Below are 57,070 nucleotides of genomic sequence, written 5' to 3'. Positions count from 1 at the left end.
CGGCCACCTGGATGATGGCCTTGGCGGTGGCGTCCGCCACGGTGACGACGGCGTTCGCCTCGCCCTGGGCCTGGTTGATCTGGGCCTGCTTCTCGCCCTCGGAACGCGCGATGGCGGCCTCGCGTTCGCCGGTGGCGATGTTGATCTGTTCCTGGCGGCGGCCCTCGGAAGCCGCGATCAGGGCCCGCTTCTCGCGCTCGGCGGTGATCTGGGCCTGCATCGCGCGCAGGATCTCGGCCGGCGGCGTCAGGTCCTTGATCTCGTAGCGCAGCACCTTCACGCCCCAGTTCAGCGCGGCCTCGTCCAGCGCGCTGACGATGCTGCTGTTGATCTGCTCGCGTTCCTCGAAGGTCTTGTCCAGTTCCAGCTTGCCGATGACCGAGCGCAGCGTGGTCTGGGCCAGCTGGGTGATGGCCACGATGTAGTTGGACGAGCCGTACGAGGCGCGCATCGCGTCGGTGACCTGGAAGTACAGAATGCCGTCCACCTGCAATTGCGTGTTGTCGCGCGTGATGCAGACCTGGCTGGGCACGTCCAGCGGGATTTCCTTGAGCGAATGCTTGTAGGCCACGCGCTCGATGAACGGGATCACGAAGCCCGCGCCGGGCGACAGCACGCGGTCGAACTTGCCCAGGCGCTCGACCACCCACGCATGCTGCTGCGGCACGATGGCGATGGCCTTGACGACGATGAGGATGGCCAGGAAAACGATGACCAGCAGGACGATGGTGGATGCGCTCATGGTGCTTCCTTGTGGGTATTGCCAGCGATACGGGAAGGCCGTCCGCAACGGCCTTAGCGAGGGGGCGAAAGAACGAGGCTGTTGCCGCGCATCTCGGTGATCACGAACTGCCCGGCGACCGGCTCGGCCCCGGGCGCGAGCTCGGCCTGCCAGTGCGCCCCACGATACCAGACCCGTGCGGTGCGGTCTTCGTTCCAGGCCTCGACCTTCACGGTCTGTCCGATGTCCATGTTGACGTTGGCGTTGGAAGACGGCGGCGAACCGCGCTTCTTCAGCACGTTCAGGCGCTTGAGCAGCAGCGTGCACAGCACCACCGCCGCCGCGCACAGCACCAGTTGCCAGGCGATGTCCACGCCCAGCCAGGCCGCGATGCCGGCCACGGCGAAGCCGACGGCGACCATGAGCAGATAGAAGGTGCCGGTCATGACTTCGCCGATCAGGGCCAGGGCCATCAGACCGAACCATACCCAGGCGGGATTCATAGTTGCCTCCTTCGAGCGAGAGCGGACGCGGCCCGCCGGCTCGGCCGTGCGGCGCGAAACGTGCCGCAGTGACGTATCTACCGCTATTATGCCTGCGTGGGGGAAACGCCGCCCGGGCAGGCCCCCGGCAACCGGAGGAACCCCTATGCGCGCAACGCCCACCCCCATGCCTGCCGGTCCTTCGTCCGCCGGCCGGCGGCAATTCCTGGGCTACGGCGGCGCCGGCCTGTTGGCCGCGGTCCTGCCCGGCTGCGGCGGGGGCGACGGCCCGACGCCCGCCTCCTACGCGCAGACCATCGAATGGGGCCGCCAGGAAATCGCGCGCGCCCTGGCCGGCGATCCCGACAACGTGGCCGCGGTCTCGATCGCCCTGCTCAAGAACGACACCGTGGTCTGGCAGCAGGCCTTCGGCCGCGCCTCGGTGAAGGACAACGTCGCGGCCGGCATCCAGACGCGCTTCAACATCGGTTCGGTCAGCAAGGTGCTGGCGGCGCTGGCCGCGATGATCCTGCGGGACCGCGGACTGCTGGACCTGGATGCGCCCGTGGCGCGCTACCTGCCCGGCTTCACCATGCTGTCGCCCGAATACGCGCAGATCACGACCCGGCACCTGCTTTCGCATTGCTCGGGCCTGCCGGGCACCAGCATGCGCAACGCCTTCGCCTTCGAGCCCATACCGGGCTACGCGGCCAACGCCGAAGCCGCCCTGGCCGGCGAACACCTGAAGCACCTGCCCGGCGAACTGGCGGTCTATTGCAACGACGGCTTCACGATGATCGAACGGGTGGTGGCGGCCCTGGCCAGGCAGGACTACGCCTCCTTCGTCCAGGCCAACGTGCTCACGCCCCTGGGCATGGCCGACTCCGGCTTCCTGACGAAGAAACCCACGGGCGGCTCATTCGCGCTGCCTTATTCGGGCGGCAGACAGTATCCCCAGGAGTTCGTCAATCCGCTGGCCACCGGCGGCCTGACCGCCACGCCCGGCGACATGCTGAAGCTGGCGCGCCTGTTCCTCGAAGGAGGCACCTACCAGTCGCGGCGCATCGTGTCGGCCGACGGCATCGCGCAGATGGGCACCGACCAGACCACGGGCCTGGCCATCAATCCTTCGCCGGAATGGGTATGGGGGCTGGGCTGGGACAGCGTGCGGCATCCCGGGCTGGCCGCGGCCGGCATCCGGGCCTGGCAGAAGAACGGCGGCACGACGTTTTTCTCGAGCGACTTCTACGTACTGCCGGACCAGCGGCTGGCCCTGATGGTGACCGGCAACACGGGCAATGCCCAGCGCGCCGACACCTACCGCGCCGGCGCGCTGGCCGAAGGCGTGCTGCTGCGCGCCCTGGTCGAGGACGGGACGATACGCGCCCTGCCACCGCTGGTCGCCCATGCCGCGCCGCCCGAGGCGGCGGCGCCCGGACTGGCCGATGCCGAGGGCATCTACGCCAACTACAACCAGCCCATGCGAGTCACGGCCAACCAGGACGGCAGCTTCTCGCTGTCGTCCTGGAACGGCACGGCCTGGCAGCCGATGAACGGCGGCGCCAGATACAGCTTGCGCAGCGACGGCTGGTGGTGGGGTGGCGATGCCCCCATCAGCTACCGTTTCGAGGTCGTGTCCGGCACCGACGCGAACGGCCAGCCCTATCGCTATCGCTACCTGATGCTGCGCGGCCCCCTGTTCGGCGCCGGCTACAGCGAGACGACGCTGCCCGTGGGCCAGCAACTGCTGCCGCTGGCGCCGCTGGGCGCCACCTGGCAGGCGCGCCTGGGCAAGACCTGGACGGTCACCAACGAATCCTCCACGACCATGCCGTCCACCCTGACCGGCACGCCCTACGCCACACTGGGCAGCCTGCCCGAACTGCCGGGCTACATCCTGGTGCGCAACAGCAGCTACGACGACGGCTCGCCCGAATACCAGCTCCTGGCCCCGCTGGCCGCCGACCGCGCCGGCATGACCGTCAAGATCCCCGCCAACGCCGGCCGCGACCTGTACGAGCTGCACTTCGCCACCGCCGGCGGCAAGGAAACGCTGACCATCGGCAGCTGGACCTACGAAGCAGCCGCCGGCTGACCCCGAAAAAAAGCGGCGCCCCAAAAGGAACGCCGCTCTCCATCAGCCGGTTCCCCCCAGGGCACAGTGGATCCGGCTCCGCCGGTCCACCAGTGCCGCCCCCTGGGGGGCGCGCGCAAGCGCGTAGGGGGGGTCCCCTACTCAGCCAATTTCTTCCAGGTGTCGACGACAGTATCCGGATTCAGCGAGATCGACTTGATGCCCTGGTTCTTCAGCCACACCGCGAAATCGGGGTGATCGGAAGGGCCCTGCCCGCAGATGCCGACGTACTTGTCGGCCTTCAGGCAAGCCTCGATGGCACGCTGCAGCAGCGCCTGGACGGCCGGATCGCGTTCGTCGAAGTCGGCGGCCAGCAGTTCCAGGCCCGAGTCGCGGTCCAGGCCCAGGGTGAGCTGGGTCAGGTCGTTCGAACCGATCGAGAAGCCGTCGAAGTGCTCCAGGAACTGCTCGGCCAGCACCGCGTTGGACGGCACTTCGCACATCATGATCAGGCGCAGGCCGTTCTCGCCGCGCTTGAGCTGGTTGTCGGCCAAGAGGCCCACCACGCGCTCGGCCTGCTTGAGCGTACGCACGAAGGGAACCATGATCTCGACGTTGGTCAGGCCCATGTCCTGGCGCACGCGGCGCAGCGCCTCGCACTCCATGCGGAAGCACTCGGCGAACTCGTCGGCGATGTAGCGCGACGCGCCGCGGAAGCCCAGCATGGGATTCTCTTCCTCGGGCTCGTAGCGCGAGCCGCCGATCAGCTTGCGGTATTCGTTCGACTTGAAGTCGGACATGCGCACGATGACGGACTTGGGATAGAAGGCCGCCGCGATCGTGGCGATGCCTTCGGCCAGCTTGTCGACGAAGAACGCGCGCGGGCTGGCATAGCCGCGGGCCACCGATTCCACCGCCTTCTTCAGGTCGCTATCGACATTCGGATAGTCGAGGATGGCCTTGGGGTGGATGCCGATGTTGTTGTTGATGATGAACTCCAGGCGGGCCAGGCCCACGCCGCCGTTCGGGATCTGCGCGAAATCGTAGGCGAGCTGCGGGTTGCCGACGTTCATCATGATCTTGACGTCGATGGCGGGCATTTCGCCGCGACGGACTTCCTCGACCTCGGTTTCCAGCAGGCCGTCGTAGATCCGGCCCTCGTCGCCTTCGGCGCAGGACACGGTGACCATGGCGCCGTCCTTCAGGACGTCGGTGGCGTCGCCGCTGCCGACGACCGCCGGGATGCCCAGTTCGCGCGCGATGATGGCCGCGTGGCAGGTACGGCCGCCGCGGTTGGTGACGATGGCCGAGGCGCGCTTCATGACGGGTTCCCAGTTGGGATCGGTCATGTCGGTGACCAGCACGTCGCCCGGCTGAACCTTGTCCATGTCGGCGATGTCGCCCACCAGGCGCACGGGGCCCGAGCCGATCTTCTGGCCGATGGCGCGGCCCGTGACCAGCACGTTGCCGGTGGCCTTCAGGCGGTAGCGCTGCTGCACGTCGTTGCCGGACTGCTGCGACTTCACGGTTTCCGGACGCGCCTGCAGGATGTAGATCTTGCCGTCGTTGCCGTCGCGGCCCCATTCGATGTCCATGGGACGGCCGTAGTGCTTCTCGATGATGACGGCGTAGCGCGCCAGCTCGATCACGTCCTCGTCGGACAGCGAGAAGCGGTTGCGCAGCTCGGGCGCGACGTCGACCGTGCGCACGGCGCGGCCTTCGGTGCGGGCCGGGTCGAATTCCATCTTGATCAGCTTGGAGCCGATGCGGCGGCTGACGATGGGATAGTGGCCGGCTTCCAGCGTGGGCTTGAAGACGTAGAACTCGTCGGGGTTGACCGCGCCCTGCACCACCGTTTCGCCCAGGCCGTAGGACGAGGTGATGAAGACGACGTCGGGGAAGCCCGATTCGGTGTCGATGGTGAACATGACGCCGGCCGCGCCGGTGTCGGAGCGGACCATGCGCTGGATACCGGCGGACAGGGCCACGTCGGCATGAGCGTAGCCCTTGTGCACGCGATACGAGATGGCGCGGTCGTTGTACAGCGACGCGAACACGTGGCGGATCTTGTCCAGCACGTCGTCGATGCCGACCACGTTCAGGAAGGTTTCCTGCTGGCCGGCGAACGAGGCGTCGGGCAGGTCTTCGGCGGTGGCGGACGAACGGACGGCGAACGAGCCCTTGCCGTCGGCGTCGAGCTTGGCGAACGATTCACGGATGTCTTTCTCGAACCGGGCCGAGAACGGAGCGTCGATGATCCATTGCCGGATTTCCGCGCCGGTTTCGGCCAGCGCGCGCACGTCTTCCGGATTCAGGGAAGACAGGCGCGTGTTGATCCGGGCATCCAGGCCCGAATCCTTCAGGAAATCACGGAAAGCCTCTGCCGTGGTGGCAAAACCGCCCGGAACGCGGACACCGGCGCCGGTCAGCTGGCTGATCATCTCTCCTAGTGAAGCGTTCTTCCCTCCTACCGAGTCAACATCCGTCATGCGGAGCTGCTCGAACGGCACAACATAAGACATGAAAGTCCCCTATTACAATGGCAAGAAAGCTTGTTTGGCGAGCACACGCGCGGTGCGTGGTGTGCTGGCCAAACCCGCCTCCGCCGCGGCCCAGGGCTCCGAAAGCCTTGGGCGTGCGCCATGCGTAACCGGGGGGGTAATCCTCGAATTGTACGCCGGCCGCCGGCCTTTCTGCACATCGCTTGCTTCGTTTGCCTTTCCCATCCCCGGAAACCCCGTTTTTGCGAGAAACCCATGCCTCAACCCGCCCCCGCCGCGAATTCGTACCTGCGCACCGTCTTCGTGGTTTCCGACGGCACCGGCATCACCGCCGAGACCTTCGCCCATTCGGTCCTGGCCCAGTTCGAGAACGCCCGTTTCCGCCATATCAGGCTTCCTTTCATTGATTCGGTCGACAAGGCCGCCGACGTCGCGGCCCGGATCGACGCCGCCTTCACGGCGGACGGGCAGCGCCCCATCGTCTTCAGCACCCTGGTCAATTCCGAGATCAACACCCGCGTGCGCCAGGCCAACGGCCTGTTCCTGGACCTGTTCTCGACCTTCGTCGAGCCCATCGAGCAGGAACTGAACATCAAGTCCAGCCATTCGATCGGCCGCTCGCACAACATGGCCAACACCAAGCAGTACCAAAGCCGGATCGAAGCCATCAACTTCAGCCTGGCACACGACGACGGGCAGTTCATCAAGGGCCTGGAGCAGGCCGACGTGATCCTGGTGGGGGTGTCGCGCTGCGGCAAGACGCCCACCAGCCTGTACCTGGCCATGCAGTACGGGATCAAGGCCGCCAATGTGCCGCTGATCCCCGACGATTTCGAGCGCGACGCCCTGCCCTCGGCCATCCTGCCCCACCGGAACAAGCTGTTCGGGCTGACCATCCAGCCCGAACGCCTGGCCGAGGTCCGCAACGAACGCCGCCCCGACAGCCGCTACGCGTCGCTGGAACAGTGCCGCTACGAGGTGGCCGAGGCCGAGAAGCTGATGCGCCGGGAAAGCATCCGCTGGCTGTCGACCACCACCAAGTCGATAGAGGAAATCTCGACCACGGTGCTGCAGAAGATCGGGCTGGAAGGCCGCTTCTACTAAGCAGCCGGCTGCGGCGGGCGCGCCAGCGCCTCGCTCTCGGCCGCATGGGGCTGGGCCGCGACCTCCAGGCACTCGCGCAGCACGTTCAGCAGTTCGCGCCGCCTGGGCTCGCGGGGCATGACCATGCCCAGTTCGCGGTGGAAGATATCCTTGCCCAGCGAGACCGCCCGCACGCCCGGCGGCAGGCAGTTCCGGCGCGTGATCGGCACCAGGGACACGCCCAGCCCGGCCGCCACCATCGCCACCATGGCATCCACATCCTCGATGTCCAGCATCGCCTCGACCTGCAGGTCGTGCCGGCGCAGGAAATGCTCCACCCCCCGCCCGCCGAACGACGCCCGGTCGTAGCGGATGAAGGGGTGGGCCGCCAGCAGCTGGCGCCAGTCCTCCCCCGGGACGTCCCCCGGCACCGCCAGGACGAAGGGTTCGCGCACCAGCGGCTGCCATAGCAGTTCCCGGGGCAGCATGAAGGGCGGCGCGATCATCAGCGCGGCATCCAGTTCGCCGCTGTCGACCTGGCCGATCAGGAACAGCGAGGAACCGTGCACCAGCCGCACCGACACCAGGGGGTGCCGGTCCCGCAGGATGCCCAGCGCCGCCGGCAGCATGCCCACCTGGGCGGTCTGGATCGCCCCCATCCTGACCGTGCCGCGCAGTTCGCGGCTGGTCACCCGCACCGCCAGCTCGTCGAACAGGCCGACGATCTGGCGGGCCATTTCCACCGTCTCCTCGCCCGCCTCGTTCAGCGTGGCCGAGCGTCCGGTCCGGGTGAACAACGGCGCGCCCAGCGCCTCTTCCAGGCGCTGCATCTGGGCGCTGACGGCCGACTGCGTCAGGCCGATGCGGGCCCCCGCCGCGGCGAACGTGCCCCAGCGCACGACCGCAAGAAACGTCTTCAGCTCGCGCAACACGTCCCGCCCCCAATTGATCGAAAAAATTTGACCTCAGACTAAAAACAAAGCGTTTTCGTCTAAGGATTTTTGTTTATACCATGGGTGCCATGGAAGCCTGCCCTGGCATTCCATCCACTCCCGACATCCCCCGACACTGGTTGCTCTCAGTGGGAATAACTTCACCTAAAAACAATCAATAGAAGACAAATAAATTTAACTTCCATCAATTCCAACCAACTTCATGGCACAGCACTTGCTTGATAACCCAGGAGACGGCACGCAATCCCGCGTACGCCCCCCCTCTCTCTTGAATGGAACAGCAGGTATGAAGATCCCCTCCTTTGTCGCGGCGGCCGCACTGGCCCTGGCAGTTGCCCTGCCGGCGCATGCCTACCCGGACCGGCCGATCACCATCGTGGTGCCGTTCTCGGCCGGCGCCGGCACCGATCTGACCGCCCGCCTCCTGGCGCGCACCATGGAGAAGCACGCGGGCCGCAGCGTCGTGGTGGTGAACCGCGCGGGCGCCGGCGGCGAGATCGGCATGGCCTCGGTGGCCAACGCGGCGCCCGACGGCTACACGCTGTCCATCCTCAATACGCCCAACGTGCTGACCATCCCCATCGAACGCCGGGCGCAGTTCAGCCTGTCCAGCTTCGACGTGGTGGCCAACATCGTGGACGACCCCGGCACCCTGAGCGTACGCGGGGACAGCCCCCTGCGCGGCGTGCAGGACCTGGTGGAAGCGGCCCGCCGGGCTCCCGGAACGCTGACCTATGGCACGGCCGGCGTGGGCTCGGCCGGCCACATTTCCATGCTGCTGCTGGAACAGGCCGCCGGCATACGGCTGCGGCACGTGCCCTTCAAGGGCACGGCGGACGTCGCCACGGCGCTGCTGGGCGGGCACATTGACATCGCCACCGCCAACCTGGGCGAAGCCCTGGGTTTCTCCAAGGGCAAGCAGTGGCGCATCCTGGGCCAGATGGCGCCCGGCCGGTCGCCCATGGCGGCGGACCTGCCCACCTTCGCCGAGGCCGGCTATCCCATCGAAAGCGGTTCGCTGCGCGGGCTGGGCGCGCCGCGCGGCACGCCGCCGGAAACGCTCAAGGCGCTGGCCGCGCTGGTGGACAAGGCCATCAACGACCCCGACTTCCGCCAGGCGGCCAAGGGAGCCGAGCAGAACGTCCGCTACCTGCCGCGCGACGACTACTCGCTCCTGCTGACGGGCATGCAGGGTCGGTTCGAGAAACTGTGGGCGGCCTCGCCCTGGAATCAATGATGCCGACCCCCTCGTTTCCCACGCACCGGACCGCCACCATGAAAACCGCCCTTCGCTTCCTGCTTTCCGCCTTCGCGCTGGCCGGCGCCTGCGCCGCGCACGCCGCCTACCCCGACCGCCCCATCACGATGATCGTGCCGTTCAGCGCGGGCGCCGGCACCGACCTGACCGCGCGCACCGTCGCCCAATGCATGGAGAGCCAGATCAAGGGCGCCAGCATCGTCGTCACCAACCGCCCCGGCGCGAGCGGCGACATCGGCCTGTCGGCCCTGGCCACGGCCGCGCCCGACGGCTACACCCTGGGCATCGTCAACACGCCCGGCGTGGTCAGCATCCCGATCGAGCGCCAGACGCGCTATACGGTCGCCAGCTTCGACTTCCTGGGCGCCGTGGCCGATGCGCCGGGCACGATCAGCGTCCATGCCGACAGCGGCATCCACACCATCCAGGACCTGGTGCGCGCGGCCAAGGCGAAGCCGGGAAGCATTACCGTGGGCACGCAGGGCGTGGGCTCGGCCGGACACATCGCGCTGCTGCTGCTGGAGCAGTCGGCCGGCATCGAGCTGACCCCGGTGCCGTTCCAGGGCGCGGCCCCCGCCCGCACCGCGCTGCTGGGCAAGGTGATCGACACCACCATGGCCAACGTGGACGAGGCCGTGGGTTTCCGCAACGGATCGCCGTGGCGCATCCTGGGCGTGATGAGCGACACCCGCTCGTCCGTGGCCGCCGAGCTGCCCACCTTCAAGGAAGCCGGCTACGACATCGTGGCGGGCTCCATGCGCGGCTTCGCCGGCCCCAAGGGCATGCCCCGCGAGGTGGTCAAGACCCTGTCCGACGCCATCCGCACCTGCGCCGCCGACCCGGTGTTCCTGGACCGCGCGCAGAAATCCTTCCTGCCGGTGCGCTACCTGCCGCCGCAGGAATACCTGAGCAGCCTGCGGCGACTGGACACCTCGCTGCGCGAGCTGTGGAAGGCCAAGCCCTGGAACCAATGACCCCTTTCACCCCAACGGCGGACCTTCCGCCATCCCTGAACGAGACGAACGCTTCATGAGAACCGACCACAGCACCTACGCGGACATCCGCGCCTACCTGAAGAATCACGACACCCTGCTGGTCCCGGTGGGCGCCACCGAGCAGTACGGCTCGCACCTGGCCACGGGCACGGAACTGCGGCTGTGCGAGATGATCGCCACCGAGGTCGGCGCGCTGACGGGCCTGGCCGTGACGCCCATCGTCCCGGTCAATTACTCGGCCATGTTCCTGGACTATCCCGGCACGCTGTCGGTGTCCATGGCCACGCTCGAACGCTACCTGGACGAAATGTGCGACGGCCTGGCCGGCCAGGGCTTTCGCCATTTCATGTTCGTCAACATCCATGCCGGCTCGCTCGGTCCCATCGAAAGCGTCTGCCGCAACCTGCGCCGGCGCCACGGCGCGGTGGGCGGCACCATCGACGTCTTCACGGTGATGCGCGACGTCGGCGGCGTCGAATTCAAGACCAGGAAATCGCCCTCGGGCCATGCCTCGGAAATGGTGACCTCGGTCGCGCTGGCCAAGTGCCCCGAACTGGTCTTCATGGACCGCGCCCAGGCCACCGAATCGCTGCGGCCCTTCGTCGATGGCGTCAAGACGGTATCCAGCGGCAAGGTCAGCCTGGGCCAGTCGAGCTTCTCGGTGTTCAGCGACATCAGCGACTACGCGCCCATCGGCACCCAGGGCGACCCGACCGGCGCCACCGCCGAGCAGGGGCACCAGATATGGAACGCCGCGGTGGACTACCTGGCCGAGGCGGCCAGGAAGTTCAGCCAGATGTCGTTCCAGGCCTAGGGGCGGCCATGCGCACCAATCCGCTGAAAGCGCTCTGGCAGGCCGGCAAGCCGGCCTTCGGCACCTGGGCCACGCTGGTGCACCATCCACGCTTCATGAAGCTGCTGGCCGTGACGGGCCTGGACTTCGTGCTGATCGAGATGGAGCACAGCGACTTCACCATCGCCGAGGTCGGCACGCTGTGCCTGGTCGCGCGCGAAGCCGGCATCGTGCCCATCGTGCGGCCGGCGGGCATGCAGCCGCACGACTACACGCGGCCGCTGGACGCCGGCGCGATGGGCCTCCTGCTGCCCAACGTGGAGACGGCCGAACAGCTCGAATCCATCCTGCGCGCCACCAAGTACCACCCGCGCGGCGAACGCATCCTGAACATGCGCGGCCCGCACACCGACTACGTCCGGCTGACCCGGCCTCTGGAACAGATCCAGGCCATGAACGAACACACGCTGACGGTGGCGATGATGGAGTCGCAGCGCGGCCTGGACAACCTGGACGCCATCTGCGGCGTGCCGGGGCTGGACGCCGTGATGATCGGCCCCGACGATCTGTCGCAGGCGCTGGGCGTGCCCGGCGACATGAAACATGCGCGCATGGTCGAGGCCACCGAGCACGTCATCGCCACCTGCCAGCGCCACGACGTGCCCTGGGGCTTCAGCTGCCAGGACCCGGCCAGCGCCGCCGAATGGATAGCCCGCGGCATCCGGTGGATGCCCTATGCCAACGATGCCGCGGCACTGTTCAACACCTTCAGCTCGGCCGCGCAGGAACTCAAGCGCGCGGCGGGCCGCTGATCCTCTCATTCCTTCATAGACCAGGAGTCTTCGATGAAAGCAGTCGCCATGTACAGCCCCTACGGCTGGAAGGCCAAGATCGGCCTGATCGTGCCGTCCACCAACACCGTCAACGAACCCGAATTCTGGCGCCTCGCGCCCGAGGGCGTGACCATCCACACCGCCCGCGCCATGCTGCTGGGTCCCGCCACCGAGGAGTCCTACTACAAGATGGCCGAAGCGGTGAACGGCGCCGCCGACGAACTGGCCACGGCCGAGGTCGACGTGGTGGCCTACGGCTGCACCTCGGGCTCGATCATCTGCCCGCTGCCGGAACTGATCCGCAACATGAGCCAGCGCACCGGCACCCCAGCCATCGCCACCGCCGGCGCGGTCGTGGCCGCGCTGCGCGCGCTGGGCGCCCGCAAGATCGCGGTGGGCACGCCCTACGTCGATTTCGTCAACGAGAGCGAGGACAAATTCCTGCGCGACTACGGCTTCGACGTGCTGACGCTGCAAGGCCTGCGCCTGGGTGAAACCCAGGAGGAACGGCGCGGCATCGGCCGCGTGCCGCCCGAGATGGTGTTCCGGCTGGCCCGCGCGATCGACCGGCCCGACGCCGACGCGATCTTCATTTCGTGCACCAACCTCGCGACCTTCGATGTCATTGCCGAGATCGAGCGCGAGCTGGGCAAGCCGGTCGTGACCAGCAACCAGGCCTGCTTCTGGGCCTGCCTGCGCCTCCTGGGCCTGCGCACGTCCATCAGCGGCCACGGCACGCTGCTGGAGCACCAGCTCGATCCCATCGACGAATCCAGCTACGCGCTGCCGTCCGCGCGATGAACGTCCCGCCTCCCGACCTCGCGCTGGCCGCGGCGCTGTTCGCGCAGTTGCGCCGCGACGGCCACGACGGCGTGGGCATCACGCGCGATGCCTACGGCCCGGGGGAACAGCGCGCGCATGACGAGGCCGTGCGCCTGGCCCGCGCGCTGGACCTGGAGATCGCGCGCGACGCCGCGCTGAACCTGTACCTGACGCTGCCCGGCCGGGACCGGCGCGCGCCCCGCGTCATGACGGGGTCGCACCTGGACTCGGTGCCGGCCGGCGGCAACTACGATGGCGCCGCCGGCGTGGTGGCCGGGCTGGCGGTGCTGGCGGGCTGGCGGGCGGCCGGATTCGTGCCGCCGGCGGACGTAACGGTGATGGCCGTGCGCGCCGAGGAAAGCACCTGGTTCCCCTATTCCTACCTGGGCAGCAAGGCCGCCTTCGGACTGGTGGGCTGCGACGCGCTGCAACTGCGGCGCGCCGACACCGGCCGCCCGCTGGCCGAGCACCTGGCCGAATGCGGCGGCGACCCCGCCGCGTTCGGCGGCGCCTGGCTGGATCCCGCGCGCATCGCCCGCTTCGTCGAGCTGCACATCGAGCAAGGCCCCGTGCTGGCGGACGAGGCGCTGCCCGTGGGCATCGTCACCGGCATACGGGGCAGCCTGCGCTATCGCGATGCCCGGGTCCTGGGCAGCTACGCCCATTCGGGCGCGGTGCCGCGCGCCGGCCGGCGCGACGCCGTGCACGCCGCCGCCCTGCTTGTGGCGGCCATCGACGAAGACTGGGACCGGCTGGAGGCGCACGGCCGCGACCTGGTCGTGACCTTCGGCAAGTTCTGCACCAACCCCGCCCAGCACGCGTTCAGCAAAGTGGCCGGCGAAGTGGACCTGTGCGTGGACGTGCGCAGCCAGGACCGCGCGGTGCTGGACGAGGTCGATGCCTTGCTGGACACCCATGCGCGCCGTTTGGAACAGGCGACCGGCACGCGCATCGAACTGGGCCCGCGCACCGGCTCGGAACCCGCGCTGATGGACACGGGCATCCAGCAGGCGCTGGAAGCCGCCGCGGCCCGCCACGGCATCGCCGCGCGCCGCATGGCCAGCGGCGCGGGGCACGACGCGGCGGTGTTCGCCCAGCGCGGTGTGCCCACCGGCATGGTGTTCGTACGCAACGACCACGGCTCGCACAATCCCGACGAACACATGGACATGGACGATTTCGCGCTGGGCACTCGCCTGCTGGCCGACGTCCTGGCCGCTCCCTGACTTTCTTTTCCTAGGAACACGATGAACCCACCCGTCTGCCTGGTCGTCCAGCCCATCCATCCCGCCGGCCTCGCCCGCCTGCAGGCCGCCGGCATCGAAGCCCGCATGGCCAGCTCGGCCGACATGGCCACCGTGGCCCGCGAAATCGCGCCTTGCCAGGCCGTGATCACGCGCAACGCCGGGCTGGACACGGCCGCCGTCGAGGCCGGCACGCAACTGGCCGTGATCGCCAACCATGGCATAGGCACCAACAAGATCGACGTGGCACGCGCCACCGCGCTGTCGATTCCCATCGTCTACACCCCCACCGCGAATGCCCGCTCGGTGGCCGAGCACGCCATCATGCAGATGCTGGCGGTGGGCAAGCGGCTGGCCGCCTGCGACCACGCGGTACGCACCGGCGACTGGGACTACCGCTATCGGCCCGGCTTGCAGGAACTGCACGGCAAGACCCTGGGCATCGTCGGCTTCGGCACCATCGGCCGGCTGACCGCCGCCATCGCGCTGCACGGCCTGGGCATGCGGGTCATCGTGTATTCGCCGGCCGTGCCCGCCGGCGAGATCACCGCCCAAGGCGCGCTGGCCTGCTCGGCGCGGGACGACCTGCTGGCGCAGGCCGACGTGGTGTCGCTGCACCGGCCTTCCCGGGCCGATACCCGGCACATGATCGACGCGCGCGCGCTGGCGCGCATGAAGCCGACGGCCATCCTGGTCAACACCGCGCGCGCCGACCTGATCGACACCGACGCGCTGGCCGCGGCGCTGCGCGACCGGCGTATCGCCGGCGCCGCGCTGGACGTTTTCGAGCAGGAGCCCCTGCCCGCCGCACATCCCCTGTGCGGGCTGGACAACGCGCTGCTGACGCCCCACACTGCCGGCAGCACGGACGAGGCCCTGCGCGCCGCCGCCGAGCAGTGCGCCGACCAGATCATCGAGGTCCTGGCGGCACGCCGGCCGGACCATCTGGTCAATCCGCAGGTCTGGGAAACCCGGCGCCTGCCCGTTCCGGCCTGACCCCGTCATCCTTCATTCACCGACCGCCATCATGCAATCGATCTTCCACCTGGCCTATAACGTCACCGACCTGGATCAGGCGCGCCGCTTCTACGGCGACGTCCTGGGCTGCGCCGAAGGGCGCAGCACCGACACCTGGGTCGACTTCGATTTCTTCGGCCACCAGATCTCGCTGCACCTGGGCACGCCGTTCCAGACCGAACGCACGGGCCACGTGGGCGACAAGCTCGTACCCATGCCGCACCTGGGCGTGATCCTGCTGCTGGACGACTGGCAGGCGCTGGCGCGCCGCCTGCGGGAAGCCGGCACGGAATTCGTGCTGGAACCGCAGGTCCGCTTCCAGGGCCAGCCCGGCGAACAATGGACCATGTTCTTCACCGACCCGTTCGGCAACCCCATCGAGGTGAAGGGGTTCAAGTCCTTCGAGTCGGTGTACGCCGCCTGAGGATCTAGTCCGGCGCGAACCGGCGCCGGTGTTCGAACAGGCACACCGCCACGGCCGCCCCCACGTTCAGCGATTCGGCCGCCGGTTCCTGCGGGATGCGCACCCGCAGCGCCGCGGCGGCTTGAAGCCCGGCGCGCACGCCTTGCCCTTCGTTGCCGAATACCCAGGCGCAGTGCCGCGGCAGCGCGGCCTGGTACAGGCCGACGGCATCCTCCAGCGTGGTCGCCACCAGCGGCACGTCCAGGCGCGCGAGCAGGGCCTGCAAATCGACCCGTTCATGGATGGTCAGCGAGAAATGCGCGCCCTGCCCCGAGCGCAGCACCTTGGGCGACCAGGCGAAGGCGGTCTCGTCCGACAGGAAGACATGGCGCACGCCGGCCGCCGCGCAGGTACGCAGGATGGAGCCGACGTTGCCCGGGTCCTGGACCCGATCGAGCAGCACGCAGTTGTCCCTCACGCGCTCGGGCAGCGGCGGCGCCGGGGTCTCGACCACGAACACCACGCCCTGACCGGCCTGCACGTGCTCCAGGTCGTCGATCAGGTTGCCGTCCAGCCAGACCTGGCGGTCGGCCGGTATCTCGTCGCGCAAGGCCATGACTTCGGCGCTGGCCCGCTCGCCTTCCAGCCGCCGGGCATCGAAGACCGCATGGCGGGGCAGGCCCCGCCATTGCAGGTAGGCCTGGCACAGATGCACGCCTTCCAGCACGGACAGGCCGGCCTCGCGCCGCGCCTGAGAGGCCTGCGTCAGCTTGCGCAGCGACTTGAATAGCGGATTGTCGCGCGAGGCGATGCGTTTCATGGTCGGTCTTCCAGGCGGCGGTCCGCGCGGCTAGGCGCGCGGTTTGGCACGGCGGCGGCGCGGAGCCGGCGCCTCGGGTTCGGGCAGGTCGTCCCAGGGCAGCAGGCTGTCCATCACCTGGGCAACCAGCGTTTCGGGCTCGGGAATGCCCAGGGCGCGGCGCACGGGCTCGAAGCTGCGGCGGTGCTCGGGACACGGGCCGTGCTCCAGCAGGCAGCGCAGATGGTCAGGGGTACCGTAGCCCTTGTGCCGATCGAAGCCGTACATGGGATAGTTGGCGTGCAGCCGGACCAGTTCGGCGTCGCGCGCGGTCTTGGCCAGGATGGAGGCAGCCGAGATCGCCTGCACCTGCGCATCGCCGCCGATCACGGTCTGCACCCGGCAGGCCAGCGCCGGCGCGCGGTTGCCGTCCACCTGCACCAGGTCGGGCACGCAGCCCAGCCCGTCGACCGCTCGCCGCATGGCCAGCATGGTGGCGTTCAGGATGTTCAGCGTATCGATCTCGGTCACGCTGACGCTGGCCACGCACCAGGCCAGCGCGCGTTCCTGGATCAGGGGGGCGAGTTCGTCGCGCGCGCGCTCGCTCAGCATCTTGGAATCGTTCAGGCCATCGACCGGACGAGCCGGGTCCAGGATGACGGCCGCCGCGTAGACCGGCCCGGCCAGGGGCCCCCGGCCGGCTTCGTCCACGCCGGCCACGCGCAGGGTCAGCAACGTCTCGGCATCGAAGGCCGACAGCAGGTCCGCGCCCGGCGATTCCACGGCGGTCCAGCCCAGCTCGGTCTGCACCCAGCCCTTCTCAGCCATGGCCGGCCACCTCCAGGATCGCCTGGCTGGCCAGGGCCGGCGTGTCGCGTACCAGGTCGTCGTGCAAGGCGGTGAAGCGTTCCTCGAGCCGGCGGATGGCGGCCTCGTCGGTCAGCGCCTTCCAGGCCGCGTCGGCCAGCGCGCGCGGCGTGGCCTCGTCCTGCAGCAGTTCCGGCACGACCGTGTCGCGGCACAGCACGTTGGGCAGCCCGACCCAGGGCAGATAGGCCTGGCGCCGCATGATCCACCAGGACAGCCTGGGCAGCACGTAGGAAATGACCATGGGGCGCTTGAACAGGGCCGCTTCCAGCGTGGCGGTGCCGCTGGCGACCAGGACCGCGTTGCAGGCGGCCAGGATGTCGTGCGTGCCGCCTATGACGGTGTGCAGGTTGGCCAGCCCGCCCACGGCCGCGGCATGCGCCAGGAACTCGCGCTCGCGCTCGGCATTGGCCATGGGCGCCCACAGTTGCAGGCCCGGATCGCGCGCCTGCAGCAGCTTGGCGGCGGCCAGGAAGCGCGGGGCAAGGTGCCGCATCTCGCCCGCCCGGCTGCCGGGCATCAGCGCCAGCACCCGCGCGTCGGCGGCCATGCCGTGACGGGCCCTGGCCGCGGCACGGTCGGGCACGCGGTCGACGATGCGTGCCAGCGGATGGCCAACATAGGTCACGGGAACGCCGGCGTCGCGGTAAATCTGTTCCTCGAACGGGAACACCACCAGCATGTGCGAAACGGCCTCGCGGATCTTGTTGATGCGCTCGCCCCGCCAGGCCCACAGCGAGGGCCCGATGAAATGCACGGTGGGGATGCCGCCCTCGCGCAGGGCATGCTCCAGGCCGAAATTGAAATCGGGCGCGTCGACCCCGACGAAGGCCGCCGGCCGTTCGGCCAGCCAGCGCTCGCGCAGGGTGCGGCGGATGCCGAGCAGTTCCGGCAGGTGCATCAGCACGTCGGCGTAGCCGTTCACGGCCAGCTTGTGCATGGGATACCAGGCATCGAACCCCTGGGCCTGCATCTTGGGGCCGCCTATGCCCGCCAGCGCCAGTTGCGGCGCCCGTTCGCGCAGGGCCTCGACCACCGTGGCCGCCAGCAGATCGCCCGAAGGCTCTCCCGCCACCATGCCGATGGACGCCTTGCCCTCACCCGGCACGCCGGCCTCCGTCAGCGCACGATACCGCGGGTGGCGGTATCGAGGAAGGCCAGCAAGGTGGACAGCGGGGCGTCGAGCTCGGGATCCTCGGCGCGCTTGGCCTGGAGTGCCGTACGCGCCTCGTCCAGCGTCAGGTTCTGGCGGTACAGCGTCTTGTAGGCCGCCCGCAGGCCGGAAACCTGCGCCGGCGTGAAGCCGCGCCGCTTCAGGCCTTCGACGTTGATGCCCACGGCGCGGGCCGGGCTGCCCGAGGACGTGACGAAAGGCGGCAGGTCCTGCAGCAGCGTCGAATGGACGCTGGTCATGGCATGCGCCCCGATCTTGACGAACTGATGCACGCCGGTCATGCCGCCCAGGAAGACGTGGTCGCCGATGTGCACGTGGCCGGCCAGTTGCGTGCCGTTGGCCAGGATGATGTGGCTGCCCAGCTGGCAGTCGTGCGCCACGTGCACGTAGGCCATGATCCAGTTGTCATTGCCCAGGCGCGTCGCGCCGGCGTCCTGCACCGTGCCGGTATTAAGGGTGCAGCACTCGCGTATGGTGTTGCGGTCGCCGATCTCGAGGCGGGTGGGCTCGCCGGCGTACTTCTTGTCCTGCGGCTCGGCGCCGACCGAGCACGACGGGAAGAAGCGGTTGCCCCGCCCTATCGTCGTATGGCCGTCGATGACGCAATGCGGCCCGATCTCGGTATCGGCGCCTATGCGCACGTTCGGCCCGATCATGCTGAACGGACCAACCGTCACGCTGTCGTCCAGCTGCGCGGCCGGGTCGACGAGTGCGGTGGGATGTATCCTCGCCACGAAAAGCTTCCGTCAGGGTTCTAGGATGCGCATGGTGCACATCAGGTCGGCCTCGGCCGCGACCTGTCCGTCCACCAGCGCCTTGCCGTTGTACTTCCAGATGCCGCGCGACGAACGTTCCACATTGACTTCCAGGCGGAGCTGGTCGCCCGGGACCACCGGCCGCTTGAAGCGGGCGCCGTCGATGCCGACGAAGTAGTACACGGTGTTGTCGTCGGGCTTCTTGCCGGCCGCGGTGAACGACGTGATGGCGGCCGCCTGGGCCATGGCCTCCAGGATCAGCACGCCCGGCATGACGGGGTGATGCGGGAAATGGCCGGTGAAGAACGGTTCGTTGATCGACACGTTCTTGATCGCGAGGATCGATTCCCCGGGCTTGACGTCGATGACCCGATCGATGAGCAGCATCGGATAGCGATGCGGCAAATGGTCGAGTATCCCCTTGATGTCCATTTCCATACAGATTCCAGTATTTGATGCGCGGCGGGCCGCTGCGGCGCCCACCCGCCTTTTACTTCTTTTCCAGCGCCTTGATACGCTTGGCCATCGTGGCCAGGTGCCTGACAGCGACGGCGTTGCGCTCCCACTGGGCGTGCTCGGTCATCGGGAAGAAACCAGTGTACTGCCCCGGCTTGTCGATGTTGCTGTGCACCGGGGTGGCCGCCGAGATGAAGACGTCGTCGCCGATCTTCAGGTGGCCGCCTATCATCGCGGCGCCGCCGATGGAGCAGCGCTGGCCGATGGTGGTCGATCCGGCGATGCCCACGCAGGCGGCCATCGCGGTGTGGTCGCCGATGCGGCAGTTGTGGCCGATCATGATCTGGTTGTCGATCTTGACGCCATTGCCGATGACGGTATCGTCCAGCGCGCCGCGGTCGATGGTGGTGTTGGCGCCGACCTCGACGTCGTCGCCGATGCGCACGCCGCCGAACTGCGGGATCTTGGTCCAGGCGCCCTTGGCCCGCGACGGATCCGGCGCGAAACCGAAGCCGTCGCCGCCGATGACCGCACCGGACAGAACGATGCAGCGCGCTCCCATGCTGACCCCCCGGTACAGCGTGACGCGCGCATGCAATACCGTATCGGCGCCGATGCGACAGCCCTCGCCCACGACGCAACCCGCGCCGATGCGGGCGCGCGGCCCGATCTCCGCGCCGGCCTCGATGACCGCGAGCGGCCCCACGTGGGCGCTGGAATCGATGCTGGCGCCGGGCGCGACGACAGCCGACGGGTGGATGGCGCCGGCGGGCTGGGGATGCAGCTGCCGGTCGAACCATTGCCCGATCCGGGCGAACAGCAGATAGGGCGAATTGCACACCACCAGCGGCAGCGCCTGGTCGGCGCGGCCGGCCTGCGCGAGGCTTTCGCGATAGGCTTGCGCCACCTCGGCCGTAACCAGCACGACCGCTGCCTGGGCATCGATCAGTTGCGACTGGTAACGAGGATTGGCGACGAAACTCAGTTCCCGCGGTCCCGCATGCTCGAGGTTCGCGATGCCCGCGACCACGACTTCGCCGCTGGGAAGCGCTTGCGCGCCCCCCGGCTCGATCGTCCACGTCAACCCGGTGGTATCGGTTTCGTCGAGCAGCCTTTGCAGCGCCGGCGCGGTCGTGTCAAGCAGGATGGGCATGCGAAGCTCGCGCGGACGACAGGAACATGCGAGAGCGGCGCAATTACTTGGCGCCGCTGTTCAGGGCCTTCAGGACCTTGTCGGTGATGTCGACGCGCGGGCTGACCACGACGGCTTCCTGGAAGATCAGGTCGTAGTTTTCCTGCTCGGCGATCTGCTTGATCACGCGGTTGGCGCGCTCGAGGATCTGCGAGAGTTCCTCGTTGCGGCGCTGGTTCAGGTCCTCCTGGAACTCGCGGCGCTTGCGCTGGAAGTCCTTGTCGAGGTCGCTCAGGTCGCGCTGGCGGCGGGTGCGGTCGGATTCGGACAGCACGGCGCTGTCCTTGTCCAGCTGTTCCGACTGGGTGCGCAGGCGATTTGCCATGTCTTGCAGCTCGGCATCGCGCTTCTTGAAGTCGGCCTCGATCTTGGCCTGGGCGGCCTTGGCCGGGGCGGCGTCGCGGAAGATCCGCTCGGTGTTGACGAAGCCGATCTTGACCGGGGCCTGGGATGCCTGGGCATGAGCCGCGCCGACAGCGGCACTAGAAAGCACCAGAGCCGCCAGCACCCGGCCGGCACCCTTGACTGCAGAGGACGCGGTCAGACTGGTAGCAGATGTCGAAAACATGCGGATCATTTATTTCTCGCTAGGAAGGTAGTCGTGTATTTTGCCACTAATGGCGCCGGGCCGGGCAAGCGCCCGGGGCCTGGCCCTGGTAATTGGTTGTAGCAGAAAAATTCCCGGGCGGGCATAGGCCTTGCGGCCACCCGCCTCTTTCGCGTCGTCAGAACCCCGTGCCGATCTGGAACTGGAAGCTCTGGGTCCGGTCCTGGGGCTTGGCGTTGAGCGCCTTGCCGAAGGAAATCTTCAGCGGACCGATGGGCGATTGCCAGCTCAGGCCGATACCGGCCGAGTACCGCAGCTGGCCCAGGTTGATGTTCTCCTCGTCGGCGTAGACGTTACCCGCGTCGGCGAACAGGAACCAGCGCAGCGTGCGGTCCTGCTGGGTGCCGGGGAACGGCAGCAGCAGTTCGGCATTGGCAATGACCCGCTTGGCGCCGCCCAGGCTGTCGCCGTTCTTGCTGTCGCGCGGGCCCAGCGAACCGCCGTCGTAGCCGCGCACCGACCCGATACCGCCAGCGTACACGTTCTTGAGCAGCGGGTACGGCCGGCCACCGAAGCCCTTGCCGTAGTCGACCTGGCCGTTCAGCGCCAGCGTCATGCTGCGCGTGATGGGCCAGTAGTACTGGTGCTGGTAGCTGGCCTTGTAGTAGCGCAGGTCGCCGAACAGCGAGGTTTCGCCGGCGGCGCGCTGGTACGTGCCGCGCGTGGGCGCCAGCGCGCTGTCGCGCCGGTCGTTGCTCCAGCCCACCGAGAAGATGACGGCGTTGCTGCGCGCACCGAAGGTGTTGACGTAGTCGATGAAGCGCTGCGGGCTGCTGTCGTAGGTGTCGATGTCGTTGGCTTCCAGCGCGGTGCCGAAGAACACGCGCTGGGTTTCCGTGAAGGGCACGCCGAACGTCAGGCTCGCCCCCATGGTCTTGATGCGGTAGTCGCCGGTGTTGATCGACAGCGGACGCAGCGTACGGTAGTAGAGGCTGGTCGACCGGCTGATGCCATCCTGCGTGAAGTACGGGTTGGTCTGGCTGATCGCGATCGTGCGGTAGGTCTTGCCGGTGTTCAGTTCCAGGCCGGCGGTGGTGCCGCTGCCGAAGATGTTGTCCTGGCTGATACCCGCCGACAGCACCACCTTGTCGGTACTGCTGAAGCCCGCGCCCAGGTTGATCATGCCGGTGGGCTTTTCCTGGACGTTCACGTTGACGTCGATCTGGTCGGGCGTACCCGGCACCGGCGGCGTCTCGATGTTGATGTTCTGGAAATAGCCCAGGCGGTCGATCCGGTCGCGCGACAGCTGGATCTTGCCGGCGTCGTACCAGGCGCTCTCGAGCTGGCGCATCTCGCGGCGGATCACGACGTCGCGGGTGCGGGTGTTGCCGCCGATGTTCACGCGGCGCACGTACACGCGGCGGTTGGGATCGACGAAGAAGGTGATGGCCGCGGTTTTTTTCTCGCGGTCGACCTGGGGCGTGGCATTGACGTTGCTGAAGGCGTAGCCCAGCTTGCCCAGGTAGTCGGTAATGGCCTTGCTGGAGGCGTTGACCTTCTCGGCCGAGAAGGTCTCGCCGGGCTTGACCGTGATCAGCTTGTTGAGATCTTCGTCCAGGCCCAGCAGGTCGCCCGCCAGCTTGACGTCGCTGACCGAGTACTTGTCGCCCTCGGTGATGGACAGGGTGATGAAGATGTCCTTGCGGTCGGGCGAGATCGTGACCTGCGGCGAATCGACGTTGAACTCGAGGTAGCCGCGGTTCATGTAGTAGGAGCGCAGGGTTTCGATGTCGCCCTGCAGCTTCTGGCGGGAATACTGGTCGGCCTTGGTGTACCAGGTCAGCCAGCCCGGCGTGGTGAGCTGCAGCAGGTCCAGCAGCTCGCTTTCGCGGATGGCCTTGGCGCCGATGATCTTGATGCCCGCGATGCGCGCCACGTCGCCTTCGAAGATGTCGAAGGTGATGCCGACGCGATTGCGTTCGAGCGGCGTGATCGTGGGCACGATCTCGACCGAGTACTTGCCGCGCGCCAGGTACTGTCGCTTGAGTTCCTGCACGGCGCGGTCGAGCAAGGCGCGGTCGAAGATGCGGGCCTCGGCGAAGCCCACTTCGGCCAGCGACTTGAGCACGTTGGCGGACTCGAATTCACGCATGCCGTTGAAGGAGATCGCGGCGATCGCGGGGCGTTCGTCGACGATGACCACCACCACGTCGTTCTCGACCTCGATGCGCACGTCGCGGAAGAAGCCCGTGCCATACAGCGCGCGCACCGCCTGCGTGGCCTGCTCTTCGGTGAAGCGTTCGCCCACCTTGACCGGGAGGTACCCGAATACCGTGCCGGCTTCGGTGCGCTGGATGCCTTCCACCCGGATGTCGCGGACGACGAAGGGATCGAAGGCGTAGGCCAGCGGAGTGACCGCCATGGCCAGCAAAATGGACAGCAGACGCGGCATGCGCCGGGTGCGATTGGTCATGCGTAATCCCGGAGTTTTCTTAATTGAGTGATATGCGAAAGCGCGGCGTGCGGCTCGATCCGGCCCGGGCGGTCGAGGCACGGTCCACGGGGGCGGCGGGCAAGGCGGCGCGCATGGGTTCTAGGTCAGCAGTCGCGTAAAGTCGTTGAACAAGGCAACGGCCATCAGCACCATCAGGATGCCGAACCCGGCGCGCTGCCCCACTTCCATCCAGCGTTCCGGCGGCGGACTGCCCCGGATGATCTCGACGAGATAATACAGCAGGTGCCCCCCGTCCAGCATGGGGATGGGCAGGAGATTCAACACGCCCAGGCTGACGCTGACCAGCGCCAGGAAGGCGATGTACGCTTCCAGCCCCATCCTGGCGGTCTGACCGGCGTAGTCGGCGATGGTGACCGGCCCGCTCAGGTTGCTCAGCGCCACGTCCCCCACCAGCATCTTGCCCAGCATCCGCAGCGAGAACCAGGACACCTCGGCGGTGCGCTGGGCGCCCATGGCCAGGCTCTCGACCGGGCCGTGACGCACGGTGATGAGCTGGATGTCGCCGCCGATCTGGGCGCCGATGCGGCCCACCAGCGTACCGTCCGCCAGGCGTTCCTCGCGCGGCAGGACGTCGATCGCCAGCGCCGCGCCGTCGCGCACCACGGACAAGCGCAGCGGCTGGCCGGCGTGGGCCTGGATCAGCGTGATCAACTCGGTGGCCGAAGGATCCTTCTTGTCGCCCACCGCCACCACCCTGTCGCCGGCCAGGAGGCCCGCCTGGGCGGCGGCGCTCTCGGGCATGATGCCGCGGATCACGGGTTTCGGGCTGGCCAGGCCGAAGCCCTCGCGGCCCAGCACGTCGCCTTCCATCTGGCCCAGCGCGGCCTGGGAAAAATCGACCGGACGCACCCGGCGCTCGCCGCCAGCCGTCTGCACCTCGACCGCGGGACGCCCCTTGTCGGTCAGGCTCTTGAGCAGCATCCAGCGCGCGTCGCCCCAGGTACCCACCTCGGCGCCGTCGATGGCGAGAATGCGGTCGCCCGCCTGGACGCCCGCCGCGAAGGCCGGCGTGCCGGCCGCGGGAGCACCCAGCACGGCGGCGGGCTCCTTGACGCCGGCCATGTTCAGCGCCGCGTACAGCAGCGCCGCCAGCACCAGGTTGAACACCGGTCCGGCCGCGACGATGGCGATGCGCTTGCCTACCGGCTGGGCGTTGAACGCCCGCCCACGTTCGGCGGCGGAGACCTCGCCCTCGCGCTCGTCCAGCATCTTCACGTAGCCGCCCAGCGGGATCGCCGACAGGGCCCATTCCGTGCCGTGGCGGTCGGTGCGCTTGCACAGCACCTTGCCGAACCCCACCGAGAACCTCAGGATGCGCACCCCGCATGCGCGGGCCACGAGGTAGTGCCCCAATTCATGGATCACCACCAGCACGCCCAGCGCGACGGCGAAGGCCGCCAACGTCAACAACATGGAAATCTCCTTGCTCCGGCGCCCTGCCCTGGCAGCCGAACCGACGATTTAACACGGAAATGCACGCCGGCTCCGGAAACACGCGGGGAATCTCGGTAAGCGAACATGACAGGATTATCGGCCAAAGGCCGGTGACCGGGAGCCTGGCGGCGCGGCAAGCGCGCCTCCTAGCGGCCCGTCCCGGCGTTCCGGGCCAGGGCCTCGCGGGCCCGTGCGCGGGCCTCGCCATCCAGGTCGAGCAAGCCATCCAGGCTGCCCAGCCGGCCCGCCACGCTCGTCCATGCGCCATCCAGCACGGTCTCGATGATAGCCGCGATTGCCGGATAGGGGGCGGCGCCCCGCAGGAAAGCCTCGACCGCCACTTCGTTGGCGGCATTCAGGGCCACGCAGGCACCCTGCCCCGCGCGCAGCGCCTCGAAGGCCAGCCGCAGGCAGGGGAAACGGGCCAGGTCAGGGGCCTCGAAGTCCAGCCGGCCCAGGCGGGCCAGGTCGAGCGGCCCCACGCCCGTGGCGATGCGTTCGGGAAACGCCAGGCCGTACGCGATGGGGGTGCGCATGTCGGGATGGCCGAGTTGCGCCAGCACCGAGCCGTCGTCGTACTCGACCATGGAATGGATCACGCTTTGCGGGTGGACCACGACGTCGATGCGCTCCGGCGGCATCGCGAACAGCCAGTGCGCCTCGATGACCTCCAGCCCCTTGTTCAGCATGGTGGCCGAATCGACCGAGATCTTGCGCCCCATGGACCAATTGGGATGGGCACAGGCCTGGTCCGGCGTGACGTCCGCCAGGCTGTCCAGCGGCCGGGTGCGGAACGGGCCGCCGGAGGCGGTAAGCAGCAGCCGGCGCACGCCCGGCGCCGGCGCCTGGGCCGCCGAAGCACGGGCGCCATGCGGCAGGCACTGGAAGATGGCGTTGTGTTCGCTGTCGATAGGCAGGAGTTCGGCGCCGTTGTCGCGCACCGCGTCCATGAACAGGCGCCCCGCCACCACCAGGGCTTCCTTGTTGGCCAGCAGCACCCGCTTGCCCGCGCTGGCGGCCGCCAGCGCCGAAGGCAGCCCTGCGGCGCCCACGATGGCGGCCATGACCGTGTCGCTGGCCTCGTCGGCGGCGGTCTCGGCCAGCGCCTCTGCGCCCACGCGGATCTCGGGCAGCCGTGCCCGGCCCCGCCAGGCGTCGACGAAACGCTGGCGCGCCGCGTCGTCGGGCACCACCACGACGGCGGCCTGGCTGGCTTCCGCCTGGGCGGCAAGCTGCTCCATGCGGCTGTGGGCGCTCAGGGCATGGACGCGGTAGCGCTGAGGATGGCGCGCGATCACGTCCAGCGTGCTGGCGCCGATGGAGCCGGTGGCGCCCAGTAGGGTGACGGTACGGAAGGTCATGACAGCAGGACGGCCAGCGGCAGGACGGGAATCAGGGCATCGATGCGATCCAGCACGCCGCCATGGCCCGGCAGCAGGCTGCTGGAATCCTTGATGCCGGCGCGCCGCTTGATCAGCGATTCGAACAGGTCGCCCGCGATGGACAGCGCCGCCAGCACCACCGCCAGGATCAGCGCCCCGGCCCATCCCCAGCGCGCGACCAGGGCGGCGCCGAAGGTGCCGGGGAAGAAGCCGCAGGCCAGCACGAAGACCGCCACGCAGACGATGCCGCCCAGCGCGCCCTCGCGGGTCTTGCCCGGGCTGATGTGCGGCGCCAGCTTGTTGCGTCCCAGTGCCCGGCCGACGAAATAGGCGGAGATGTCGGCGATCCAGACCACCGCCATCAGGGTCAGCAGGAACGGCACGCCGCGCGCGAACGCCGCGGTCAGCGCCGACCAGGCGGCCAGCAGCGCGAACGGCGCCAGCATGGTCAGCCACGGGTTGCGGGGCTCGGCGTCGGGACTGGCGCGGAACAGCATGGGCACCAGAAGGCCCAGCCAGACCGCCGAGACGGCGATCCACAGGCCGCGCCAGGCATCGCCGGCGGGCCCGGCCGACAGGTCGGCGCCGCCGCTGTTCCAGCGCCAGGCGATCAGCGCCGCGCCCAGTATCACGCCCGCCGCGATGGCGGGCAGGTGCGCGCGGCCGGTGCCGCCGCGAGGCGACAGCGTCAGGCGCCACCACTCCCACAGCGCGCAGCCCACGAACACGGCCATCAATATCTCGAAGGGCCGCGGATCGGCAACCGCCAGCACGGCGACCAGGACGATCAGCAGGACGATGGCGGTGACGACGCGTTGCCCGAGCATGGACTCAGCCGCCGTTGGAGGAGACGTCCGCCGGCGCCTTCAGCTGGGCGCTGGTACGGCCGAAGCGGCGTTCGCGGCTGCGATACGACTTGCACGCCAGGTCCAGTTGCTCGGCATCGAAATCGGGCCAGAAGCAATCGGTGAAATACAGCTCGGTATAGGCCAGTTGCCAGACCAGGAAGTTGGAGATGCGCTTTTCGCCGCCGGTGCGGATGAACAGGTCCGGCTCGGGCGCGTAGGCCATCGACAGGTACGGCGACAGCATGGCCTCGTCCAGTTGCTCGGGATGGGCGGCCAGGTCCGGACGGGCGGCCAGCAGGCGGCGCGTGGCCTCCAGGATGTCCCAGCGTCCGCCGTAGTTGGCGGCGATGGTCAGCGTCAGGCGGTCGTTGCCGCTGGTACGCGCTTCCACGTCGGCGATCAGCTCGCGCAGCCGGGGTTCGAACGCGCTGACGTCGCCCACGACCTTGAGCTTGATGCCGTTGCGGGCCAGCCGGGCGACTTCCCGCTCCAGCGCATGGACGAACAAGCGCATCAGCAGCGAGACCTCGTCGGCCGGCCGGCGCCAGTTCTCGGAACTGAAGGCGAACAGGGTCAGGTATTCGACGCCGCGGGCGGCGCAGGCTTCCACCACCGCCCTGACGGCATCCACGCCCTTCTTGTGGCCCGCCACGCGGGGCAGGAAGCGCTGCGTGGCCCAGCGGCCGTTGCCGTCCATGATGATCGCCACATGCCTGGGCACGGCGTCGGTACGGGGAACACCGAGGGTTGAACTCAGGGCCATGTCAGCTCCGCTGGGACCGAATGTACATGGCGGAATTCAAACCGTCATGATCTCCGCTTCTTTCTGCGTGACCACCTTGTCGATCTCGGCGACGAAACGGTCGGTCAGCTTCTGGACGTCGTCCTGCGCGCGGCGCTCTTCGTCCTCGGAGATTTCCTTGTCCTTGACCAGGCGCTTGAGCTGTTCGTTGGCGTCGCGGCGCAGGTTGCGCACGGCGACCTTGGCATCCTCGCCCTCGCCCTTGACCACCTTGGTCAGTTCGCGGCGGCGCTCTTCGGTCAGCGCCGGCATCGGCACGCGGATCAAGTCGCCCATGGACTGGGGATTGAGCCCCAGGTCGGATTCGCGGATGGCCTTCTCGACCACCTGCGCCATTTTCTTTTCCCAGGCCTGGACGCTCAGGGTGCGCGCATCGAGCACGCTCACGTTGGCGACCTGGCTCAGCGGCACCATGGAGCCGTAGTACTCGACCTGGACGTGGTCCAGTATGCCGGCATGGGCACGACCCGTACGGATCTTCGCGAGACTGCCCTTCAGGGTGTCGATGGACTTGCCCATCTTGGTCTCGGCGTTTTTCTTGACGTCGGAAGCGCTCATTGCGGTCTCCTAAATGCTGAACAATCGATCAAACGTGCACCAGCGTGCCTTCGTCGTCGCCCGCGACGACGCGCTTCAGGGCGCCAGGCTTGTTGATCGAAAAAACCTTGATCGGCAGCTTCTGGTCGCGGCACAGCGCGAACGCCGTCGCATCCATCACTTCCAGGCGACGCACGATGGCCTCGTCGAAGCTGATGCGGCTGTAGCGCGTGGCCGTGGGATCCTTCTTGGGATCGGCGGAATAGATGCCGTCGACCTTGGTTGCCTTCAATACGATTTCGGCACCGACCTCGGCGCCGCGCAGGGCGGCGGCCGTATCGGTGGTGAAGAACGGGTTGCCCGTGCCGGCCGCGAAGATCACGACCTTGCCCTCTTCCAGGTAGCGCAGGGCCTTGGGGCGGATGTAGGGCTCGACCACCTGTTCGATGGTCAGCGCGGACTGCACGCGGGCATCGACGCCGCGGCGCTTGAGCGCATCCTGCAGCGCCAGCGAGTTCATGATGGTGGCCATCATGCCCATGTAGTCGGCGGTGGCGCGGTCCATGCCCTGGGCACCCGGCGCCACGCCGCGGAAGATGTTGCCGCCGCCGATGACCAGCGCCAGCTCGACGCCCGACTCGGCCACTTCGGCGATTTCCTCGACCATGCGGCCGATGGTCGCGCGGTTGATACCGAACGCATCGTCACCCATCAGGGCCTCGCCCGACAGCTTGAGCAGGACGCGCTTGTACGCCCCCGTTTTCGTTCCAGATGCGTTCATTTCCACCGTCATACATGCTCCCGCGCAATCGCCGACATCCGGCCCTTCTCCGCCCGCAGAGGCCCACCCTTCTGCGCTGCGTCACATCTACATCTTTACAACAGCCCCACTTCCCCCAGACGAGGCACGAGGGATCCGGCTCCGCCGGTCCCTCGAGGCCGCCCCCCCGGGGGGCGCGCGCAAGCGCGTAGGGGGGGTCAAACTACAGGGGTCAGCTTTTAGCAGCAGCAGCCTGGGCAGCGACTTCGGCGGCGAAGTCGGTGACCTTCTTCTCGATGCCTTCGCCCACGACGTACAGCACGAACTGCTGGACGGCGGAGTTCTTGGCCTTGAGCACCTGCTGCACGGTCTGCTTGTCGTCCTTGACGAACGGTTGCGACAACAGCGTAACCTCTTTCAGGAACTTCTGGACCGAACCTTCGACCATCTTGGCGACGATGTCGGCGGGCTTGCCCGATTCGGCGGCCTTCTGCTCGGCCACCGAACGCTCGCGCTGGATGTCGTCCTGCGACACGCCCGAGGCGTCCAGCGCCTTCGGCTTGGTGGCTGCGACGTGCATGGCGATGTCCTTGCCCAACGTTTCGTCGCCGGAGTACTCGACCAGCACGCCGATGCGGCCGCCGTGCACGTACTGGGCCAGCTTGTTCTCGGTCGCGATGCGGGTGAAGCGGCGGATGGAGATGTTCTCGCCGATCTTGCCGACCAGGGCGGTACGCACGCTTTCCACGGTGCCGTCACGGAACGCCAGCTCGGACAGGGCCGCGACGTCGGCCGGGTTGGCCTTGGCGATCAGCTCGGCGATATCGTTGGCGAACTGGACGAAATCGTCGTTCTTGGCCACGAAATCGGTTTCGCTGTTGACTTCGACGGCGACGCCGGTCTTGGCATCGGCCGAGACATACAGGGCCACCAGGCCTTCGGCGGTGACGCGGGCGGCGGCCTTGCTGGCCTTGCTGCCCAGCTTTACGCGCAGGATTTCCTCGGCCTTGGCCAGGTCGCCACCGGCCTCGGTCAGCGCCTTCTTGCACTCCATCATGGGCGCGTCGGTCTTCTCGCGCAGTTCCTTGACCATTGCTGCGGTAATTTCGGCCATGATTACTCCTGACATCTTCCGCCCTTCACAAAGGCGGAAATATAGTTTGACTAAAAAGAAGGGGCACAAGGCCCCTTCAAGCATTCACCTGCGAAAGCCCAGCCCCGGCCCAGACCCAGGATGCGGTGGATCCGGCTCCGCCGGTCCACCCGCATCGCCCCCTTGAGGGGGCGCCCGAAGGGCGTAGGGGGTGGGTTTCCCTTCCGGTCCACCCGCATCGCCCCCTGGGGGGCGCGCGCAAGCGCGTAGGGGGGGACCTTATTCCTCGCCTTCGACTTCCACGAACTCGTCGCCGCCTTCGGTCACGGCATCGACCACGCCTTGCAGGGCCTGCTCGCGGCCTTCGGCCACGGCGTCGGCCACGCCACGGGCGTACAGGGCGATCGCCTTGGACGAGTCGTCATTGCCCGGGATGACATGGGCCACGCCGTCCGGCGAGTGGTTAGTATCGACCACGGCGACGACCGGAATGTTAAGCGCCTTGGCTTCGGTGACGGTAATTTTGTGATACCCGACGTCGATGATGAAGATCGCGTCCGGCAGGCCGTTCATGTCCTTGATGCCGCCGATGGACTTGTTCAGCTTCTCGAGCTCGCGCTGGAACATCAGCGCTTCTTTCTTGCTCATGCGCTCGGTCGCGCCCTCGGCCTGCATGGCTTCCATGTCCTTCAGGCGCTTGATCGAGGTCTTGACCGTCTTGAAGTTGGTCAGCATGCCGCCCAGCCAGCGGCTGTCGACGTAGGGCATGCCGCAGCGCTGCGCTTCCTCGGCGATGATCTCGCGAGCCGCGCGCTTGGTGCTGACGAACAGGATCGTGCCGCCACGGGCCGACAGTTGACGCACGAACTTCAGAGCGTCCTGGTACAAGGCCAGGGTCTTCTCGAGGTTGATGATGTGGATCTTGTTGCGATGGCCGAAGATATAGGGGGCCATCTTGGGGTTCCAGAAGCGGGTTTGGTGGCCGAAGTGGACACCGGCTTCCAGCATTTCGCGCATGCTAACGGACATATTAACTCCGAGGGTTGGGTCTTGCACCGTATCAGCACCCGCCCGGCCACATGAGGCCCGGCCGGCACCCTGGACGACACGGCGCGCGGTTGAAAATAGCGTTGAAAAACTTCCTGAAATCACAGGAAGCCTATAATTCTACTATTTTCCGGACCACCTGCTCAAGCGACCTGCCCGGCCCGGCCCTGGCCTTCGTCGCTTCCTGTTACAAGAAAGCCTCGCCACGCCCCCTTCGGAGGGCGTTCCAGGCTGGCTGCGGGGTCGCGACGGGCGGTCCGGGGCCATAATGGAGCGCACACAGCGCGGGAAGCAGATCATGAGCATCACCATCAAGTCGGCCGAGGAAATCGGGAAAATGCGCGAGGCCTGCCGGACGGCGGCCAGCGTGCTGGATTTCATCGCGCCCCACGTCAAGCCGGGCGTGACCACCGGCGAACTGGACCGGCTCTGCCTGGAATACATGACCGACGAACTGAAGGTGAAGTCGGCCACGATCGGCTATGCGCCGCCGGGCTACCCGCCCTTCACCGGGGCGATCTGTACCTCGGTCAACCACCAGGTCTGCCACGGCATACCCGGAGACAAGGTCCTGAAGAACGGCGACTCGCTCAATATCGACGTCACCATCATCAAGGACGGCTGGCACGGCGACACGAGCCGGATGTTCTTCGCCGGCGAACCGTCCATCCTGGCGCGCCGCCTCGCGCAGGTCACCTACGAATGCATGTGGCTGGGCATCGAGCAGGTCCGGCCCGGCGCCCATCTGGGCGACATCGGCCACGCCATCCAGAAACATGCCGAAGCCCATGGCTACAGCGTGGTCCGGGAGTTCTGCGGCCACGGCATCGGCCAGGTCTTCCACGAAGATCCGCAGGTGCTGCACTACGGCAAGCCCGGCACCGGCATCGAGCTGCTGCCCGGCATGATCTTCACGGTGGAACCCATGATCAACGCCGGACGCCGGGAAATCCGCGAACTGGCCGACGGCTGGACCATCGTGACCCGGGACCACAGCCTGTCGGCCCAGTGGGAACACACGGTGGTGGTGACGGACACGGGCTACGAGACCCTGACCGTCTCGCCCGGCATGCCCGCCCCGCCCAGCTTCGTCGCCGCCAAGGCCGCCTGACCCGCCTTCCCCATGTCCACCGCCACGCTGACCTCGCCCGCCCTGAACGAACTGCAGGACTTGCGCAACACCATGCGGGCGGCGCGCGAACGCGCGATCGCCACCTACCGCGAGAACCTGCGCGCCGACGGGCTGCTGACGGAGCTGCGGCGCATCGTCGACCGCACGCTGCTGGCGCTGCTGGAACGCCATCCGCTGCCCGAGGGTGCGACGCTGGCGGCCGTGGGCGGCTACGGCCGGGGCGAGCTGTACCCCTATTCCGACGTGGACGTGCTGGTGCTGCTGCGCCAGCCGCCCGGCGCCGAGGACGAGGCCAGGATAGGCGGGCTGATCACGGCGCTGTGGGACATCGGGCTGGAACCCGGCCACAGCGTCCGCACGGTGGAAGAATGCATGGCCGAGGCGGCCCGGGACATCACCGTGGAGACGGCGCTGCTTGAGGCCCGCTACCTGGCCGGCAGCCGGACGCTGATGCGCCAGTTCGAGACCGCGATGCGCGGCCGGCTGGACAAGCGCGCCTTCTTCCACGACAAACAGCTGGAGATGCAGCAGCGGCACACCAAGTACAACTACACGCCGTACGCGCTGGAACCCAATTGCAAGGAATCGCCCGGCGGCCTGCGCGACCTGCAGGTCATCCTGTGGATGGCGCGGGCGGCGGGCTTCGGCAAGACCTGGGCCCAGGTGGCCCGCGCGGGGCTGCTGACGGCCGACGAGGCGCGCCACCTGCGGCGCGCCGAGCAGGCCTTCAAGCGCCTGCGCATCGAACTGCACCTGCTGACCGGGCGCCGCGAGGACAGGCTGGTGTTCGACATCCAGCCGGCCATGGCCAAGGTGTACGGCATCGAGGCCGGCGGCGCGCGCCGCCCCAGCGAAATGCTGATGCAGCGGTACTACTGGGCGGCCAAGCTGGTCACCCAGCTCAATACCATCCTGGTCCAGAACCTGGAAGAGCGCCTGTTCGCGCGGCCCGGCGAAGAGGCCCAGCCCATCGACGAGGATTTCCGCAGCCTACACGAACGGCTGGACATGTACCGGGACGACGCCTTCGAGCGCAACCCGACGCTGCTGCTGCGCGCCTTCCTGGTCATGCAGCAGCAGCCCGCGCTCAAGGGCATGTCGGCCCGCATGCTGCGCGCCATCTGGCACGCGCGCCGGCGCATCGATGCCCAGTTCCGGCGCAATCCGGTCAACCGCCATCTGTTCCTGTCCATCCTGCAACAGCAGCGCGGCATCGTGCATGAACTGCGCAGGATGAACGAACTCAGCATCCTGCCGCGCTATCTGCTGCCCTTCCGCCGCATCGTCGGCCAGATGCAGCACGACCTGTTCCATGCCTACACCGTGGACCAGCACATCCTGATGGTGGTGCGCAACCTGCGCCGCTTCACGATGCCCGAGCACGCGCACGAATACCCGCTGTGCAGCCAGTTGATCGCGAATTTCGACGGCCACTGGATCCTGTACGCGGCGGCCCTGTTCCACGACATCGCCAAGGGCCGCGGCGGCGACCACTCCGAGCTGGGCGCGGCCGAAGCGCGCAAGTTCGCGCGCGAGCACGGCCTGGCCAAGGACGACGCGGCGCTGCTGGAATTCCTGGTGCGCCAGCACCTGACGCTGTCGTCGGTGGCGCAGAAGAAGGACTTGTCGGATCCGCAGGTCATCCAGGAATTCGCGGCGCTGGTGGGCGACACGCGGCACCTGACCGCGCTCTACCTGCTGACCGTGGCCGACATACGCGGCACCAGCCCCAAGGTCTGGAACGCCTGGAAAGGCAAGCTGCTCGAGGACCTGTTCGTCAAGACACGACGAGCGCTGGGCGGCGAGATCCCCGACTCCCGCGCCATCCTGGAAAACCGCAAGGAAGAGGCGCTGGGCGCGCTGCGGCTGGCGGGACTGACGGAGGACGCCCACGAGGCCCTGTGGAAGCAGTTGGACGTGGCCTATTTCCTGCGCCACGAGGCCCCCGAGATCGCCTGGCAGACCCGGCACCTGTACAACAAGGTCAACAGCGAGGCACCCATCGTGCGCGCCCGTCTGGCGCCCATCGGCGAAGGCCTGCAGATCGTGGCCTACGTCAAGGACCAGCCCGACCTGTTCGCCCGCATCTGCGGCTATTTCGACGAACGGCATCTCAGCATCCAGGACGCCCGCATTCACACCACCCGCCACGGCTGGGCGCTGGACAGCTTCATCGTGCTGGCCCAGGGCACGCCCAGCGAGCAGCGCTCGCTGCTGAGCCTGGTCGAACACGAACTGACCCAGCGGCTGGCCACGCCCAATGCCGCCGGCCCCGCCGCGGCCGGCCAGACCGTGCCGCTCGGCCCCCGCCAGTCGCGGCAGTCGCGCATGTTCCCGATCACGCCCGCGATCGAACTGCGGCCGGACGAGCGCGGACAGTCGTGGATACTAAGCGTGACCGCCTCCGACCGGACCGGGCTGCTGCACGCGCTGGCGCGCACCTTCGTCAAGCACGGCATCAACCTCAAGACCGCCAAGGTCATGACGCTGGGCGAACGGGTCGAGGACACCTTCCTGATCGACGGCGACGCGCTGAACAACGCGCGCAGCCAGATCCAGTTCGAGCAGGACCTGCTGGAAGCGCTGCAATGACTAGGGCCCAGCCCCGTTCACGGGGCTGTCGCATGCTTAACCAATTGAAAGCGCGGCTTGCGCCGTCCGGATCCCAAAAGCAACAATAGCCGGGTTGCCCTGCTCCTGGGGCGGCGTACCGATGGGAGCTCCGCACGTGTCCGCACCCGTTCCCCTGCCGGCCAATGACGATGACGACCGCACGTCGTTCTCCAAGGAAAGCCTGAAGCGCGCCTTCTTCGACCACCTGCTCTACACGATAGGCAAGTTTCCGAAGATCTCGGGCAAGAACGACTTCTACCTGGCCCTGGCCCATGCGATACGCGATCGCAGCCTGCAGCGCTGGATCAGCAGCACGGCCCAGTACAACCAGAGCGCGCCGCGCACCGTCGCCTACCTGTCGGCCGAATTCCTGATGGGCCCGCACCTGGGCAACCACCTGATCAACCTGGGCATCGCCGACAGCGTGCGCGAGGCCCTGGCCGAACTGAAGCTGGATTTCGGCGAGATCCTGCGCCAGGAAGAAGAGCCCGGCCTGGGCAACGGCGGCCTGGGCCGCCTGGCCGCCTGCTTCCTGGATTCGCTGGCTACCGGGCAGATCCCGGCCTTCGGCTATGGCATCCGCTACGAATACGGCATCTTCTTCCAGACCATCATCGACGGCTGGCAGGTCGAGAACACCGACAAGTGGCTGCGCTACGGCAACCCCTGGGAAATCCAGCGCGCCGAATGGGCGGTGGAGATCAAGCTGGGCGGCCACACCGAGCAGTACACCGACGACGCCGGCTACCTGCGCGTGCGCTGGGCCCCCGAGAAGACCGTGGTGGGCGTGCCGTTCGATTCGCCCATCCCCGGCTACCGCGTCAACACCACCAACACGCTGCGCCTGTGGCGGGCGGAGGCCACCGAATCCTTCGACTTTTCCGTCTTCAACCAGGGCGACTACCTGGGCGCGGTCAACAAGAAGGTGACGTCCGAGAACCTGACCAAGGTGCTCTACCCCAACGACGAAACCACCCAGGGCAAGGAACTGCGGCTGGAGCAGCAGTATTTCTTCGTGTCGTGCTCGCTGCAGGACATGCTGCGCATCCACCTCGCCCGGGGCGGCGCCATCGGCGACTTCGACAGGAAGTTCGCCATCCAGCTCAACGACACGCACCCGGCCATCGCCATCGCAGAACTGATGCGGCTGCTGGTGGACGAGCACCTGCTGCCGTGGGACCAGGCCTGGAGCATCACCACGCGCTGCTTCTCGTACACCAACCACACGCTGCTGCCCGAGGCGCTGGAACGCTGGCCGCTGGACCTGTTCCAGCGCATCCTGCCGCGCCACCTGGAACTGATCTACGAGATCAACGCGCGCTTCCTGAATGACGTGCGCATCCATTTCCTGGGGGACGAGTCCCGCATCTCCCGCCTGTCGCTGATCGACGAAAGCGGCGAGCGCTACGTGCGCATGGCGCATCTGGCCTGCGTCGGCAGCCATGCCATCAACGGCGTGGCCGAACTGCACTCGGACCTGCTCAAGCACGGACTGCTGAAGGACTTCTACGAGATGTGGCCCGAGAAGTTCACCAACGTCACCAACGGCGTCACGCCGCGCCGCTGGCTGGTCCTGAGCAATCCGCGGCTGACCTCGCTGGTGACCGGCGCCATCGGCGACGGCTGGGTGACCGACCTGCCCCGCATCCGCCTGATCGAGGACTACATCGACGATGCCGCCTTCCGGCAGGAATGGCGCGCGGTCAAGCGCGCCAACAAGGTGGATCTGGCCGCGCTGATCCTGCGCCGCACGGGCGTGAAGGTCGATCCCGACTCGATGTTCGACGTGCTGGTCAAGCGCATCCACGAATACAAGCGCCAGCACCTGGCGGTCCTGCACATCGTCACCCTGTACCACCGCCTGAAGTCCGGCCGGGCGCGCGACCCCCTGCCCCGTACCTTCATTTTCGGCGGCAAGGCCGCGCCCGGCTATCACACGGCCAAGCTGATGATCAAGCTCATCACCTCGGTGGGCGAAGTGGTCAACAACGATCCCGACGTGCGCGACCTGCTCAAGGTGGTGTTCATCCCCAACTTCAACGTCACTCAGGGCCAATGCATCTATCCGGCCGCCGAGCTGTCCGAGCAGATCTCGCTGGCGGGCAAGGAAGCCTCGGGCACCGGCAACATGAAATTCGCGATGAACGGAGCGCTGACCATAGGCACCATGGATGGCGCCAACATCGAGCTGCGCGACCAGGTCGGGGCCGAGAACTTCTTCCTGTTCGGCCATACCGCCGCGGAAGTGCGCCACATCAAGACCGCGGGCTACCACCCCGGCGACTACTACCACAGCCACAGCGAACTGCGGACCTGCCTCGACCTGATCCAGAGCGGCTTCTTCTCGCGCGGCGACACCGAACTGTTCCGGCCGCTGGTCGACGACCTGCTGCGGCACGACCCCTACCTGCTGCTGGCGGACTACCAGTCCTACATCGAATGCCAGGATCTCGTCAGCCAGGCCTATCGCGACACCGAAAGCTGGACGCGCATGTCCATCCTGAATACCGCGCGCTCGGGCAAGTTCTCGTCGGACCGCAGCATCCGCGAATACGCCGAGCAGATCTGGAACGTGAAGCCGGTGCCGGTCGAACTGTACGACGAGGCCGAAATGGAGCACACGCTGCGGTGAAAGCTGGCAAGCGGTGAGAGAATAGCCGCTCTACCCCCCTTTCATCGAGGCCACATGAAACTCTACTACTCCCCCGGCGCCTGCTCCCAGGCCCCCCACATCGCCCTGCGCGAGGCAGGCATCGACTTCACCTGGGAAAAGGTCGACCTCAAGGCCAAGACCACCGAGACCGGCCAGGACTTCCGCAAGGTCAACCCCAAGGGCTACGTGCCGGCGCTGGAAGTGTCCCCCGGCGTGGTGATGACCGAGCTGGCCGTGCTGCTGCAATACGTCGCGGACCTCGTGCCGGCGCGCAAGCTGGCGCCCCCGCCCGACAGCGCCGAGCGCTACGCGCTGCAAACCTGGCTGGTGTTCATCGCCACCGAGATCCACAAGGGTTTCTCGCCCATGTTCAAGCCCGCGCTGAGCGAGGAAGGCAAGGACGTGTTCCGCCAGATCCTGGCCACGCGCCTGGACTACGTGCAAAGCGAACTGTCGCAGCGCGAATACCTGATGCCCGGCGGTTTTTCCGTGGCCGACATCTACCTGTTCGTGACCACCGGCTGGGCCTCGCGCCTGAACTACGACCTGTCGCGCTGGCCCGCCATCGTGGCCTTCCGCGAGCGCATCGCGCAGCGCCCCGCCGTGCAGGCGGCGCTCAAGGCCGAAGGCCTATAGTAAATCCCCCCCTACGCGCTGACGCGCGCCCTGAGTCGTGGGCCCCCAGCCGCTACGCGGCAGCCCCCCGATGGCGGCTGGGCCCGCCTTGGGGCGGCCCGGCGCCGGGCCCAGGGGCGGCACTGGCGGACCGGCGAAGCCGGATCCGCGGTGCCCGGAATCACTGACGAATCACGCGGCTCCGTCGGCGCAGTTGGCACCTACCAGCTGGCCGAGGATGCGGTGGACGTTCTGCATGCTGTCGTCCACCACCACGCGCATGCCCTGCATGGAAATCTCGCCCACGCTGGCGCGCTGGCCCGCGGCATCGTTGGTGACGAGGCACAGGGCTGCATAATCCAGGTCGAGTTCCCGCGCCAGGGCCGCCTCGGGCATGCCGGTCATGCCCACCATGTCGCAGCCGTCCCGCCCCATGCGGCGGATTTCCGCGGCGGTCTCCAGCCGCGGGCCCTGCGTGCAGCCATAGACGCCGCCATCGACCACGTCTATCCCGCAGGTCCGCGCCGATTCCAGCAGGTCGTGCCGCATGGCGGTCCCGTAGGGCTGGGTCATGTCCACGTGCGCCACCGGCTGGTCGCCGCCTTCGAAGAAGGTGCGGGGCCGTTCGGTGGTGTAGTCGATGATCTGGTCGGGCACGACGATGACGCCGGGCACGAGAGGACCCGTGATGCCGCCCACCGTCGCCACCGACACGATGCGCCGCACCCCGACCTCGTGCAGGGCCCAGAGGTTGGCGCGATAGTTGATGCGGTGCGGGGCCAGCGTATGGCCGTATCCATGGCGGGCCAGGAAGACGATTTCCGCGCCGTCGCCGATGCGGCCGTAGGTCAGCGCCCCTGAAGGTTCGCCATAGGGCGTGCGCACGACCTGGCGGCGCGTCACGACGAGCCCGGTCAAATGGTAGAGGCCGGTGCCTCCGATGATTGCCTGCATGGTTTTCCTTCCCGCGAAGCGGCGCTTCGCCCTGTCAAGACTGCAGCAAGGCCTTCAGGCCGTCTTCGTCGAGCACGGCGATGCCGAGCTCCTGGGCCTTGGCGAGCTTGCCGCCGGCGTCGGCGCCGGCGACGACATAGTGGGTCTTCTTGGATACCGAGCCGGTGACCTTGCCGCCGGCGGCGCGTATCAGTTCGGCCGCGTCCTCGCGGGCCAGCGTGGGCAGCGTGCCGGTCAGCACGAAGATCTTGCCGCCTATGGGGCCCGCCGTGCGGTCCACGACGGTTTCCGTGCCGGGCGTCACGCCGTTGCGCAGCAGGTCGGCCACGACCTCGCGGTTGTGCGGTTCGGCGAAGAAGCGAAAAATGGACGCGGCCACCACGGGTCCGACGTCCGGCACCGCCAGCAGTTCGGCCTCGGCCGCGTTCATGACCGCGTCCAGGTTGCCGAAATGGCGCGCCAGGTCGCGGGCCGTGGACTCGCCCACGTGCCGTATGCCCAGCGCGAAAAGAAACCGGCCCAGCGGCGGTGTACGGGTCGCGGCGATGGACTCGACCAGGTTGCGCGCGGACTTCTCGCCCATGCGGTCCATGCCGGCCAGTTCTTCCTCGTTCAGCGTGTAGAGGTCGGCCAGCGTGTGCACGCGGCCGCGTTCGACCAGCTGGTCGATCAGTTTCTCGCCCAGCCCTTCGATGTCCAGCGCGCGGCGCTGGGCGGCATGCCACAGCGCCTGCTTGCGCTGCGCGGCGCAGAACAGGCCGCCGGTGCAGCGCGCGATGATCTCGTCCTCGGGCCGCTCGATGGCCGATCCGCACACCGGGCACTGGCTGGGCATGACGAACTTGCGGGCGTTGGCGGGACGCTTGTCCAGCACCGGCGTCACGACCTCGGGAATGACGTCCCCGGCGCGGCGGACCACCACCGTATCGCCGATGCGCACGTCCTTGCGCTCGATCTCGTCCTCGTTGTGCAGCGTCGCGTTGGTGACCGTGACGCCGCCCACGAACACCGGCTTGAGCCGCGCCACGGGTGTGATGGCCCCGGTGCGGCCGACCTGCACCTCGATGCCGAGCAGCTCGGTGGTGGCTTCCTCGGCCGGAAACTTGTGCGCGACGGCGAAGCGCGGCGCGCGCGAAACGAACCCCAGCGCGCGCTGCGCCTCGAGCGCGTTGACCTTGTAGACCACGCCGTCGATGTCATAGGGCAGCGAGGCTCGCAGCCCCTCGACCCGCCGGTAGAACTCCAGCAAACCGGCCGCGTCCGACACCAGCTGGCGCTCGCGGTTGACCGGCATGCCCAATTCCTGCAGCCAGTCCAGCATGCCCATGTGGGTATCGAAGGGCGGCGCGTCGGCACGGGCCTCCTTGCCCGGTAGGCTGCCGCGTATCTCGCCCCAGCCGTAGGCGAAGAATCGCAGCGGACGGCGGGCGGTGATGCGCGGATCGAGCTGCCTCAGGCTGCCCGCCGCGGCATTGCGGGGATTGATGAAGACTTTCTCGCCGGCTTCGCGCTGGGCGTCGTTCAGGCGCTCGAAATCCTTGCGGAACAGCAGCACCTCGCCGCGAACCTCCAGCACGTCGGGCACGGGGCCCGCCAAGGTGAGCGGGATGGATCGTATGGTCCGGATGTTGGCGGTGATGTCTTCGCCCGTCTGGCCATCGCCCCGCGTCGCGGCCCGTGCAAACTTGCCGTCTTCGTAGCGCAGGCTGACGGCCAGTCCGTCCAGCTTCAGTTCACAGGCGTACTCGACGGCGGATTCCGTTTCCAGGCCGTCGCGCACCCGCTTGTCGAAGGCCTGGATGTCCTCGTCGTCGAAGGCATTGTTCAGGGACAGCATGGACACCGCGTGGCGCACCGAGCCGAAAGCCGACAGCGGCGCGCCCCCCACCCGCTGGGTGGGGGAATCGGGCGTGGCCAGGAGCGGGAACTCCTGCTCGAGCTTGACCAGCTCCGCGAACAGCGCGTCGTACTCGGCGTCGCTGATCAGCGGATCGTCCATCACGTAGTAACGGGCGTTGTGCACGGCCAGCTCCTGGCGCAACTGCGCCGCCCGCTGCATGGCCTGGTTTTCCCGATCGACCCCCGACACCATATCCACTCCGCCTGCGTGCCTTATCCGAATACCCTCAGGGCACGCACCGAACCGGCCTTCAGGCCGGACTGCTCCAGCCGCGCATACAGCGCCAGCAGTTGCTTGTCGATGGCCGCCTCGGCGCCGTCCGCCAGCGGCCGGCCGTTGTCGTCGACCACCGTGGCTTCCAGGCGCGTGGCCAGCCCGCGGGCGACCTGGGCCATCTGCGCGAAGGCGTGCTCATGGGCGGGCGCGCGGGGCACGTCCAGGATCAGGCTGAGCTGGCCGATGGTGGCCGGTCCGGCCGAACCCAGCGACACGCCGTCGCTGCGGCCCAGCGTGAAGCGGATCGCGCCGTCCTGGTCGACCCAGGGCAGGCGGCCGTCGTGGATGGACGAGAAACCGGCTTCACGGGCGGCGGTCAGCACGTCGCCCGAGGACCAGCGGCGGCTGCTGGCCACCAGGGTCAAGCCGACCTGCGCGTCGAGCGCGGCGCACACCGCATCGAGCTTGTTGGCGCGATCCAGCACCGCCTGGGTATCGCTGGCTTCCACCGTACCGTCGAACCGATCGGCCAACACGCGCGAGCGCGACAGCGCCTCGGCCCATTCGCCGGCGCTGAGCGGACCGCTGCGATTGGCCAGCAGCACGGCCACCTGGACCGACGCATAGTTCTCGCCGCCGCGGATGGCGGAGCGATGCGAACCCTCGGCGGTTTCCGCGAATACGCGCAGCGATTTCTGGCCGGCGTGGCGGATGCCCTGCGTGAAGGCCGCCAGTTCGTCGCCCGGCACGGGCTCCAGGAAGGAGACGTCGATGACGGTCTCGCAGGCCTCGTCGGCCTCGTCGGTGTCGTGCTGCTGCACCGCGGCCGCGCCCTCCACCGGTGCGTCCATGCCCCCGACGATGTTGGCCTCGGCGGCTTCCGCCGCGCCGAGCCCCGGCTCGCGGCGTACGCCTTCCGCCTTGGGCAGGCCCGCTTCGATGCCGTGCAGCAAGGGGTCCTTGCCCGAATCCGGGAAGCCGTCCTGTATCTGCTTGCGGGCGCGGCGGTCCTGCCACCAGTTCAGTCCAAGCACGACGACGATGGCCAGAACGCCAAGGGCGATGAGCCCGGTTTGTAGATCACTCATTGGTGTGTTCCCGATGGCGGGGCATGGTGGAAAGAGTGCCGGTTCGCGGGCTGCCGGCTCATCAGGCGGCCTCGACGGCAAGTTGCATGGCCGAGTCGATGTCGACGGCCACGATGCGAGAGACGCCCTGCTCCTGCATGGTCACGCCAACCAGCTGGTGCGCCATTTCCATCGCGATCTTGTTGTGCGAGATGAACAGGAACTGGGTCTGTTCGCTCATCCGGCGCACCAGGTTCGCGTAGCGCTCGGTGTTGGCGTCGTCCAGCGGCGCGTCGACCTCGTCCAGCAGGCAGAACGGCGCCGGGTTGAGCTTGAACATGGCGAACACCAGCGCGGTGGCGGTCAGGGCCTTCTCGCCGCCGGACAGCAGGTGGATGGTGCTGTTGCGCTTGCCCGGAGGCTGGGCCATGACCTGCACGCCGGCGTCCAGGATTTCTTCGCCGGTCATCACGAGCTTGGCCTCGCCGCCGCCGAACAGCGACGGGAAGAGTTCGCCGAAGTTGCGGTTGACGGTATCGAAGGTTTCCTGCAGCAACTGGCGCGTCTCGCGGTCGATCTTGCGGATGGCGTCCTCGAGCGTGTCGATGGCGGACTGCAGGTCGGCCTGCTGGGCATCCAGATAGGTCTTGCGTTCGCGCGAGGCGTTCAGCTCGTCCAGCGCGGCCAGGTTGACCGCGCCCAGGGCGGCGACCTCGCGGGCCAAGCGCTGCACTTCCGCCTGCAGCCAGTTGGGACGCTGCCACTCCTTGGGCAGCGCGTCGAGCTGCTCGCCCAGCGCCGCCAGGTCCAGTTCCTGCCCGGCCAGTTGCTCGGCATATTGTTCCTGCGCCAGGCGGGCCGCCTGTTCCTTCAGTTGCAGCTCGGTGATGCGGCTGCGCAGCGGCTCGAGCGAACGCTCGATGCCCAGGCGCTGCTCGTCGGCCGCGCGCAGTTGCGCGGCCAGGGTATCCATCTCGATGCGGGCGCGGTTCAGCACCTGTTCGCGCTCGCTGCGCAATTCGAGCGCGGATTGCAGGCCGGCCTGGGCCGCCGCGTCGTCCAGCACGCGCAGTTCCTGCTGCACCCGCTCGGCCTCGGTGGCGGCGCGCTGGCTTTGCTCGCCCGCCAGTTGCAGGCTGCGGCGCAGTTCGTCGATGCGGGCGCGCAGGCCCCGCTCGGCGAAGCTGGCCTCCTGGGCCGACCGTTCGAGTTCGCGCAGGCGGTCGCGCGCGCGCTGGACGTCGGCTTCGCGTTGTTCCTGGGCCATCTGCGCGTCCTCGAACGCGGACTGCTTGTCGCCCAGCTGGGTATCCAGGATCTCGAAGCGGCCTTCGGCCTCTTCCTTGCGGATGCGGGCTTCTTCTTCCTGGGCTTCCAGCTCGGCGCGTTCTTCGCGGATGCGCCCGGCGCGTTCCTCGGACTGGGCAGCCTGCTGCGACAGCTTGGAATGCTCGAGCTGGATGGCGTGCAGCCGTTGGGTGACCTCGGCCAGGCGCTGGCGTGAGGCGGGCAAGGCCTGGGCCACCTGCTGGTAGCCGGCTTCCGCGCGCGCCACGGCGGAGCGGGCCTCGTCGGCGATGAGCTGCTGCGCCTTCAACTGGCGTTGCAGGTTCTCGATCTCCTGCTGGCGCGCCAGCATGCCGGCCTGCTCGGAATCGGGGGCGTAGAAACGGACGCTGTTGTGCCCGATCAGGTGCCCTTCCTTGACCACGAACTGGCCGCCCTCGGGCAGCTGGGTGCGCGCGGCCAGCGCCTGGGTGGCGTCGGCGGCCGTGTAGACGTCGCGCAGCCAGTCGGCCATCAGGGAACGCAGGCCCGGATCGGTGATGCGCAACAGCGAGGCCAACGGCGTCAGCGCCGCCGGCGCGGCGGCCGGCGCCGTGGCCGGCGGCATCTGGTAGAAGGCCAGCCGCGCGGGCGGCGAGTCGCCGAAGAAAGCCTTGGCCCATTCGAGATTGCTGACTTCCAGCGCGGCCAGCCGCTCGCGCAGCACGGCTTCCAGCGCCGTTTCCCAGCCGGGCTCGATATGCAGCTTCTGCCACAGGCGGCCGAGCTGCGTCAGTTCATGCTTTTCCAGCCAGGGATGCAGCGCGCCCTGCTTCTGCACGTCCTGCTGCAAGCGGGTCAGGGCCGAGAGCCGGGCCTCGATCTGCGAGACGGCGGCCGCTTCCTTCTGCACCAGCTCCTGGGCCTGGCGGCGGCCGGCATCGACCTGCGGCAGCTGGGCGTCCAGCGTGGACAGTTCCTGCCGGGCATGCTCGACGCGCTGCTCGGTATCGGCCAGGTCGCCCGTCAATTGTTCCAGCCGCACCGGATCGGGGCGCTGCAGGTTGCGTTCTTCCTGCTCCAGGCGCTCGCGGCGCTGCGCCAGGGCCTGCAACTGGCGGTCGGCTTCGCGCTGCTCCTGGGCGGTCAGGGCCAGGTTCTGCTCGACCTGGGACAACGCGCCGCGCAGCTCGGACAAGCCGGACGCGGCATCGCGCACCTTGGCCTCGACGTCGGGCAACTGGGCCTGCGCCTCTTCGGCCACGATGCGCGCTTCCTCGGCCCGGGCCTCGCCCACGGCCAGGTCTTCCTCGGCCTGCGCCAGCTGGTCGCTGCCGGTCTCGTGCTGCTCGTTCCACTGGGCGATCTGCTGTTGCAGCTGCGCCAGTTGGGCCTGCATGCGGTTGCGGGCCTCGACCACGTACTTGATCTCGGCCTCGAGCCGGCTGACCTCGGCATTCGCCTCGTACAGCCCGCCCTGCGCGGCATGGACGGCATCACTGGCGGCATAGTGCGCCTGGCGCGTGCCCTCCAGGTCGGACTCCAGCTTGCGCAGGCCGGCCATGGCGGCCTCGAGGTCGGTCTGGGCCTGTTCGATGGCCAGCGCGTGCTTCATGCGGTCGCCGTCGGCCTCGCGCTTCTTCAGCAGCCACAGGAAACGCTGCTTCTGTTCGCTTTCCGCCTGGAATCCCTGGTAGCGCTGGGCGACCTCGGCCTGCGCCTCGAGCTTTTCGAGCTGGGTGGCCAGTTCGCGCAGGATGTCCTCGACCCGGGTCATGTTCTCGCGCGTGTCGGACAGGCGGTTCTCGGTCTCGCGGCGGCGTTCCTTGTAGCGCGACACGCCGGCGGCCTCTTCCAGGAACACGCGCAGTTCGTCGGGCCGGGCCTCGATGATGCGCGAGATCATGCCCTGGCCGATGATGGCGTAGCCGCGCGCCCCCAGGCCGGTGCCCAGGAAGATGTCATGGATGTCGCGGCGGCGGACCTGCTGGTTGTTGACGAAATAGCTGCTGGTGCCGTCGCGGGTCAGCACGCGCTTGACGGCGATTTCGCCGTACTGGCTCCATTGTCCGGACGCCCGGCCCTCGGCATTGTCGAACACCAGTTCGACCGAGGACCGCGCCGCCGGCTTGCGGTTGACCGATCCGTTGAAGATCACGTCCTGCATGGACTCGCCGCGCAGCTCGGAGGCCTTGGATTCGCCCAGGACCCAGCGCACGGCATCGATGATGTTGGACTTTCCGCAGCCATTGGGCCCCACCACGCCGACCAGCTGGCTCGGCACCTGGATGGACGTGGGGTCGACGAACGACTTGAAACCTGCGAGTTTGATCTGGGTAAGTCGCACCGGAAACGAAGCTTCGCTTAAAAAGACAGGAAAAGGAACCGATCCGCTCCCGAGCCGGTCGGATATGGCAAAACGCGCCCTACCTCCGACTCAGGGCACCGAGGATCCGGCTCCGCCGGTCCGCCAGTGCCGCCCCCTTGAGGGGGCCGCGCGAAGCGCGGAGGGGGTGGGGCCCATACACCTTCGTATAATACCAAAGGGTCATCGGCAAGGTTACGCCAGGAGCCGCCGCCCAGCCTGTTTTTTCATTTTCGTTACGTATAGATCGCAAGAGACATGCCCTCTCAACCCAGCAAGAGCCTAGACACCTTCGCCAACCCCAGCCCGGGGCGCGACTTCCAGATCCACATCGAGGTGCCCGAATTCACCTGCCTGTGCCCGATGACCGGACAGCCGGACTTCGCCCTGCTGATCATCGACTACATCCCCGACCAGCTGTGCGTCGAGCTCAAGAGCCTGAAGCTCTACGCCTGGAGCTTCCGCAACGAAGGCAAGTTCCACGAAGCGGTCACCAACGAGATCCTGGACGACCTCGTGCGCGCGCTGTCCCCGCGCTTCATGCGGATCACCGCCAAGTGGTACGTGCGCGGCGGCATCTTCACCAACGTCGTCGCCGAGCACCGCCAACCCGGGTGGACACCGCAGCCCGCCGTGCAACTGCAGGAATTCGCGCCCGGCAGCAATATCCGCGGGTAACTACCACCGGATCGGCCGGGACGCGATGCGGAACCTGCGCTACGATGCGCGGCACGCATTCCTGCCGTAGTGCCCCGAGTGAGGCACTTTCCGATCCACTCAAAGGCACACGAGTCCACGCCTACCGATGAAACGCGGCTTTTACCTGATCATGGCGGCGCAGTTTTTTTCCTCGCTCGCCGACAATGCGCTTTTCATCGCCGCGATCGCGTTGATCCAGCAGTTGGACGGACCGGACTGGATGACGCCCATGATCAAGTGGTCGTTCGCCCTGGCCTATGTCCTGCTGGCCGCCTTCGTGGGCGCGTTCGCGGACTCCTTCCCCAAGGGCCGCGTGATGTTCGCCACCAACTCGGTGAAGATCATCGGCTGCCTGACCATGTTCGCCCATGCCAGCTTCGGGCTGGCCGACCACCACCAGGTCTATACGGTGTGCGCGGCCTACGCGCTGGTGGGCATAGGCGCGGCGGCCTACTCGCCCGCCAAGTACGGCATCATCACCGAACTGCTGCCGCCCGAGCAGCTCGTCAAGGGCAACAGCTGGATCGAAGGGCTGACCGTGGTGTCCATCATCCTGGGCGTGGTCCTGGGCGGCGCGCTCATCAGCCCCAAGGTCTCGGCCTGGCTGCTGTCGCTGGACCTCAGCCCCGGCTTCGGCCCCGACATCCAGACGCCGGCCGAGGCCGCCATCATGGTCATCGCGCTGGTGTACCTGGTGGCCGCCTTCTTCAACCTGCTCATCCCGTCCACCGGCGTGTGCTACCCGCGCCAGCAGCGCAACCCCATCAGGCTCATGACCACCTTCGGCTGCTTCGTGGCCACGCTGTGGCGCGACAAGCTGGGCCAGATCTCGCTGGCGGTGACCACCCTGTTCTGGGGGGCCGGCGCGACGCTGCAGCTGATCGTGATCGAATGGGGGCGCGTGCAGTTGGGGCTGCCGCTGAACAAGGCCTCCATCCTGATGGGCGTGGCGTCGGTAGGGACCATCCTGGGCGCCACGCTGGCCGGCAAGGTGCCGCTGCACCATGCGCTGGCCGTGCTGCCCATGGGGGTGGTGATGGGCCTGGTCGTGATGCTGATGCCGCTGGCCTACGAACCCTGGTTCGTCTATGCGCTGCTGATCGCCATCGGCGGCCTGGGGGGCTTCTTCGTCGTGCCGATGAACGCCTTGCTCCAGCACCGGGGCCACGTGCTGCTGTCGGCCGGCCACTCGATCGCGGTCCAGAACTTCAACGAGCAGTTGAACATCCTGCTGATGGTGGCGGTTTATTCGCTGATGCTGGGCATGCAGATTCCCATCAACACCATCATCATCATCTTCGGCACGCTGGTAGCCTGCCTCATGCTGCTGATCATGGGCTGGAACCGCCACAACCACCGCACCCACCCGGACCTCGACCTGGTGATAGGCAGCCGCGCGCACGGCACGGCGCTGCGCGGGGACTAGCCCCGCGCGCGGCGGCCGTCAGTTCCCGGGCCGCCCCACCGACAGGGCCAGCTGCAAGTCCTGCCAGGCCTTGACCTTCTCGGCCGGGCTGCGCAGCAGATAGGCCGGATGGTAGCTCACCACCACCGGCACCTTCCTTCCCGCCACCGACAGGCTGTGCACCTTGCCCCGCAGGCTGCCTATGCGCGCGTCGGTCTCCAGCAGGGTCTGCGCCGCGAACCGCCCCAGCACCAGGATCATTTCCGGGTTGATGAGCGAGATCTGCCGCATCAGGTAGGGACTGCAGCGCGCCACTTCCTCGGGCAGCGGGTCGCGGTTGCCGGGCGGACGGCATTTGATGACGTTGGCGATGAATACATCGTGCTGGCGCGAACGCGCGATGGAGGCCAGCATGCTGTCGAGCAGTTTGCCCGAGCGCCCCACGAAAGGCGCGCCCTGCTTGTCTTCCTGTTCGCCCGGCGCCTCGCCCACCAGCAGCCAGCGCGCCTTGGGCGAGCCGGTGCCGAACACGGTTTGCGTGCGCCCCTTGCACAGGCCACAGGCCACGCAGTCGCGCACCTCGTCCTGCAACGCGGCCCAGGCCTGCTCGGGATCGGCGGGCATGGCGGCCGGCGCCGGGAGCTCCTGCATGGGAATTTCCTGCACGAGGGCCACGGGTTCGGCCCTCTCGGGCTCGACGGCGGGGACGGTCGCCACGGATTCCCGCACCGGACTCTGCGGAGGTGCCACGGGCACCTCCGCCGCCGGCGCAAGCTCGGGTGCGGCCGCCGGCGCGGCAGCGCCGGGCAGGTTCCACAGCCGCTCCACGCCCAGCTCGCGCAGCCAGGCGCGCCGGACCGCGCTCATGCCATCGGCGCCGTTGCGCTCAGTCGCCATGGAAACCTCCAGGAATGGGATGGACTGCCAGCGCCTTGCGCATGACGATCGCGTCTTCCCGCCCGCGCAGCGACGGGTAGTAGCCGCGGCGCAAGCCGATGCGTTCGTAGCCCGAGCGTTCGTACAAGCCCTTGGCCACCAGGTTCGAGGGCCGCACCTCCAGCAGCAGGCTGTGCGCCTGGCGCGCGGCGGCGCACTGCTCGACCCAGGCCAGCAACCGCCGGCCCAGCCCCAGGCCCTGCGCCTGCGGCGCCACGCTGATGTTCAACAGGTGCGCCTCGTCCAGCGCCACCATCACGATGCAATAGCCCAGCAGGCGTTCGCCGTCGCGCACCACCCAGGCGTCGTAGCCCGAGCGCAGCGAATCGGCGAAATTGCCGCGGGTCCAGGGAAAGGAATAGATCTGGCGCTCGACCGCGTCCACCTGGTCCAGATCCTGTTCCGTCATGGGACGGCAGGCCTGCCCCCAGCCCGCCAGGATGCTCGCCGCGTCGATCGATGCCCGGCCCTGCACCGCGTTCATGATTGCGCTCCCGATGTGGCGACACGGGGATTGCCCCCCGCCCCGGCTTGCCTTTCCGCGGTGGTGAAAGCCACCTTGTCCCGCACGTACAAGGGCGCGGCCAGCTCCGGCGCGACGGTTTCGCCGCGCAGGTAGGCGCCATGCGCCAGTCGGGCGACCGCGGCGGCGGTGGGCCGGGCAACGTCCGCCCGCTCGTCCGGCCCGAAGCCGGCGAAAACTTCCGGATAGGCGGCCGCCGCGTCGCCGCACAGCCAGGGCGCCTGCGCGCCCAGGGCCGCCAGGCGCCCGCGCAGCCAGGCCTCGAGCCCGTCGCCCGCCATCAGTTGCGGTTCGATCAGGCAGGCCAGCCGGTCGGCCGATTCGCGGCGGTAGACCGCCAGATAGATTTCCTGCATGCGCGCATCCATGGCCACCACCAGCGGCCGCTGGCCGGGATCCCGGACCTGCTGCGCCACGGCGGCGTGCGACACCACGGGTATCACCGGCCGGCCCAGGGCGAACCCCAGACCCTGCGCCACCCCGCAGGCGACCCGCAGCCCGGTGAATCCCCCGGGGCCCTGCCCGAAGGCGATGGCATCGAGTTGCGTCCGGGCGATGCCGGCCTCGTCCAGCACCTCCTGCACCATGGGCAGCAGCCGGGCCGAGTGCTCCTGCACGCCCTGGTGCTCGCGCACGAGGAGATCGACGGCACCGGCACCCGCGGCGCGCAACAAGGCCACGCCGCACCAGGCGGAGGAAGTTTCCAGGGAAAGGATATGCAGCGACATGGGCTGCAATTGTAAGACCAGACGAGGGGAAATACCGGGATCTGCACCCGGTTTTCAGTGCTTGTGCTTGCGATAGGGTTCGTACACTTCTTCGCTGGCACGGCGGATTTCCTGCCGCAACAGCACCCTTTCCTCGGAAGACAGCTTGCGCGGCCCGACCCGCCGTTCGTCCTGGCTGACCGGACCTGCCCAGGGATCCATGGAGGCGCGCATGACGCCGGACTGTCCCGCCGGGGGCACGGTGGCCGCGCGCGCCGCATCGACCTGCTCGTCGGCCCGTGAAACCGCGCTTTCGACCTGGCCGGCGAATCCGCCGGAGGCGGGGTCGACGGGGCGTACCGCGTCGGCACGGGGTAGCGCTGCGCGGGGGTCGCGGACCTGGCCGATCGCCGCGCCACCAGCCAATACCGTTATCATCACGAACAGCCCACCCAGCATGATCGCCGCGCTGGAGCCTGCCGTACGAGTGGAGTCGAATACTTTGTTCACGTTTCAATCATACGATGTACCCATGACAGCGTCATAGATGCCTGCGTGACCAAACGGGCATTTATGTAACAACCAATGTCCCTCCCTGGATTGATACAAACTCCTCCGTTACATTCGCGCCATGTCACTAGCCAACGCCCCCAAGAAAATCCTCGTCGTCGACGACGACGTGCGGCTGCGCGATCTGCTGCGCCGCTACCTTGCCGAACAGGGCTTCTCCGTCTGGGTCGCGGAAAACGCCCAGACCATGAATAAGCTCTGGCAGCGAGAGCGTTTCGACCTGCTCGTGCTCGACCTGATGCTGCCGGGAGAGGACGGCCTGTCGATCTGCCGCCGCCTGCGCGGCGCCCGCGACAGCACGCCCATCATCATGCTGACGGCCAAGGCCGAGGATGTCGACCGCATCGTCGGGCTGGAGATGGGCGCGGACGACTATCTGCCCAAGCCCTTCAACCCCCGCGAACTGCTGGCGCGCGTCAACGCGGTGCTGCGCCGCCGGGGTCCGGAAGAGCATCCCGGCGCGCCCAGCCAGGACAATGAATCGGTTACGTTCGGCCCCTACGTGCTGAACCTGGCGACCCGCACCCTGACGCGCGACAACGAACCCGTGGCCCTGACCACGGGCGAATTCTCCGTGCTCAAGGTCTTCGCCCGCCATCCCAAGATCCCGCTGTCGCGGGACAAGCTGATGGAACTGGCGCGCGGCCGCGAATACGAAGCCTTCGATCGCAGCCTGGACGTGCAGATCTCCCGGCTGCGCAAGCTGATCGAGCCCGATCCGGCCAAGCCCGTGTTCATCCAGACTGTGTGGGGCCTCGGCTACGTATTCGTGCCCGATGGGGGCAGTTGATCCGCTCGTAGGCATTCATGTCGGTCGCCCTGCGCGTCGCGTCCAGGCTGGGTTTATTCAGCCGGACCTTCCTTTTGCTTACCGTCCTGATGACGGCAAGCCTGGCAGCATGGCTCCAGGCTTTCCGCAGCATGGAGGTCGAACCGCGCGCGCAGCAGGTGGCCCAGCAGATCGTCACCGTCGTCAACATCACCCGCGCCGCCCTGATCCATTCCGCGCCGCAGGAACGCCGCTATCTGCTTCTGGACCTGGCCACCAACGAAGGCATCCAGATCTATCCCCATGAAAAGGATGACATCACCGTCCGCCTGCCCGACCGCCAGGTCCTGCAGCGGGTGGAAGAACAGGTGATCGACCGCCTGGGGCCCGAAACCATCGTGGCCTGGGAAGTCAACCGCATCCCCGGCCTGTGGGTCAGCTTCTCCATCGACGACGACGACTACTGGATGGTGGTCGAGCGCGACCGCGCCGAACGCGTGCCCGGCGTCGAGTGGCTGGGCTGGGGCGCGGCCGCCCTGCTGCTGTCGCTGCTGGGCGCGGCGGTCATCGTCGGCTTCGTCAACCGGCCGCTGTCGCGCCTGTCGCGCGCCACGCTGGCGTTGTCCCGCGGCGAAACCCCGCCGCCGCTGCCGGAAAGCGGCCCCGAGGAAATCCGCCGGGTCAACACCAACTTCAACCGCATGGTCGAGGAACTGGACCGCGCCGAGGCGGACCGCGCGCTGATGCTGGCGGGCATCTCGCACGACCTGCGCACACCGTTGGCCCGGTTGCGGCTGGAGATCGAGCTGAGCGGCGTTTCCGAAGCCAGCCGCGACGCCGTGGACGAGGACCTGGCCCAGATCGACCGCACCATCGGGCAGTTCATGGAATATGCCCGCCCCTCCAGCGCGCCCGACCGCAACACCAATATTTCCGAACTCGTGTCCGAAATGGTCGAGCGCGAATGCAGCCACACCGAGACGCTGGGCGGTTCGCTGCAGGTCACGATCACCCCCAATCAGTGGGCGCGCATCGCCGCCCCCGACCTGCAGCGCGTGGTCGGCAACCTGCTCGAGAACGCGCGGCGCTACGGCCACAAGCCGGGCGAAGCACCCCACATCGACCTGACCGTCAGCAGCCAGGGCAGCAACGTGCTGATCGACGTGTCCGACCACGGCCCCGGCGTCAAGGCCGAGGACGTGCCCCGCCTGACCCGCCCCTTCACCCGGGGCTCGGATGCGCGGACCAACGCCGGCGGCGCCGGACTGGGCCTGGCCATCGTCAAGCGGCTGCTGCAACGCGCAGGTGGTACCCTAAACCTCCTGAACCGGGATGGCGGCGGCCTGACCGCCCGCATCACCCTGCCGGCCTCCTCGCAAAAATCGGTCGACGCCAAGTAGGCGGCCCCGGCCGCCGGCGCGCGAGGCCGGCGCTGTCCGAGGAGCGTGCATGAAAACCATCGGAGCCAAGCTCGAACCCTTCAAGGTGCATGGCGTCAAGCCAGGCTTCAACGAGGCCGAGGAAAACGGCGCCTCGGCCTTCGAGACCCTGAGCGAGACCTCGTTTCCAGGCAAGTGGAAGGTCATCTATTTCACCCCCAAGGATTTCTCCGACATCTGCGCCAGCGAGATCGAGGGCTATGCCGCGCTGGCCGAGCCCCTGGCGCAGCGCGGCGCGGTCCTGATGGGCGGGTCCGTCGACAATGAATACGCCAAGCTGGCCTGGCGCCGCGCCGTGCCCGCGCTGGCGAACCTGAACCACTACCAGTTCGCCGACGGCGCGGGCGCGCTGGTCGACCAACTGGGCATCCGCGACCGCGGCGAAGGCGTGGCCCTGCGCGCCACGTTCATCGTCGACCCGGACAACACCATCCAGCACGTGTCAGTGAACAACCTGAAGGTCGGCCGCTGTCCGGAGGAAACGCTGCGGGTGCTCGACGCCCTGCTGACGGGCCAGTTCTGCCCCCCCAACCGCCCTGTGGGCGATCCCCCGTCGAAAAGACCCTAAGCGCCAGGCAAGCCGCGGCCGGAGCTGCATGGCCGGCCGGATCAGCGCCGGTCGGCCTCCAGCACCCCCGGCACTTCGCGTATGCCCGCCAGCGCGCGCACCAGGTGCTCGCCGTTGCCGACCTCGGCGGTGAAGACCATGCGGGCAATGGCCTGCCGGCTTTGCGTATTGACGCCGATGACGTTGATGCGTTGCCGCGCGAAGACTTCCGAGATGTCGCGCAGCAGCCCGTGACGGTCGTTGGCCAGCACCACGATGTCCACGGGATAGACGGCGTCGCGCGTGTCGCCCCAGGTCACGTCGATGACCCGCTCGGGTTCGCGCGCGGCCAGCGAGCGAAAGCTCTTGCAATCGCAGCGATGGATGGACACGCCCCTGCCCCGCGTCACGAAGCCCGAGATGGGGTCGGGCGGCGCCGGCCGGCAGCACTTGGCCAGTTGCGTCAGCAGCGCATCGACGCCCACCACCAGCACGCCGCTCTTGCCCGCGTGGACCGCGCTTTCCGGCCGGCTGTCGCGCGTGAGCGCGGACAGGTCGGGACCGGCATCGGGCGGCGGCGCCTCGAAGGCGCTCGCGACGTGCCGCAGGCTGAATTCGTCCTTGGCCAGCGCGATGTACAAGTCCTCGGCGCACGCGAAGCCCAGTTGCTGGGCCAGCGATTCGAGATTGGTCGCGGTCTTGCCCAGGCGCTGCAATTCCTTTTCCAGCATGCCCTGGCCCTGGGCGATGCGCTCCTGGATGTCGATGGCGTTGAACCAGGCGCGCACCTTGGCCCGCGAGCGCTGGCTGGCCAGGTAGTTCAGCTGGGGATTGAGCCAGTCGCGCGAGGGCCCGCCCGACTTGGTGGCGATGATCTCCACCGTCTGGCCGGTGGCCAGGCGCGTGTTCAGCGGGACCATGGCGCCATCCACGCGCGCGCCGCGGCAGCGGTGCCCGAGATCCGTATGGACCTGGTAGGCGAAATCCACCGGCGTCGCGCCTGGCGGCAGTTCGATCACCCGCGCCTGCGGCGTCAGCACGTAGATGTTGTCGGCCAGCGTGTCGAGCGCCGTCTGTCCGATCTGGTCGTCGACCTGGACATCGGCCTTCCAGGCCAGCAGTTGGCGTATCCAGCTGAGCTTGCGGTCGTATTCCGAATCGGCGCTGACCTGCCCGCCCTTGGCGCCCGCTTCCTTGTAGCGCCAGTGCGCGGCCATCCCGAACTCGGCGAACTGGTGCATCTCGCGCGTGCGGATCTGCACCTCGAAGGGCCGGCCGTCGTGGTCGTAGACCACGGTGTGCAGCGACCGATAGCCGTTGGGCTTGGGCCGCGAGATGTAGTCGTCGAACTCGTCGGGCACCGGCGTCCACAGATGGTGCACCAGCCCCAGCACCGTGTAGCAGGTACGGATGTCCTCGACGATGATGCGCAGTGCGCGCAGGTCGTACAGATCGGCGAAATCCAGGCGCCGGTTGCGCATCTTGTTCCAGATGCTGTAGATGTGCTTGGGCCGGCCGGTGACGTCGGCGGCAATGCCCGCGCCCGCCAATGCCTGGCGCACCCGCGCGATGGCGTCGGCGATGAAGGCTTCGCGCTCGATGCGCTTTTCCTCCAGCAGCCGGGCGATTTCCTTGTAGCGGACCGGCTCTAGGAAGCGGAAGGCCAGGTCTTCCATTTCCCACTTGACCTGCCAGATACCCAGGCGGTTGGCCAGCGGCGCGTAGAGTTCCAGCGTCTCGCGCGACAACGCCTCGGGCAGCGGCACCTTGTGCTGGGCGTGCCAGCGCAGGGTCTGCAGGCGCGATGCCAGCCGCATCAGCACGATGCGCAGGTCGGCCGCCATGGCCAGCAGCATCTTGCGCAGCATCTCGGCCTGCGCGCCGCTGCCGGCCGAGGCATCGCTGGCGTCGCGGGTGACCTGGCCCAGCCGGATCAGGGCACGGTAGCCGTGCACCAGCTTGCCGATCTCGGGACCGAACTGGAGCGTGACCGGATCCTTGTGCGGATTGGCGCTGACGTCGCGGTCGCCCACGGCAATCGCCAGCAGCGCCGCCATGCGGGTGTGGCCGTCCACCTGCAAGCCCGCCAGGATCGCCACCACGCCGGCCGCGTGCTCGGCCCAGCCCTCGCCCTCGGGCACGGCCGGTTCGCGCGCATAGCGGGGAAACGACCATTCGAGCGCCTTCTGCAAGTCCAGTTGCGCCGCCTCCGACAGGCCGGCATTGGCCGCCTGTTGCCAGTCGGGACCGAAGGTCGCCGACGCGGTCGCGGAAGTCTCGGGAGCGGATGAGTTCATGGTCTTACACTTGGGGCGCTGCCGGCCTTTCCTGGCCGCCGGCACGGTACTCTAGTCGCTTATCCACCAGGGAAGTTCATTGTATGTTGGGATGGCTGTTTGCCCGCGGCGCATCGAAGCACCGCGTGGAGCAGATGCAGGCTCGCATCAATCCGGAATTATGGACCCAAACGCTGGCCTCGCATGCATTCCTCGCGCGCCTGAACGAGGACGAACGCGACGCACTGCGGGCGCGGACGGCGTGGTTCCTGGCCAGCAAGACCATGACCGGCGCGGCCGGCCAGGTCCTGACCGACGAGATACGCCTGTCCATCGCGGTACAGGCCTGCCTGCCCATCCTGTACCTGGATCCGGGCCTGTACGAGGGGTGGTCCGAGGTCATCGTCTATCCGGGCGGCTTCCTGATCCCCCGCTCCGACATGGACGAGGACGGCGTGGTGCACGAATATGTCGAGGAAGCCGCCGGCGAGGCCTGGGATGGCGGCCCCATCGTGCTGTCCTGGGAGGACGCCAGCCCCGGCCTCGCGCGGCCGGCGGGTTTCAACGTCGTCATCCACGAGTTCGCCCACAAGCTCGACCTGCAATACGGCCAGGCCGACGGCATGCCCAGCCTGCACGCGCATGCGGGGATCCGGCCCAGGCTGTGGCGCGGCGTGCTGGAACGCAGCTACGACGCCCTGCTGGCCCGGCTGGAGGAAATCGAGGCGGCCATCCCGCCCGACGTGGATCCGGAATCCGAGGAAGCGGATCACTGGTATGCGCAGTTGCCGCTGGATCCGTATGCGGCCACGGACGAGGCCGAGTTCTTCGCCGTCAGTTCCGAGGCGTTCTTCGTGCATCCCGAGCCGCTGTGGCGCGCGATGCCCGAATGGTATGCGTTGCTGACGCAGTACTACCGGCAGGATCCGCTGGGAACCGGGCCCGCGCTGCCCCGCTGAACGGGCGGCGTCCGGCCCGGGCAGACCGGGATCAGACCGCGGCGGTGACGACGATCTCGACCTTGTATTCCG

Annotated in this window: 50 protein-coding genes (2 of these 50 cut by a window edge); 20 read left to right on the top strand and 30 right to left on the bottom strand. The window is 68.0% G+C overall.

Features of this window, described 5'->3' with window-relative positions; genetic code table 11:
* Both WKR98_RS15605 and WKR98_RS15600 read right to left on the bottom strand, forming a co-directional pair.
* On the bottom strand, positions 1-742 hold the 5' portion of the coding sequence (locus WKR98_RS15605) for an SPFH domain-containing protein (protein WP_341434012.1). It extends 194 nt beyond the left edge of the window; 742 of the gene's 936 nt are visible here — the first part of the coding sequence; its start codon is at positions 740-742; its stop codon lies off the left edge, out of view.
* 53 nt (positions 743-795) lie between these two features.
* Positions 796-1,224 (bottom strand): NfeD family protein, encoded by a 429-nt coding sequence (locus WKR98_RS15600; protein WP_124689696.1) that lies wholly within the window; start codon positions 1,222-1,224, stop codon positions 796-798.
* Between the two features lie 145 nt (positions 1,225-1,369).
* Between WKR98_RS15600 and WKR98_RS15595 the strand changes: the two genes are divergently transcribed.
* Positions 1,370-3,298: a serine hydrolase domain-containing protein gene (locus WKR98_RS15595; protein WP_124689697.1), complete on the top strand. Its 1,929-nt coding sequence runs from the start codon at positions 1,370-1,372 to the stop codon at positions 3,296-3,298.
* Between the two features lie 137 nt (positions 3,299-3,435).
* Here WKR98_RS15595 and ppsA read toward each other — a convergent pair whose 3' ends face one another.
* Positions 3,436-5,799: a phosphoenolpyruvate synthase gene (gene ppsA / locus WKR98_RS15590; RefSeq protein ID WP_124689698.1), complete on the bottom strand. Its 2,364-nt coding sequence runs from the start codon at positions 5,797-5,799 to the stop codon at positions 3,436-3,438.
* A gap of 234 nt (positions 5,800-6,033) precedes the next feature.
* On the opposite strand from ppsA, the gene ppsR reads away from it, so the two are divergent.
* Positions 6,034-6,882 (top strand): posphoenolpyruvate synthetase regulatory kinase/phosphorylase PpsR, encoded by an 849-nt coding sequence (gene ppsR, locus WKR98_RS15585; protein ID WP_087837383.1) that lies wholly within the window; start codon positions 6,034-6,036, stop codon positions 6,880-6,882.
* Here the strand turns inward: ppsR and WKR98_RS15580 are convergent.
* Complete coding sequence (locus WKR98_RS15580) at positions 6,879-7,793, bottom strand: LysR substrate-binding domain-containing protein (protein ID WP_341434011.1); 915 nt, start codon at positions 7,791-7,793, stop codon at positions 6,879-6,881. The two genes, ppsR and WKR98_RS15580, sit on opposite strands and share 4 nt — an antisense overlap.
* A 307-nt stretch (positions 7,794-8,100) precedes the next feature.
* Between WKR98_RS15580 and WKR98_RS15575 the strand changes: the two genes are divergently transcribed.
* From WKR98_RS15575 to WKR98_RS15540, 8 genes are read left to right on the top strand one after another with little or no spacing between them, the layout of a single operon-like run.
* Entirely contained in the window at positions 8,101-9,051 is a 951-nt protein-coding gene (locus tag WKR98_RS15575) for a tripartite tricarboxylate transporter substrate binding protein (protein WP_124689700.1), read from the top strand.
* A gap of 38 nt (positions 9,052-9,089) precedes the next feature.
* On the top strand, positions 9,090-10,046 hold the full coding sequence (locus tag WKR98_RS15570; protein ID WP_341434010.1) for a tripartite tricarboxylate transporter substrate binding protein: 957 nt from the start codon (positions 9,090-9,092) through the stop codon (positions 10,044-10,046).
* Positions 10,047-10,101: 55 nt separating this feature from the next.
* Positions 10,102-10,881, top strand: a complete 780-nt coding sequence (locus tag WKR98_RS15565; RefSeq protein WP_341434009.1) for a creatininase family protein — start codon at positions 10,102-10,104, stop codon at positions 10,879-10,881.
* An 8-nt stretch (positions 10,882-10,889) separates the two neighbouring features.
* Entirely contained in the window at positions 10,890-11,672 is a 783-nt protein-coding gene (locus WKR98_RS15560) for an HpcH/HpaI aldolase family protein (protein ID WP_341434008.1), read from the top strand.
* 33 nt (positions 11,673-11,705) lie between these two features.
* On the top strand, positions 11,706-12,494 hold the full coding sequence (locus WKR98_RS15555) for a maleate cis-trans isomerase family protein (RefSeq protein ID WP_124689704.1): 789 nt from the start codon (positions 11,706-11,708) through the stop codon (positions 12,492-12,494).
* The gene (locus WKR98_RS15550) at positions 12,491-13,741 is read left to right on the top strand and encodes a Zn-dependent hydrolase (RefSeq protein WP_341434007.1); all 1,251 of its coding nucleotides are present in this window, start codon (positions 12,491-12,493) and stop codon (positions 13,739-13,741) included. Before WKR98_RS15555 ends, WKR98_RS15550 begins: the two co-directional genes overlap by 4 nt.
* Before the next feature lie 21 nt (positions 13,742-13,762).
* Positions 13,763-14,755 carry a hydroxyacid dehydrogenase gene (locus WKR98_RS15545; RefSeq protein WP_341434006.1) on the top strand — a complete coding sequence of 331 codons (993 nt, stop codon included), beginning with the start codon at positions 13,763-13,765 and terminating at the stop codon, positions 14,753-14,755.
* 31 nt (positions 14,756-14,786) lie between these two features.
* The gene (locus WKR98_RS15540; RefSeq protein WP_124689707.1) at positions 14,787-15,200 is read left to right on the top strand and encodes a VOC family protein; all 414 of its coding nucleotides are present in this window, start codon (positions 14,787-14,789) and stop codon (positions 15,198-15,200) included.
* A 4-nt stretch (positions 15,201-15,204) separates the two neighbouring features.
* On the opposite strand, the gene WKR98_RS15535 is transcribed toward WKR98_RS15540, so the two are convergent.
* The 16 genes from WKR98_RS15535 to rpsB all read right to left on the bottom strand — a co-directional run bounded on the left by WKR98_RS15535 (position 15,205) and on the right by rpsB (position 31,369).
* A complete protein-coding gene (locus tag WKR98_RS15535) occupies positions 15,205-15,999 on the bottom strand; it encodes a TrmH family RNA methyltransferase (RefSeq protein ID WP_341434005.1) in 795 nt (264 codons plus the stop codon).
* 30 nt (positions 16,000-16,029) lie between these two features.
* Positions 16,030-16,806: a ribonuclease HII gene (rnhB, locus tag WKR98_RS15530; RefSeq protein WP_445936101.1), complete on the bottom strand. Its 777-nt coding sequence runs from the start codon at positions 16,804-16,806 to the stop codon at positions 16,030-16,032.
* Positions 16,799-17,923: a lipid-A-disaccharide synthase gene (lpxB, locus tag WKR98_RS15525; RefSeq protein WP_341434476.1), complete on the bottom strand. Its 1,125-nt coding sequence runs from the start codon at positions 17,921-17,923 to the stop codon at positions 16,799-16,801. The genes rnhB and lpxB overlap by 8 nt, the downstream gene beginning before the upstream one ends.
* Positions 17,924-17,964: 41 nt before the next feature.
* Positions 17,965-18,753, bottom strand: a complete 789-nt coding sequence (gene lpxA / locus WKR98_RS15520) for an acyl-ACP--UDP-N-acetylglucosamine O-acyltransferase (RefSeq protein ID WP_124689710.1) — start codon at positions 18,751-18,753, stop codon at positions 17,965-17,967.
* Between the two features lie 12 nt (positions 18,754-18,765).
* Entirely contained in the window at positions 18,766-19,212 is a 447-nt protein-coding gene (fabZ, locus tag WKR98_RS15515; RefSeq protein ID WP_087837396.1) for a 3-hydroxyacyl-ACP dehydratase FabZ, read from the bottom strand.
* Positions 19,213-19,264: 52 nt separating this feature from the next.
* The gene (gene lpxD / locus WKR98_RS15510) at positions 19,265-20,383 is read right to left on the bottom strand and encodes a UDP-3-O-(3-hydroxymyristoyl)glucosamine N-acyltransferase (RefSeq protein ID WP_124689711.1); all 1,119 of its coding nucleotides are present in this window, start codon (positions 20,381-20,383) and stop codon (positions 19,265-19,267) included.
* A gap of 43 nt (positions 20,384-20,426) precedes the next feature.
* Entirely contained in the window at positions 20,427-20,990 is a 564-nt protein-coding gene (locus tag WKR98_RS15505) for an OmpH family outer membrane protein (protein ID WP_087837430.1), read from the bottom strand.
* A gap of 157 nt (positions 20,991-21,147) precedes the next feature.
* Positions 21,148-23,442: an outer membrane protein assembly factor BamA gene (gene bamA / locus WKR98_RS15500; protein ID WP_242621471.1), complete on the bottom strand. Its 2,295-nt coding sequence runs from the start codon at positions 23,440-23,442 to the stop codon at positions 21,148-21,150.
* A 120-nt stretch (positions 23,443-23,562) separates the two neighbouring features.
* The gene (rseP, locus tag WKR98_RS15495; RefSeq protein ID WP_341434004.1) at positions 23,563-24,897 is read right to left on the bottom strand and encodes an RIP metalloprotease RseP; all 1,335 of its coding nucleotides are present in this window, start codon (positions 24,895-24,897) and stop codon (positions 23,563-23,565) included.
* A 167-nt stretch (positions 24,898-25,064) separates the two neighbouring features.
* Positions 25,065-26,279, bottom strand: coding sequence for a 1-deoxy-D-xylulose-5-phosphate reductoisomerase (locus tag WKR98_RS15490; protein ID WP_341434003.1), 1,215 nt, complete (start codon positions 26,277-26,279; stop codon positions 25,065-25,067).
* Positions 26,276-27,127 (bottom strand): phosphatidate cytidylyltransferase, encoded by an 852-nt coding sequence (locus WKR98_RS15485; protein WP_341434002.1) that lies wholly within the window; start codon positions 27,125-27,127, stop codon positions 26,276-26,278. Before WKR98_RS15485 ends, WKR98_RS15490 begins: the two co-directional genes overlap by 4 nt.
* A gap of 4 nt (positions 27,128-27,131) precedes the next feature.
* Complete coding sequence (gene uppS, locus WKR98_RS15480) at positions 27,132-27,911, bottom strand: polyprenyl diphosphate synthase (RefSeq protein ID WP_124689715.1); 780 nt, start codon at positions 27,909-27,911, stop codon at positions 27,132-27,134.
* A 36-nt stretch (positions 27,912-27,947) separates the two neighbouring features.
* Positions 27,948-28,508: a ribosome recycling factor gene (gene frr, locus WKR98_RS15475; RefSeq protein ID WP_124689716.1), complete on the bottom strand. Its 561-nt coding sequence runs from the start codon at positions 28,506-28,508 to the stop codon at positions 27,948-27,950.
* Positions 28,509-28,536: 28 nt separating this feature from the next.
* A complete protein-coding gene (gene pyrH / locus WKR98_RS15470; protein ID WP_124689717.1) occupies positions 28,537-29,268 on the bottom strand; it encodes a UMP kinase in 732 nt (243 codons plus the stop codon).
* Between the two features lie 211 nt (positions 29,269-29,479).
* A complete protein-coding gene (gene tsf, locus WKR98_RS15465; RefSeq protein WP_124689718.1) occupies positions 29,480-30,361 on the bottom strand; it encodes a translation elongation factor Ts in 882 nt (293 codons plus the stop codon).
* Positions 30,362-30,619: 258 nt separating this feature from the next.
* On the bottom strand, positions 30,620-31,369 hold the full coding sequence (rpsB, locus tag WKR98_RS15460) for a 30S ribosomal protein S2 (RefSeq protein ID WP_124689719.1): 750 nt from the start codon (positions 31,367-31,369) through the stop codon (positions 30,620-30,622).
* A 316-nt stretch (positions 31,370-31,685) separates the two neighbouring features.
* Here rpsB and map point away from each other — a divergent pair, with 316 nt between their 5' ends.
* The 4 genes from map (at position 31,686) to gstA (ending at position 38,421) form a co-directional block, all read left to right on the top strand.
* Positions 31,686-32,498: a type I methionyl aminopeptidase gene (gene map, locus WKR98_RS15455; protein ID WP_124689720.1), complete on the top strand. Its 813-nt coding sequence runs from the start codon at positions 31,686-31,688 to the stop codon at positions 32,496-32,498.
* Between the two features lie 12 nt (positions 32,499-32,510).
* On the top strand, positions 32,511-35,111 hold the full coding sequence (locus tag WKR98_RS15450) for a [protein-PII] uridylyltransferase (RefSeq protein ID WP_341434001.1): 2,601 nt from the start codon (positions 32,511-32,513) through the stop codon (positions 35,109-35,111).
* Positions 35,112-35,247: 136 nt separating this feature from the next.
* Entirely contained in the window at positions 35,248-37,764 is a 2,517-nt protein-coding gene (locus WKR98_RS15445) for a glycogen/starch/alpha-glucan phosphorylase (protein ID WP_445936100.1), read from the top strand.
* Positions 37,765-37,818: 54 nt separating this feature from the next.
* Complete coding sequence (gstA, locus tag WKR98_RS15440) at positions 37,819-38,421, top strand: glutathione transferase GstA (RefSeq protein ID WP_341433999.1); 603 nt, start codon at positions 37,819-37,821, stop codon at positions 38,419-38,421.
* A gap of 171 nt (positions 38,422-38,592) precedes the next feature.
* Here the strand turns inward: gstA and WKR98_RS15435 are convergent, their stop codons facing one another.
* From WKR98_RS15435 to smc, 4 genes are all read right to left on the bottom strand, one after another.
* On the bottom strand, positions 38,593-39,354 hold the full coding sequence (locus WKR98_RS15435) for an S-methyl-5'-thioinosine phosphorylase (RefSeq protein ID WP_341433998.1): 762 nt from the start codon (positions 39,352-39,354) through the stop codon (positions 38,593-38,595).
* A gap of 34 nt (positions 39,355-39,388) precedes the next feature.
* Positions 39,389-41,446: an NAD-dependent DNA ligase LigA gene (gene ligA / locus WKR98_RS15430; RefSeq protein WP_341433997.1), complete on the bottom strand. Its 2,058-nt coding sequence runs from the start codon at positions 41,444-41,446 to the stop codon at positions 39,389-39,391.
* Between the two features lie 20 nt (positions 41,447-41,466).
* Complete coding sequence (locus tag WKR98_RS15425) at positions 41,467-42,558, bottom strand: cell division protein ZipA C-terminal FtsZ-binding domain-containing protein (RefSeq protein ID WP_124689726.1); 1,092 nt, start codon at positions 42,556-42,558, stop codon at positions 41,467-41,469.
* Between the two features lie 61 nt (positions 42,559-42,619).
* Positions 42,620-46,150 (bottom strand): chromosome segregation protein SMC, encoded by a 3,531-nt coding sequence (smc, locus tag WKR98_RS15420; RefSeq protein ID WP_341433996.1) that lies wholly within the window; start codon positions 46,148-46,150, stop codon positions 42,620-42,622.
* Between the two features lie 276 nt (positions 46,151-46,426).
* Between smc and queF the strand changes: the two genes are divergently transcribed.
* Positions 46,427-46,846 (top strand): preQ(1) synthase, encoded by a 420-nt coding sequence (queF, locus tag WKR98_RS15415; protein ID WP_341433995.1) that lies wholly within the window; start codon positions 46,427-46,429, stop codon positions 46,844-46,846.
* A gap of 127 nt (positions 46,847-46,973) precedes the next feature.
* Positions 46,974-48,293, top strand: coding sequence for a lysophospholipid transporter LplT (gene lplT / locus WKR98_RS15410; RefSeq protein ID WP_124689729.1), 1,320 nt, complete (start codon positions 46,974-46,976; stop codon positions 48,291-48,293).
* Positions 48,294-48,311: 18 nt separating this feature from the next.
* Here the strand turns inward: lplT and WKR98_RS15405 are convergent, their stop codons facing one another.
* From WKR98_RS15405 to WKR98_RS15390, 4 genes are read right to left on the bottom strand one after another with little or no spacing between them, the layout of a single operon-like run.
* Positions 48,312-49,169 (bottom strand): uracil-DNA glycosylase, encoded by an 858-nt coding sequence (locus WKR98_RS15405; RefSeq protein WP_341433994.1) that lies wholly within the window; start codon positions 49,167-49,169, stop codon positions 48,312-48,314.
* Positions 49,159-49,692 (bottom strand): ribosomal protein S18-alanine N-acetyltransferase, encoded by a 534-nt coding sequence (gene rimI / locus WKR98_RS15400; protein WP_202865539.1) that lies wholly within the window; start codon positions 49,690-49,692, stop codon positions 49,159-49,161. The genes WKR98_RS15405 and rimI overlap by 11 nt, the downstream gene beginning before the upstream one ends.
* Positions 49,689-50,459 carry a tRNA (adenosine(37)-N6)-threonylcarbamoyltransferase complex dimerization subunit type 1 TsaB gene (gene tsaB / locus WKR98_RS15395; protein ID WP_341433993.1) on the bottom strand — a complete coding sequence of 257 codons (771 nt, stop codon included), beginning with the start codon at positions 50,457-50,459 and terminating at the stop codon, positions 49,689-49,691. The genes rimI and tsaB overlap by 4 nt, the downstream gene beginning before the upstream one ends.
* Before the next feature lie 54 nt (positions 50,460-50,513).
* Complete coding sequence (locus WKR98_RS15390) at positions 50,514-50,948, bottom strand: hypothetical protein (RefSeq protein WP_341433992.1); 435 nt, start codon at positions 50,946-50,948, stop codon at positions 50,514-50,516.
* Between the two features lie 121 nt (positions 50,949-51,069).
* On the opposite strand from WKR98_RS15390, the gene ompR reads away from it, so the two are divergent.
* Genes ompR through WKR98_RS15375 form a run of 3 tightly spaced genes read left to right on the top strand, consistent with a single transcriptional unit; the run spans position 51,070 to position 53,784 of the window.
* Positions 51,070-51,798: an osmolarity response regulator transcription factor OmpR gene (gene ompR, locus WKR98_RS15385; RefSeq protein WP_087779290.1), complete on the top strand. Its 729-nt coding sequence runs from the start codon at positions 51,070-51,072 to the stop codon at positions 51,796-51,798.
* Positions 51,799-51,815: 17 nt separating this feature from the next.
* Positions 51,816-53,177, top strand: coding sequence for an ATP-binding protein (locus tag WKR98_RS15380; RefSeq protein WP_341433991.1), 1,362 nt, complete (start codon positions 51,816-51,818; stop codon positions 53,175-53,177).
* Between the two features lie 49 nt (positions 53,178-53,226).
* On the top strand, positions 53,227-53,784 hold the full coding sequence (locus WKR98_RS15375) for a redoxin domain-containing protein (RefSeq protein ID WP_124689733.1): 558 nt from the start codon (positions 53,227-53,229) through the stop codon (positions 53,782-53,784).
* 41 nt (positions 53,785-53,825) lie between these two features.
* Here the strand turns inward: WKR98_RS15375 and WKR98_RS15370 are convergent, their stop codons facing one another.
* On the bottom strand, positions 53,826-56,060 hold the full coding sequence (locus WKR98_RS15370; protein WP_124689734.1) for a RelA/SpoT family protein: 2,235 nt from the start codon (positions 56,058-56,060) through the stop codon (positions 53,826-53,828).
* An 83-nt stretch (positions 56,061-56,143) separates the two neighbouring features.
* Between WKR98_RS15370 and WKR98_RS15365 the strand changes: the two genes are divergently transcribed.
* A complete protein-coding gene (locus WKR98_RS15365) occupies positions 56,144-56,998 on the top strand; it encodes a M90 family metallopeptidase (protein ID WP_341433990.1) in 855 nt (284 codons plus the stop codon).
* Positions 56,999-57,029: 31 nt separating this feature from the next.
* Here the strand turns inward: WKR98_RS15365 and WKR98_RS15360 are convergent, their stop codons facing one another.
* On the bottom strand, positions 57,030-57,070 hold the end of the coding sequence (locus WKR98_RS15360; protein WP_087837422.1) for a RidA family protein. Its footprint extends 307 nt past the window's final position; the window shows 41 of its 348 coding nt (coding positions 308-348); the start codon falls outside the window, past its right edge — the gene reads right to left on this strand; its stop codon occupies positions 57,030-57,032.

The organism is Pigmentiphaga sp. YJ18, from assembly GCF_038066655.1.
In the GTDB taxonomy this organism is placed as follows: domain Bacteria; phylum Pseudomonadota; class Gammaproteobacteria; order Burkholderiales; family Burkholderiaceae_B; genus Pigmentiphaga.
The sequence above is the reverse complement of the archived record's forward strand: the minus strand, read 5'-3'. Positions and strand labels throughout refer to the sequence as shown.

Excerpts from the sequence above, each read along its gene's own strand:
- WKR98_RS15600 (WP_124689696.1), bottom strand. The coding sequence starts at position 1,224 with ATGAATCCCGCCTGGGTATGGTTCGGTCTGATGGCCCTGGCCCTGATC.
- WKR98_RS15595 (WP_124689697.1), top strand. The coding sequence starts at position 1,370 with ATGCGCGCAACGCCCACCCCCATGCCTGCCGGTCCTTCGTCCGCCGGC.
- ppsA (WP_124689698.1), bottom strand. The coding sequence starts at position 5,799 with ATGTCTTATGTTGTGCCGTTCGAGCAGCTCCGCATGACGGATGTTGAC.
- ppsR (WP_087837383.1), top strand. The coding sequence starts at position 6,034 with ATGCCTCAACCCGCCCCCGCCGCGAATTCGTACCTGCGCACCGTCTTC.
- WKR98_RS15575 (WP_124689700.1), top strand. The coding sequence starts at position 8,101 with ATGAAGATCCCCTCCTTTGTCGCGGCGGCCGCACTGGCCCTGGCAGTT.
- WKR98_RS15570 (WP_341434010.1), top strand. The coding sequence starts at position 9,090 with ATGAAAACCGCCCTTCGCTTCCTGCTTTCCGCCTTCGCGCTGGCCGGC.
- WKR98_RS15565 (WP_341434009.1), top strand. The coding sequence starts at position 10,102 with ATGAGAACCGACCACAGCACCTACGCGGACATCCGCGCCTACCTGAAG.
- WKR98_RS15560 (WP_341434008.1), top strand. The coding sequence starts at position 10,890 with ATGCGCACCAATCCGCTGAAAGCGCTCTGGCAGGCCGGCAAGCCGGCC.
- WKR98_RS15555 (WP_124689704.1), top strand. The coding sequence starts at position 11,706 with ATGAAAGCAGTCGCCATGTACAGCCCCTACGGCTGGAAGGCCAAGATC.
- WKR98_RS15550 (WP_341434007.1), top strand. The coding sequence starts at position 12,491 with ATGAACGTCCCGCCTCCCGACCTCGCGCTGGCCGCGGCGCTGTTCGCG.
- WKR98_RS15545 (WP_341434006.1), top strand. The coding sequence starts at position 13,763 with ATGAACCCACCCGTCTGCCTGGTCGTCCAGCCCATCCATCCCGCCGGC.
- WKR98_RS15540 (WP_124689707.1), top strand. The coding sequence starts at position 14,787 with ATGCAATCGATCTTCCACCTGGCCTATAACGTCACCGACCTGGATCAG.
- WKR98_RS15535 (WP_341434005.1), bottom strand. The coding sequence starts at position 15,999 with ATGAAACGCATCGCCTCGCGCGACAATCCGCTATTCAAGTCGCTGCGC.
- rnhB (WP_445936101.1), bottom strand. The coding sequence starts at position 16,806 with ATGGCTGAGAAGGGCTGGGTGCAGACCGAGCTGGGCTGGACCGCCGTG.
- lpxB (WP_341434476.1), bottom strand. The coding sequence starts at position 17,923 with ATGGTGGCGGGAGAGCCTTCGGGCGATCTGCTGGCGGCCACGGTGGTC.
- fabZ (WP_087837396.1), bottom strand. The coding sequence starts at position 19,212 with ATGGAAATGGACATCAAGGGGATACTCGACCATTTGCCGCATCGCTAT.
- lpxD (WP_124689711.1), bottom strand. The coding sequence starts at position 20,383 with ATGCCCATCCTGCTTGACACGACCGCGCCGGCGCTGCAAAGGCTGCTC.
- WKR98_RS15505 (WP_087837430.1), bottom strand. The coding sequence starts at position 20,990 with ATGTTTTCGACATCTGCTACCAGTCTGACCGCGTCCTCTGCAGTCAAG.
- bamA (WP_242621471.1), bottom strand. The coding sequence starts at position 23,442 with ATGACCAATCGCACCCGGCGCATGCCGCGTCTGCTGTCCATTTTGCTG.
- rseP (WP_341434004.1), bottom strand. The coding sequence starts at position 24,897 with ATGTTGTTGACGTTGGCGGCCTTCGCCGTCGCGCTGGGCGTGCTGGTG.
- WKR98_RS15490 (WP_341434003.1), bottom strand. The coding sequence starts at position 26,279 with ATGACCTTCCGTACCGTCACCCTACTGGGCGCCACCGGCTCCATCGGC.
- WKR98_RS15485 (WP_341434002.1), bottom strand. The coding sequence starts at position 27,127 with ATGCTCGGGCAACGCGTCGTCACCGCCATCGTCCTGCTGATCGTCCTG.
- uppS (WP_124689715.1), bottom strand. The coding sequence starts at position 27,911 with ATGGCCCTGAGTTCAACCCTCGGTGTTCCCCGTACCGACGCCGTGCCC.
- frr (WP_124689716.1), bottom strand. The coding sequence starts at position 28,508 with ATGAGCGCTTCCGACGTCAAGAAAAACGCCGAGACCAAGATGGGCAAG.
- pyrH (WP_124689717.1), bottom strand. The coding sequence starts at position 29,268 with ATGAACGCATCTGGAACGAAAACGGGGGCGTACAAGCGCGTCCTGCTC.
- tsf (WP_124689718.1), bottom strand. The coding sequence starts at position 30,361 with ATGGCCGAAATTACCGCAGCAATGGTCAAGGAACTGCGCGAGAAGACC.
- rpsB (WP_124689719.1), bottom strand. The coding sequence starts at position 31,369 with ATGTCCGTTAGCATGCGCGAAATGCTGGAAGCCGGTGTCCACTTCGGC.
- map (WP_124689720.1), top strand. The coding sequence starts at position 31,686 with ATGAGCATCACCATCAAGTCGGCCGAGGAAATCGGGAAAATGCGCGAG.
- WKR98_RS15450 (WP_341434001.1), top strand. The coding sequence starts at position 32,511 with ATGTCCACCGCCACGCTGACCTCGCCCGCCCTGAACGAACTGCAGGAC.
- gstA (WP_341433999.1), top strand. The coding sequence starts at position 37,819 with ATGAAACTCTACTACTCCCCCGGCGCCTGCTCCCAGGCCCCCCACATC.
- WKR98_RS15435 (WP_341433998.1), bottom strand. The coding sequence starts at position 39,354 with ATGCAGGCAATCATCGGAGGCACCGGCCTCTACCATTTGACCGGGCTC.
- ligA (WP_341433997.1), bottom strand. The coding sequence starts at position 41,446 with ATGGTGTCGGGGGTCGATCGGGAAAACCAGGCCATGCAGCGGGCGGCG.
- WKR98_RS15425 (WP_124689726.1), bottom strand. The coding sequence starts at position 42,558 with ATGAGTGATCTACAAACCGGGCTCATCGCCCTTGGCGTTCTGGCCATC.
- queF (WP_341433995.1), top strand. The coding sequence starts at position 46,427 with ATGCCCTCTCAACCCAGCAAGAGCCTAGACACCTTCGCCAACCCCAGC.
- lplT (WP_124689729.1), top strand. The coding sequence starts at position 46,974 with ATGAAACGCGGCTTTTACCTGATCATGGCGGCGCAGTTTTTTTCCTCG.
- WKR98_RS15405 (WP_341433994.1), bottom strand. The coding sequence starts at position 49,169 with ATGGCGACTGAGCGCAACGGCGCCGATGGCATGAGCGCGGTCCGGCGC.
- rimI (WP_202865539.1), bottom strand. The coding sequence starts at position 49,692 with ATGAACGCGGTGCAGGGCCGGGCATCGATCGACGCGGCGAGCATCCTG.
- tsaB (WP_341433993.1), bottom strand. The coding sequence starts at position 50,459 with ATGTCGCTGCATATCCTTTCCCTGGAAACTTCCTCCGCCTGGTGCGGC.
- ompR (WP_087779290.1), top strand. The coding sequence starts at position 51,070 with ATGTCACTAGCCAACGCCCCCAAGAAAATCCTCGTCGTCGACGACGAC.
- WKR98_RS15380 (WP_341433991.1), top strand. The coding sequence starts at position 51,816 with ATGTCGGTCGCCCTGCGCGTCGCGTCCAGGCTGGGTTTATTCAGCCGG.
- WKR98_RS15375 (WP_124689733.1), top strand. The coding sequence starts at position 53,227 with ATGAAAACCATCGGAGCCAAGCTCGAACCCTTCAAGGTGCATGGCGTC.
- WKR98_RS15370 (WP_124689734.1), bottom strand. The coding sequence starts at position 56,060 with ATGAACTCATCCGCTCCCGAGACTTCCGCGACCGCGTCGGCGACCTTC.
- WKR98_RS15365 (WP_341433990.1), top strand. The coding sequence starts at position 56,144 with ATGTTGGGATGGCTGTTTGCCCGCGGCGCATCGAAGCACCGCGTGGAG.